This window comes from Collinsella sp. CLA-ER-H6 (genome assembly GCF_040092305.1).
GTDB lineage: Bacteria > Actinomycetota > Coriobacteriia > Coriobacteriales > Coriobacteriaceae > Collinsella.
On record NZ_JBBNLS010000004.1, the window covers coordinates 1 to 55,691 of the forward strand.

At 60.6% G+C, this 55,691-nt stretch carries 55 protein-coding genes and 1 tRNA gene; 43 read left to right on the plus strand and 13 right to left on the minus strand.

Features of this window, described 5'->3' with window-relative positions; genetic code table 11:
* The first annotated feature begins 11 nt into the window (after positions 1-11).
* From AAAX77_RS02280 to hisE, 17 genes are all read left to right on the plus strand, one after another.
* A complete protein-coding gene (locus AAAX77_RS02280) occupies positions 12-128 on the plus strand; it encodes a PTS system mannose/fructose/sorbose family transporter subunit IID (protein ID WP_349104723.1) in 117 nt (38 codons plus the stop codon).
* 91 nt (positions 129-219) lie between these two features.
* The gene (locus AAAX77_RS02285) at positions 220-1,434 is read left to right on the plus strand and encodes an MFS transporter (RefSeq protein WP_349104593.1); all 1,215 of its coding nucleotides are present in this window, start codon (positions 220-222) and stop codon (positions 1,432-1,434) included.
* Positions 1,435-1,604: 170 nt separating this feature from the next.
* On the plus strand, positions 1,605-2,666 hold the full coding sequence (locus AAAX77_RS02290) for an SIS domain-containing protein (RefSeq protein ID WP_349104595.1): 1,062 nt from the start codon (positions 1,605-1,607) through the stop codon (positions 2,664-2,666).
* Between the two features lie 94 nt (positions 2,667-2,760).
* Positions 2,761-3,177 carry a PTS fructose transporter subunit IIA gene (locus AAAX77_RS02295; RefSeq protein WP_349104596.1) on the plus strand — a complete coding sequence of 139 codons (417 nt, stop codon included), beginning with the start codon at positions 2,761-2,763 and terminating at the stop codon, positions 3,175-3,177.
* Positions 3,178-3,194: 17 nt separating this feature from the next.
* A complete protein-coding gene (locus AAAX77_RS02300) occupies positions 3,195-3,665 on the plus strand; it encodes a PTS sugar transporter subunit IIB (protein WP_117743677.1) in 471 nt (156 codons plus the stop codon).
* A gap of 8 nt (positions 3,666-3,673) precedes the next feature.
* The gene (locus AAAX77_RS02305) at positions 3,674-4,465 is read left to right on the plus strand and encodes a PTS sugar transporter subunit IIC (protein WP_117564886.1); all 792 of its coding nucleotides are present in this window, start codon (positions 3,674-3,676) and stop codon (positions 4,463-4,465) included.
* On the plus strand, positions 4,455-5,291 hold the full coding sequence (locus AAAX77_RS02310) for a PTS system mannose/fructose/sorbose family transporter subunit IID (protein ID WP_117564887.1): 837 nt from the start codon (positions 4,455-4,457) through the stop codon (positions 5,289-5,291). The genes AAAX77_RS02305 and AAAX77_RS02310 overlap by 11 nt, the downstream gene beginning before the upstream one ends.
* An 83-nt stretch (positions 5,292-5,374) precedes the next feature.
* Positions 5,375-6,211, plus strand: coding sequence for a sugar phosphate isomerase/epimerase (locus tag AAAX77_RS02315; RefSeq protein WP_349104599.1), 837 nt, complete (start codon positions 5,375-5,377; stop codon positions 6,209-6,211).
* Between the two features lie 169 nt (positions 6,212-6,380).
* Positions 6,381-8,096 carry an ATP phosphoribosyltransferase gene (gene hisG / locus AAAX77_RS02320; RefSeq protein ID WP_349104601.1) on the plus strand — a complete coding sequence of 572 codons (1,716 nt, stop codon included), beginning with the start codon at positions 6,381-6,383 and terminating at the stop codon, positions 8,094-8,096.
* A gap of 105 nt (positions 8,097-8,201) precedes the next feature.
* A complete protein-coding gene (gene hisD / locus AAAX77_RS02325; protein WP_349104603.1) occupies positions 8,202-9,638 on the plus strand; it encodes a histidinol dehydrogenase in 1,437 nt (478 codons plus the stop codon).
* A gap of 1 nt (position 9,639) precedes the next feature.
* Positions 9,640-10,755 (plus strand): histidinol-phosphate transaminase, encoded by a 1,116-nt coding sequence (gene hisC / locus AAAX77_RS02330; protein WP_349104604.1) that lies wholly within the window; start codon positions 9,640-9,642, stop codon positions 10,753-10,755.
* Complete coding sequence (gene hisB, locus AAAX77_RS02335) at positions 10,756-11,343, plus strand: imidazoleglycerol-phosphate dehydratase HisB (protein ID WP_349104606.1); 588 nt, start codon at positions 10,756-10,758, stop codon at positions 11,341-11,343. It abuts the gene before it with no gap.
* A gap of 45 nt (positions 11,344-11,388) precedes the next feature.
* Positions 11,389-12,090, plus strand: a complete 702-nt coding sequence (locus AAAX77_RS02340) for an imidazole glycerol phosphate synthase subunit HisH (protein WP_349104608.1) — start codon at positions 11,389-11,391, stop codon at positions 12,088-12,090.
* Positions 12,087-12,830: a HisA/HisF-related TIM barrel protein gene (locus AAAX77_RS02345; RefSeq protein WP_349104610.1), complete on the plus strand. Its 744-nt coding sequence runs from the start codon at positions 12,087-12,089 to the stop codon at positions 12,828-12,830. Before AAAX77_RS02340 ends, AAAX77_RS02345 begins: the two co-directional genes overlap by 4 nt.
* A 3-nt stretch (positions 12,831-12,833) precedes the next feature.
* A complete protein-coding gene (gene hisF, locus AAAX77_RS02350; protein WP_117654877.1) occupies positions 12,834-13,616 on the plus strand; it encodes an imidazole glycerol phosphate synthase subunit HisF in 783 nt (260 codons plus the stop codon).
* Positions 13,617-13,946, plus strand: coding sequence for a phosphoribosyl-AMP cyclohydrolase (hisI, locus tag AAAX77_RS02355; RefSeq protein WP_195240749.1), 330 nt, complete (start codon positions 13,617-13,619; stop codon positions 13,944-13,946). It begins immediately after the preceding gene.
* A 46-nt stretch (positions 13,947-13,992) separates the two neighbouring features.
* Positions 13,993-14,310, plus strand: a complete 318-nt coding sequence (hisE, locus tag AAAX77_RS02360) for a phosphoribosyl-ATP diphosphatase (protein WP_148332629.1) — start codon at positions 13,993-13,995, stop codon at positions 14,308-14,310.
* 120 nt (positions 14,311-14,430) lie between these two features.
* Here the strand turns inward: hisE and AAAX77_RS02365 are convergent, their stop codons facing one another.
* On the minus strand, positions 14,431-15,342 hold the full coding sequence (locus tag AAAX77_RS02365) for a PHP domain-containing protein (protein WP_349104612.1): 912 nt from the start codon (positions 15,340-15,342) through the stop codon (positions 14,431-14,433).
* 301 nt (positions 15,343-15,643) lie between these two features.
* Here AAAX77_RS02365 and larC point away from each other — a divergent pair, with 301 nt between their 5' ends.
* The 6 genes from larC to AAAX77_RS02395 all read left to right on the plus strand — a co-directional run bounded on the left by larC (position 15,644) and on the right by AAAX77_RS02395 (position 21,051).
* Complete coding sequence (gene larC / locus AAAX77_RS02370) at positions 15,644-16,129, plus strand: nickel insertion protein (protein ID WP_349104613.1); 486 nt, start codon at positions 15,644-15,646, stop codon at positions 16,127-16,129.
* Between the two features lie 60 nt (positions 16,130-16,189).
* Positions 16,190-16,738, plus strand: a complete 549-nt coding sequence (gene yfcE, locus AAAX77_RS02375) for a phosphodiesterase (protein ID WP_349104615.1) — start codon at positions 16,190-16,192, stop codon at positions 16,736-16,738.
* A 2-nt stretch (positions 16,739-16,740) separates the two neighbouring features.
* On the plus strand, positions 16,741-17,601 hold the full coding sequence (gene mazG / locus AAAX77_RS02380) for a nucleoside triphosphate pyrophosphohydrolase (protein WP_349104616.1): 861 nt from the start codon (positions 16,741-16,743) through the stop codon (positions 17,599-17,601).
* A gap of 189 nt (positions 17,602-17,790) precedes the next feature.
* Positions 17,791-19,080 (plus strand): phosphopyruvate hydratase, encoded by a 1,290-nt coding sequence (gene eno / locus AAAX77_RS02385; protein ID WP_349104618.1) that lies wholly within the window; start codon positions 17,791-17,793, stop codon positions 19,078-19,080.
* 187 nt (positions 19,081-19,267) lie between these two features.
* On the plus strand, positions 19,268-20,029 hold the full coding sequence (locus tag AAAX77_RS02390) for a hypothetical protein (RefSeq protein WP_349104619.1): 762 nt from the start codon (positions 19,268-19,270) through the stop codon (positions 20,027-20,029).
* A 20-nt stretch (positions 20,030-20,049) separates the two neighbouring features.
* Positions 20,050-21,051: a hypothetical protein gene (locus AAAX77_RS02395; RefSeq protein WP_349104621.1), complete on the plus strand. Its 1,002-nt coding sequence runs from the start codon at positions 20,050-20,052 to the stop codon at positions 21,049-21,051.
* 145 nt (positions 21,052-21,196) lie between these two features.
* Here the strand turns inward: AAAX77_RS02395 and AAAX77_RS02400 are convergent, their stop codons facing one another.
* From AAAX77_RS02400 to AAAX77_RS02410, 3 genes are all read right to left on the minus strand, one after another.
* On the minus strand, positions 21,197-22,498 hold the full coding sequence (locus tag AAAX77_RS02400; RefSeq protein WP_349104622.1) for an AAA family ATPase: 1,302 nt from the start codon (positions 22,496-22,498) through the stop codon (positions 21,197-21,199).
* A 473-nt stretch (positions 22,499-22,971) separates the two neighbouring features.
* Positions 22,972-23,056 (minus strand) — tRNA-Leu (locus AAAX77_RS02405).
* A 31-nt stretch (positions 23,057-23,087) separates the two neighbouring features.
* Positions 23,088-23,711, minus strand: a complete 624-nt coding sequence (locus tag AAAX77_RS02410; protein ID WP_161144566.1) for a hypothetical protein — start codon at positions 23,709-23,711, stop codon at positions 23,088-23,090.
* A gap of 163 nt (positions 23,712-23,874) precedes the next feature.
* Here AAAX77_RS02410 and AAAX77_RS02415 point away from each other — a divergent pair, with 163 nt between their 5' ends.
* Together AAAX77_RS02415 and AAAX77_RS02420 are read left to right on the plus strand one after the other, a co-directional pair.
* Positions 23,875-24,162 (plus strand): PTS sugar transporter subunit IIB, encoded by a 288-nt coding sequence (locus AAAX77_RS02415; RefSeq protein WP_006235903.1) that lies wholly within the window; start codon positions 23,875-23,877, stop codon positions 24,160-24,162.
* An 11-nt stretch (positions 24,163-24,173) separates the two neighbouring features.
* A complete protein-coding gene (locus tag AAAX77_RS02420; RefSeq protein WP_055310391.1) occupies positions 24,174-24,548 on the plus strand; it encodes a VOC family protein in 375 nt (124 codons plus the stop codon).
* A gap of 54 nt (positions 24,549-24,602) precedes the next feature.
* On the opposite strand, the gene AAAX77_RS02425 is transcribed toward AAAX77_RS02420, so the two are convergent.
* The 3 genes from AAAX77_RS02425 to AAAX77_RS02435 are packed head-to-tail and all read right to left on the minus strand — an operon-like array spanning position 24,603 to position 27,240.
* Positions 24,603-25,919: a HAMP domain-containing sensor histidine kinase gene (locus AAAX77_RS02425; protein ID WP_349104624.1), complete on the minus strand. Its 1,317-nt coding sequence runs from the start codon at positions 25,917-25,919 to the stop codon at positions 24,603-24,605.
* Positions 25,903-26,679 (minus strand): response regulator transcription factor, encoded by a 777-nt coding sequence (locus AAAX77_RS02430; protein ID WP_349104625.1) that lies wholly within the window; start codon positions 26,677-26,679, stop codon positions 25,903-25,905. Before AAAX77_RS02430 ends, AAAX77_RS02425 begins: the two co-directional genes overlap by 17 nt.
* Before the next feature lie 18 nt (positions 26,680-26,697).
* Complete coding sequence (locus tag AAAX77_RS02435) at positions 26,698-27,240, minus strand: DUF4342 domain-containing protein (RefSeq protein WP_349104627.1); 543 nt, start codon at positions 27,238-27,240, stop codon at positions 26,698-26,700.
* A 317-nt stretch (positions 27,241-27,557) separates the two neighbouring features.
* Here AAAX77_RS02435 and AAAX77_RS02440 point away from each other — a divergent pair, with 317 nt between their 5' ends.
* The 3 genes from AAAX77_RS02440 (at position 27,558) to AAAX77_RS02450 (ending at position 30,735) form a co-directional block, all read left to right on the plus strand.
* On the plus strand, positions 27,558-28,184 hold the full coding sequence (locus tag AAAX77_RS02440) for a type IV toxin-antitoxin system AbiEi family antitoxin domain-containing protein (protein ID WP_349104629.1): 627 nt from the start codon (positions 27,558-27,560) through the stop codon (positions 28,182-28,184).
* 186 nt (positions 28,185-28,370) lie between these two features.
* Complete coding sequence (gene dcm, locus AAAX77_RS02445) at positions 28,371-29,546, plus strand: DNA (cytosine-5-)-methyltransferase (protein ID WP_349104630.1); 1,176 nt, start codon at positions 28,371-28,373, stop codon at positions 29,544-29,546.
* Entirely contained in the window at positions 29,524-30,735 is a 1,212-nt protein-coding gene (locus tag AAAX77_RS02450; protein WP_349104632.1) for a type II restriction endonuclease, read from the plus strand. Before dcm ends, AAAX77_RS02450 begins: the two co-directional genes overlap by 23 nt.
* Before the next feature lie 1,043 nt (positions 30,736-31,778).
* Here AAAX77_RS02450 and AAAX77_RS02455 read toward each other — a convergent pair.
* Positions 31,779-32,090, minus strand: a complete 312-nt coding sequence (locus AAAX77_RS02455; RefSeq protein ID WP_349104633.1) for a hypothetical protein — start codon at positions 32,088-32,090, stop codon at positions 31,779-31,781.
* Positions 32,091-32,258: 168 nt separating this feature from the next.
* Here AAAX77_RS02455 and AAAX77_RS02460 point away from each other — a divergent pair, with 168 nt between their 5' ends.
* Positions 32,259-32,498: a hypothetical protein gene (locus tag AAAX77_RS02460; protein ID WP_349104634.1), complete on the plus strand. Its 240-nt coding sequence runs from the start codon at positions 32,259-32,261 to the stop codon at positions 32,496-32,498.
* 84 nt (positions 32,499-32,582) lie between these two features.
* Entirely contained in the window at positions 32,583-33,308 is a 726-nt protein-coding gene (locus AAAX77_RS02465; RefSeq protein ID WP_349104636.1) for a metallophosphoesterase, read from the plus strand.
* 15 nt (positions 33,309-33,323) lie between these two features.
* Here the strand turns inward: AAAX77_RS02465 and gluQRS are convergent, their stop codons facing one another.
* Positions 33,324-34,334 carry a tRNA glutamyl-Q(34) synthetase GluQRS gene (gluQRS, locus tag AAAX77_RS02470; RefSeq protein WP_349104638.1) on the minus strand — a complete coding sequence of 337 codons (1,011 nt, stop codon included), beginning with the start codon at positions 34,332-34,334 and terminating at the stop codon, positions 33,324-33,326.
* A gap of 515 nt (positions 34,335-34,849) precedes the next feature.
* Here gluQRS and AAAX77_RS02475 point away from each other — a divergent pair.
* On the plus strand, positions 34,850-36,793 hold the full coding sequence (locus AAAX77_RS02475; protein ID WP_349104639.1) for a DUF2207 domain-containing protein: 1,944 nt from the start codon (positions 34,850-34,852) through the stop codon (positions 36,791-36,793).
* 138 nt (positions 36,794-36,931) lie between these two features.
* Here the strand turns inward: AAAX77_RS02475 and AAAX77_RS02480 are convergent, their stop codons facing one another.
* Positions 36,932-37,573, minus strand: a complete 642-nt coding sequence (locus AAAX77_RS02480; protein WP_055310399.1) for a GNAT family N-acetyltransferase — start codon at positions 37,571-37,573, stop codon at positions 36,932-36,934.
* Positions 37,574-37,850: 277 nt separating this feature from the next.
* Between AAAX77_RS02480 and purH the strand changes: the two genes are divergently transcribed.
* From purH to AAAX77_RS02500, 4 genes are all read left to right on the plus strand, one after another.
* Positions 37,851-39,458, plus strand: a complete 1,608-nt coding sequence (gene purH, locus AAAX77_RS02485; protein ID WP_349104641.1) for a bifunctional phosphoribosylaminoimidazolecarboxamide formyltransferase/IMP cyclohydrolase — start codon at positions 37,851-37,853, stop codon at positions 39,456-39,458.
* 81 nt (positions 39,459-39,539) lie between these two features.
* Positions 39,540-40,271, plus strand: coding sequence for a hypothetical protein (locus tag AAAX77_RS02490; protein WP_349104643.1), 732 nt, complete (start codon positions 39,540-39,542; stop codon positions 40,269-40,271).
* Between the two features lie 173 nt (positions 40,272-40,444).
* Positions 40,445-41,116 carry a response regulator transcription factor gene (locus AAAX77_RS02495; protein WP_217750588.1) on the plus strand — a complete coding sequence of 224 codons (672 nt, stop codon included), beginning with the start codon at positions 40,445-40,447 and terminating at the stop codon, positions 41,114-41,116.
* A 9-nt stretch (positions 41,117-41,125) separates the two neighbouring features.
* On the plus strand, positions 41,126-42,169 hold the full coding sequence (locus AAAX77_RS02500) for a sensor histidine kinase (RefSeq protein WP_349104645.1): 1,044 nt from the start codon (positions 41,126-41,128) through the stop codon (positions 42,167-42,169).
* A gap of 293 nt (positions 42,170-42,462) precedes the next feature.
* On the opposite strand, the gene AAAX77_RS02505 is transcribed toward AAAX77_RS02500, so the two are convergent.
* The gene (locus AAAX77_RS02505; protein WP_006235921.1) at positions 42,463-42,900 is read right to left on the minus strand and encodes a universal stress protein; all 438 of its coding nucleotides are present in this window, start codon (positions 42,898-42,900) and stop codon (positions 42,463-42,465) included.
* Positions 42,901-43,146: 246 nt separating this feature from the next.
* Here AAAX77_RS02505 and AAAX77_RS02510 point away from each other — a divergent pair, with 246 nt between their 5' ends.
* Together AAAX77_RS02510 and AAAX77_RS02515 are read left to right on the plus strand one after the other, a co-directional pair.
* Positions 43,147-44,127 carry an undecaprenyl-diphosphate phosphatase gene (locus AAAX77_RS02510; protein WP_035137704.1) on the plus strand — a complete coding sequence of 327 codons (981 nt, stop codon included), beginning with the start codon at positions 43,147-43,149 and terminating at the stop codon, positions 44,125-44,127.
* A gap of 295 nt (positions 44,128-44,422) precedes the next feature.
* The gene (locus AAAX77_RS02515) at positions 44,423-47,269 is read left to right on the plus strand and encodes a UvrD-helicase domain-containing protein (protein ID WP_349104648.1); all 2,847 of its coding nucleotides are present in this window, start codon (positions 44,423-44,425) and stop codon (positions 47,267-47,269) included.
* A gap of 281 nt (positions 47,270-47,550) precedes the next feature.
* Here the strand turns inward: AAAX77_RS02515 and manA are convergent, their stop codons facing one another.
* The gene (gene manA, locus AAAX77_RS02520; RefSeq protein WP_349104649.1) at positions 47,551-48,489 is read right to left on the minus strand and encodes a mannose-6-phosphate isomerase, class I; all 939 of its coding nucleotides are present in this window, start codon (positions 48,487-48,489) and stop codon (positions 47,551-47,553) included.
* A gap of 68 nt (positions 48,490-48,557) precedes the next feature.
* A complete protein-coding gene (locus AAAX77_RS02525; RefSeq protein WP_156598143.1) occupies positions 48,558-49,277 on the minus strand; it encodes a GntR family transcriptional regulator in 720 nt (239 codons plus the stop codon).
* A 303-nt stretch (positions 49,278-49,580) separates the two neighbouring features.
* Between AAAX77_RS02525 and AAAX77_RS02530 the strand changes: the two genes are divergently transcribed.
* The 6 genes from AAAX77_RS02530 (at position 49,581) to AAAX77_RS02555 (ending at position 55,538) form a co-directional block, all read left to right on the plus strand.
* Positions 49,581-50,981, plus strand: a complete 1,401-nt coding sequence (locus AAAX77_RS02530; RefSeq protein WP_349104651.1) for a glycoside hydrolase family 1 protein — start codon at positions 49,581-49,583, stop codon at positions 50,979-50,981.
* A gap of 120 nt (positions 50,982-51,101) precedes the next feature.
* A complete protein-coding gene (locus AAAX77_RS02535) occupies positions 51,102-52,445 on the plus strand; it encodes a PTS transporter subunit EIIC (protein ID WP_118226878.1) in 1,344 nt (447 codons plus the stop codon).
* A gap of 161 nt (positions 52,446-52,606) precedes the next feature.
* A complete protein-coding gene (locus AAAX77_RS02540; RefSeq protein ID WP_035137700.1) occupies positions 52,607-52,909 on the plus strand; it encodes a PTS sugar transporter subunit IIB in 303 nt (100 codons plus the stop codon).
* Between the two features lie 9 nt (positions 52,910-52,918).
* Positions 52,919-53,251: a PTS lactose/cellobiose transporter subunit IIA gene (locus tag AAAX77_RS02545; RefSeq protein ID WP_199576444.1), complete on the plus strand. Its 333-nt coding sequence runs from the start codon at positions 52,919-52,921 to the stop codon at positions 53,249-53,251.
* A 241-nt stretch (positions 53,252-53,492) separates the two neighbouring features.
* Positions 53,493-54,446, plus strand: coding sequence for an ROK family protein (locus tag AAAX77_RS02550; protein ID WP_035137699.1), 954 nt, complete (start codon positions 53,493-53,495; stop codon positions 54,444-54,446).
* A gap of 168 nt (positions 54,447-54,614) precedes the next feature.
* Complete coding sequence (locus AAAX77_RS02555) at positions 54,615-55,538, plus strand: manganese-dependent inorganic pyrophosphatase (RefSeq protein WP_006235927.1); 924 nt, start codon at positions 54,615-54,617, stop codon at positions 55,536-55,538.
* The last annotated feature ends 153 nt before the right edge of the window (positions 55,539-55,691 follow it).

Below are 55,691 nucleotides of genomic sequence, written 5' to 3' on the forward strand. Positions count from 1 at the left end.
GCATGCTCGGCATGATCGCCTTCTGGCTGTACTACTGGCTGCTGTCCAAGAAGATCAACCCCATGGTGCTGATCGTGGCCACCATGGTCGTGGGCATCATCGGCGCGTTCTTCGGCGTGCTGGCGTAAGGGCCCGGCTGCATAGATTTTCGTTGCAACCTGGAAAGGGGATGGAGCAGGCCTATGCTCTCCATCCCCTTTTTGTATAGAAGGAGTTCGTATGTTCGCGAAGGGTCGCGAAGCAATGCGCCTGACGCCGGCAGAGGTCAGGCTGATTCTTATTGAGTCCCTGCAGTGGTGCGCCAACAACGCGGTCTACTTTTTGGGGCTTATCGGTGCGGCCACGTATGATCTGGCCGGCACGGCCTTTTTGGTTGCCGCCATTACGCTCGCGCGCAATCTTATGACGTCGGTGGGCAATATGGTGTCGGGCTCGGTCATCGATCGCTTTGGACCGCGCCGGACGTCGTTTGTGACGTGCGTGATTACGGCAGTGCTATCGCTTGGCGTGGGGTTAGCGCCGTTGTCTGTCCCCGGGCTTGTGTTTGCCGCGTGCGTCTTGGGACTTGCGGGCGGCTTTATCAACACCTGCACGCATGCGTTTCCGGGATACCTGGAGTCGACCACCGAGGGCCGTACCCGCGTGAACGGCCTCATGGTGTTCTACAGCAATATCGCTTATACCGCTGGCCCGCTGCTTGGTGGTGCCATCGTGAGCTGTTTTGCCACGCAATCGGTCTATCTGCTCATGGCGGGCATGATGGGTGTGGCGGCCGTGCTCTCCTTGGGCTGTCACGAGTGTGTTGCTCCCGCAAAAGGGGAGAAGCCGAAGGGCGGTATTCTGGGCGGTATGGCCGAGGGTGCGCGACTTACGTTTCGCGACCACGATCTGCGCCTCATTTTTATCTCGGGCTTTTTGGGTTTCTTTGCGTTTGGCGCGTTCGATTCGCTGGAGTCGTTGTTCTACCGCGATGTGCTCAACGTGGATATCGTCTGGCTGGGCTGGCTGTCCTCGGTCGTGGGCCTCACTTCCTCGGTGGGCGCGTTCATCCTGACCAAGCTTTCTGCTCGCAATGTCAACCTGCGATTGTTGCTCGGCGCGCTCATGGCCGTGGGCATTGGGTCCATGGTGTACGTGGGCACCGATATGCTGGGGGTCGCGATTATCGGTCAGGCGATTAACGGTCTGGCCTGGGGATTCCTGGAACCGCTGCAGATGATCTTGATTCAGGAGCGCGCCGACATCAAATACCTGGGGCGCATTACCGGCTTTGTGCGTTTTGGCCTGATGAGCGCCGGCGTGCTGCCGCTGCTGGCGGCTCCATTTTTGGCGGAGGTTTTGGGCGTCCAGGCGGTGCTGTTTGGGGCATCGACCATTATTGCGCTGGTAGGAACGCTGTTCTTTGTCACACAGGGGAGGCGCCAGAGGTGTTAGCTATACATTCAATTCTAATTTAATACCACTCACCAGAGAATTTCGACCGTTCACCGAGGATTGGAACAGATTGAAAAGTGGTATTAAAAACACGTTGGGTGTATGTCTATAATTGGTATCGAAAAGAAACGCGATGTATAGATTCGCGTGCAGGACAGAAAGGAAAAGCCATGAAGGAAACCGAGAAGATCGAGATCATGCACTTTAGCCAGGAGGGCTATCTCGAGGACGGTAAGGCGCTCTACGAGACCGGCAAGAAGATGACCGCGCTCGCCGACAAGGTCGCCGACGAGGGCTATGACGCCGTGTTCCTGATGGGCGTCGGCGGCACCTGGGACGAGCTCATGCAGCTCGAGTACCTCATGAACAAGTTCGGCGACCGCGACCTCGAGGTCTACCTGATCCACGCCGCCGAGTGGAACGCCATGGGCCACAAGCGCATGACCGAGAAGTCCGTCGTGATCACCGCCTCCGAGTCCGGCACCACCCCCGAGGTCCTCGAGGCCGTCAAGAAGATGAAGGAAAAGGGCATTCGCGTCTACGCCATGACCAAGCCCGAGGGCCCCATCGGCCAGGCTGTCGGCGCCGAGAACTGCGTCAAGATGGCTTCCGATCACGGTAACGGCGGCTGCGAGATGGGCTACTACCTCGCCGACTGCTTCGGCCTGCGCCTGCTCAACCGCCGCGGCTGCTTCCCCAAGTTCGACAAGTTTATTGAGCAGACCAAGGATGTTTGGACCCACCTGGTCGACATCCGCAAGAGCTTCGAGCCGCGCGCCGAGGAGCTCGCCAAGAAGTACGCCCTGGCCCCCTACACCATGTTCATCGGCTCCGGCGCCCTGTGGGGCGAGACGATCCTGTTCTCGATGTGCATCCTCGAGGAGATGCAGTGGAAGCGCACCCGCTACATCACCTCGGCCGACTTCTTCCACGGCACCCTCGAGCTCGTGGAGCCCGGCGTCCCGGTCTTCCTGTTCATGGGCGAGGACGAGAACCGCAAGCTCGACGAGCGCGTCCGCGCCTTCCTGACCCGCGGCGTGACCGGCGACACCGACATCAACATCATCGACACCGCCGAGTTCGCGATCCCCGGCCTTGACGACGAGTTCCGCGTCATCGTGTCTCCGTGGATCCTCTCCTCGCTGATCACCGATCGCCTTGCCGCTTACTACGAGACGGTCACCAAGCACAACCTCAACTACCGTCGTTACTATCACCAGTTCGACTACTAATCGGTGACAAATAAGCTACTGATCAAGAAGCACCCTGCCCGGGCGCATGCGTCCGGGCATTTTTATGCCGAAATTCGCAAGAAAGGGGAATCGAATGAGGCAATTTATCGTGGCGTCCCATGCTCATTTTGCGTCCGGAATCGTCGAGAGCATCGGCCTGCTTTCCGGCGAGCGCGAAAGCGTCCATGCGCTCTCTATGTATGTCGACGGAAACGAGGACCTGACCAAGGAGGCCGCAGCGATTCTCGATGGGTTTGCTGCGGACGACGAAGTTGTCGTGTGCACTGACCTGTTCGGCGGCAGCGTCAACAACGAGTTCACCAAGATCGTCCAGACGCGTCCCAACACGCACCTCGTGACCAATATGAACCTGCCGCTCCTTATTCAGCTGCTGTTCGTGCCCGAATCCACCCCGATCGATGAGGCCATCCGCCAGATCGTCGAGGCGGACGACACCAAGGTCAAGTACGTCAACGACCTGCTGGGGCAGGCCGAACTCGATGAGTTTTAACCACTAGGGAGCACATCATGATTCAGATGATTCGCGTGGACTATCGACTGCTGCACGGCCAGGTTGCCGTTAGCTGGACCTCGGCTCTGGGTGCCGACTGCATCCTGCTGGTGAGCGACACGGTCCTCAATGACAAGCTTCGTCTGCAGGCCCTGTCCCTTGCAAAGCCGGAGGGCTGCAAGGTCGTTGTCAAAAACACCGAGGACGCCGTCAAGGCGCTCCAGAGCGGTGTGACCGACAAGTACAAGCTCTTCGTGGTTTGCGAGACGATCCAGCAGGCCGGTGCCGTCGCCAAGGCGATGGGGGTCAAGAAGATCAACCTCGGCAACGTTGCCTTTAGCGAGGATGCCCGCCAGGTCTCGACGAGCGTGTTCCTTACGCCCGAAAACGAGGCATACGTCAAAGAGCTGCTCAGCGAAGGCTACGAGCTGTTCATTCAGATGATTCCGGCAGATGCGAAGACTGACGCCGCGAAGGTCATCGGTTAGGGGCTGTCATGGTTATCAAGACAATCCTGATTTTCCTGATCGCCCTTTTGGGCTATTCCGAGTGGCTGACGGGCACGAGCTACCTCCAGCGCCCGATTGTGCTCGGACCTCTGGTTGGCCTTGTCATGGGCGACATGGTGACCGGCACGATCATGGGCGCCACGATGGAGCTTGCCATGGTCGGCGCCATCTCGGTCGGTGCGTATAACCCGCCCGATACGATTTCCGGAACCATTCTGGGTGTGTCGCTTGCCATGCAGGCCGGCGCGGACGCTTCGGCGGCCCTGACCCTGGGCATTCCCATTGCAACGATCGTCCTGGCGCTCGATACCGCCCTGGGCCAGCCGGTGATGCTGCTGCTGGTGCACCGTATCGACAAGAACGTCGAGGACGGAGACACCAAGGCCATCACGCGCAACATGCTCATCGCCGGTTACGCGCAGAGCTGGTGCGGCCTGCTGATTATTCCCCTGGCATTCTTCTTTGGCGCCGATGCTGTTGCCAGCCTGCTCAACATCATCCCCGATTTCGTTCAGACCGGCATGGATGTCGCCGCCGCCTTCTTGCCCGCACTCGGCTTTGCGATGCTGGCTCAGATGATTATGAACAAGACTGTGGCGCCGTTCTTCTTCGCTGGCTTTTTCCTCGTCGCCTACTTTGGCATTAGCACGACGGGCGTGGCGATCTTTGCCGCGATCATCGTCGTCGCGATGACGGTTTTGGGTGACAAGAAAAAAGCGGAGCAGCCCGCAGCGGCAACCGAGGATCCTGCGATTGGGAGTGGGTTCGATGAGTTTTAAGTTTGAGTCTTCTTACGACGGGCTGATTTCCCGCGCAGATCTTAAGAAGCTGTTCTGGCGCTCGATTCCCTATGAGCATTCCTGGAACTACGAGCGTATGGGCCATATCGGTTTTATGTGGGCCCTTATGCCGATCCTTCGCAAGCTGTATCCGCAGGATGCGGACTTTAAGGCCGCCCTTAAGCGCCATATGGAGCTCTATAACGTCACGCCGTACATCTCGACGCTCCCCATGTCCATCGCCGCTGCAATGGAGGAGGTCAACGCTACTGACGATAGCTTTGACACGAGCGCGATCTCTAATGTCAAGCTTGCTTTGATGGGACCGCTGTCCGGCGTGGGCGATGCCTTCTACTGGGGCACGCTGCGAATTTTGGCAACGGGTGTCGGCACGTCGCTGGCGCTGCAGGGCTCTATTCTTGGCCCGATTTTGTTCCTGCTCGTGTTCAACGTCCCTCACTACATCATCCGTTACCTGCTGACGTTTGTGGGATATCGCTTTGGCTCGGACATGATCAGCAAGGTCCAGGAATCGGGCATTATGGACACGATCGTCAAGATGGCCTCCATCATGGGCGCCATGGTGATCGGTGCTATGACCATGGAGATGGTCACCGTGGACATTCCACTCATGGTCGGTGCGGGCGATGGTGCTCAGACGCTCGCCGAGCTGCTCAACGGAATCTTCCCGGGCTTTGTCACGATGGGGCTGTTTGGAATCGTCTATCTCATGCTCAAGAAGAAGATGAATCCGCTGCTTATCATGCTCGTGATCCTGCTCGTGAGTATCGCCGGCGCGTTCTTTGGAGTGCTTGGTGTCCAGTAGAGTATCCGTCATAATGAGAACAATGTAAGAGGGGGCGTCGCGCACACTGTGCTGCGGCGCCCTTTTGCCGAAAGGTGGACAAGATGGAGTATCCGCAGCTTGCCGTCATGAATATCAGCCATCGTTATTTTGACCTTGAGGAATTCTTTTCTTCGGCAGCGGCCTCGGGCTACACGTGTTGCGAGCTTTGGACCGGGGCGATGCATCTGTATGTCGATTGCCATGGATACGATTCGCTCGAGCAGGTGCGAAAGCTGTCGCAGCGGTATGGGGTTCGGATTGTGGGGCTTTGTCCCGAACAGAACAACCCCAAGCCGTGGAATATCGCGGCGCGCGGGAATGAGGCGCGTGCCCGCACGCTCGCGTACTTTAAGAACGTTGTGGATATCGCGGCGGAACTTGGAGCCGAGCAGGTCATGGTCTCGAGCGGCTGGGCATTTTTGAACGAGCCAATCGAGGACGCGTGGGGTCGCAGCGCCTCGATGCTGCGTGCGATTGCCGAGCATGCGGGAGAGCGCGGCGTGCGACTGGTACTCGAGGCCCTACAGCCGGTTGAGTCGATGATCGTGAACTCGGCGGCCGACACGAAGCGCATGATCGAGGCGGTTGATCATCCGGCACTTAAGGCGTGTCTGGATTTGGGCGCTATGGCGGTGGCGGGGGATACCATCGACGATTATTTCGATCTGCTTGGCGAAGATGTCGCCCACGTGCATTTTGTCGATGTTGCGGCAGACGGCACGACGCATCTTGCCTGGGGTGACGGCGACCGCGATATGCGCGCCGACCTGGATAGGCTGGTGGCACGCGGCTATCGCGGAGTTGTTTCGGCCGAGACGTATGACTGGCGCTATTTTGCCGACCCCGCAGCTGCCGATGCACAGGTAATGGCAGAGTATCGTCGTGCGATTGGCGCCTAGGTGGGGTTGGGTTGCGGCAACCTACCCTATGTTTCCAAATGAATACGGTGTGAGCGGCTGCGACGGATTTTCCCCGCAAGCACTCTAGTATGCTAAAGTACCCAGAAGACCGGCGGAGCTATGCCGGTCTTCTGTTCTATATGAAACGCAGCATGAGGAGGTTCACCAGATGACGGCCACACCGTGGGGATTCCGGGACATATTGCCCGAGGAGGCTCAGGCGCGCGAGGAGATTGCGCTGACGGTGAAGGGCTGCTTTAGGGAGCATCATTACCTTCCGGTCGAGACGCCGCTGCTCGAGGACAAGGGCTCGCTCGAGGAGGGCGGCCGCATTGCGGACACGCCGTTTAAGCTCTTTGATGACGACGGTCGCCTGCTGGTGGTCCGTCCCGACAACACACTGCCGATCGTTCGCCTGGTTTCGACTCGCATGCGCGCGGCCGATCTGCCGCTGCGCCTGCGCTACGAGGCGCCGGTGGTCCGCGAGTGTCAGCGCAATGCCGGCGGCTCGCGTCAGTTTACGCAACTGGGTTTTGAGCTCATCGGCGCGGGCGACACCGCGGGCGATGTCGAGATTGTCTCACTGGTGGCCGAGGCCGTGCGCAAGCTGGCACTTCCCGGTGCGCGCATTATCGCGGGCAGCGTGCGTCCGTTTAAGGAACTGCTCGCGGCGTGCGAGGATCGCGAGCTGGCCGCTGAGGCCCTGCGCTGCGTGCACGCCAACGACTTTGTGGGCCTCGATGCCCGCGTGGCGGCAAGTGCTGAGCCCGAGGCCGTTAAGGTCGCCATTAGCGAGCTGCCGCGCCTGCACGGTGGTGCCGAGGTGCTCGACCGCGTCGACGCGCTGCTGGCGGCGGCGGGCATTGTCGCGCCGCTCACGCGCGAGCTGCGTGCCCTGGTCGAGGGCCTGGCTCCCGAGGACTCCCAGGTACTGTCCTTCGACTTTTCCATCATGAACTCGTTTGATTACTACACGGGCCTGGTCTTTAAGGCCTATGCCGGTGGCCTGCCCGATCCGGTCGGTTCGGGCGGACGCTATGACTCCATCTTTACCGGCGCATTTGGCAACGGCATCGAGGTGCCGGCGGCGGGTTTCGCCTTTTCGCTCGAGCGTCTGGAGGCCGCGCGCACCTCGGCCGAGGATGCCGCTTCCGACGGCGATCACGCCGCGGGCCGTGGCGCCGAGGGCCCGCTGCGCATCGCTGTGCCCAAGGGCTCGCTTAAGGCCGACACGCTCGACGTGCTCGAGGCCGCGGGCCTGGACGTCTCCGAGCTGCGTGACCCCGGCCGTCACCTGATCGTGCGCGGCCGCGACACGCGTGCCGGTGAGGGTGCGGTCGGCGATATCGAATTTGTCATCGTGCGTCCCAGCGACGCGCCCGCTTTTGTGGGCTGTGGCGGTGCCGACTGCGGCGTCTGTGGTTGGGACTCGCTTATCGAAGCAGACCTCAACCTACTGCAGCTGGTCGATCTGGGCTACGGTCTGTGCACGTTTATCGAGGCGGAGCCCGCGTGGCGCGCCGGTCAGGCCGAGCGCAACTATGCCCGCCGTGGGTCGCTTCGCGTGGCAACCAAGTACCCGCGCATCGCGAGTGCCTGGTATGCCGAGCGCGGCGTGAACGCCGATATCGTTTCGCTTCACGGTAACATCGAGCTGGGTCCCATTGTCGGCATGACCGACCGCATCGTGGACATTACCGCCACGGGCGCCACGCTGCGCGACAACGACCTGGTCATCACCGGCCGCATCATGGACTGCACGGCCCGCTTCTTTGTCAATCCGGGTGCCGCGCGCCTGGATCCGCGTGTGCGCAACCTGGCCGATCGCCTGGCGGCTGCCGTGAAGGACAAGCATTTTGAGCCCGTTGCGGGCTCGGCACAATAGCGCGAGCACGCACGGGCGTCCCAACGTCTGGGCTGCGGGCCGATTGGCGCTGCCGCCCGGCCTCTCGTTTTTCGAACACAACCTCGACCGATAGGGGATACCGATATGAAGACCATCAAGCTTGCTCCCGGTGAGCGCCTCGTTACCAACCAGCTCAACCGTAAGGGCGTGCTGCCGCAAAACATCGTCGACGCCGCTCGCGATATCGTGGCCAACGTGCGTGCCAACGGCGATGCCGCGGTGCGCGATTACTGTCAGCGTTTTGACGGTGTCGAGCTGCAGAGCTTCCGTCTGCCGCAGGAGCAGATCGATGCCGCGCTCGAAGGCCTCGATCCCGCTTTTGTCGCGGCGCTCGAGAAGGCTGCACGCCAGATTCGTGAGTTCCACCAGCGCGAGGTCGAGCAGAGCTGGTTTACCACGCGTGCGGACGGCACGATGCTCGGCGTTAAGGTGACCCCGCTTGCGGCGGCCGGCATCTATGTGCCGGGCGGTCGCGCGCAGTATCCTTCCACGGTGCTCATGAATGCCATTCCCGCCAAGGTGGCCGGCGTCAAGCGCGTGGTCATGGTGACGCCGCCGCAAAAGGACGGCCTGATCAGCCCCTACACGCTCGCCGCGGCAAAGCTCGGCGGCGTGGATGAGATCTATATGGTGGGCGGCGCTCAGGCCGTGGCCGCGCTGGCGTACGGTACCGAGACCATTCCGCGCGTCGACAAAATCACCGGTCCGGGCAACGCTTTTGTTGCCGCTGCCAAGCAGATCGTCTCCGGCGACGTGGGCATCGACATGGTCGCCGGCCCGTCCGAGGTCTGCGTGCTGGCCGATGCTACGGCCAAGCCCATGGTGGTCGCGGCCGACCTGATGGCTCAGGCCGAGCACGATCCGCTGGCAGCCTGCTATCTGGTGACCTGCGACGAGCAGTTTGCGCGCGAGGTCGAGGCGGGTATCGACATCCTGGTGGCGCAGTCGCCGCGTGCCGAGATCACGCGTGCCTCGCTCGATAACGAGGGCACCATCGTAGTGGTCGCCGACATGGCTGCCGCTGTCGAGGCCGTGAACACCGTGGCGCCCGAGCACCTTGAGCTGCACTGCAAGGACGCGATGGGTCTGCTCGGCGGTATTCGCAACGCCGGCGCCATCTTTGTGGGCGCTTGGAGCTCCGAGCCGCTCGGCGATTACGTCGCCGGCCCCAACCACACGCTGCCGACCGGTGGCACGGCCATGTTCTCCAACCCGCTTTCGGTCGAAGAGTTCGTCAAGCGCTCGAGCGTTATCTGCTATACGCCCGAGGGCCTGCTCTCCGACGCTCCCGCTACGCAGCGCCTGGCCGAGGCCGAGGGCCTGTGGGCACACGCGCTTTCCGCCGCTCTGCGTCGCCGTGTGTTGGAGCAGGGCGAGGATGCCGTGAGCGCCGAGTTGCTCGCCGCGGCCGACCTGACCAAGGTTGCCTGGCCGGGCGACGCCGTGGCGACGGTTGCCGAGGGCGTTGACCTGGCGGCTGTGAGCGCGGATGGCGTTGGCCCGACCGGCAAGGAGGCCTAATATGGCCGAGCTGACGCCCCGTATGAAGGAGCTCGTCCAGCCCTACTTGGCCGGCATTGAGCCCTACGACCCCAATTTTACGCCCACGCGCATCAACCTTTCGGCCAACGAGAACACCTATCCCGTGCCGGCTGGCGTGCGCGAGGCGGTCGACGCCGCCCTGGCTGCTACACCGCTCAACCGCTATCCCGATCCCATGTCCAACGATCTGCGCGACGAGCTTGCCGCTTGGCATGGTGTGGCGCGCGAGAACATCTGCGTGGGCAACGGCGGCGACGAGCTGCTCTATAACTACCTGCTGGCGTTTGGCGGCGCGGGACGGACCCTGCTCAACTGCCCGCCGTGCTTTAGCGAGTACGCGTTCTTTGCGTCGCTCTGCCAGACCGAAGTGCGCGACGCGTGGCGCGACCCCGCGACCTTTGAGCTCGACCAGGCAGCCGTGCTTGCGGCGGCGCCCGAGTGCAACCTGGCAATCGTGACCTCGCCCAACAATCCCACGGGTGATGTGGCGCCGCTCGACTTTGTCGCGGACCTGTGCGATGCGTGCCCCGGCATGGTAATGGTCGACGAGGCCTACGTTGAGTTTGCCGACGATTCGTTTGGCGCGGCCACCACGGCGCAGGGACTTATCGCCGAGCATTCCAACCTGGTGATTCTGCACACGCTGTCCAAGGCGTTTGGCGCCGCCGGTACGCGTCTGGGTTACGTGATCGCGGCGCCCGAGGTTATCGAGGTGTTCGCGGCGATTCGCCAGATCTATTCGGTCAACGTGCTGAGTCAGGCGGCGGCGCTTGCCTGCGTGCGTGCCCGCGATGCGTACGCGCCCGTGGTGGCACAGGTCGCATCCGAGCGCGAGCGCGAGCTGTGCGCCCTGCGCGCAATGGTTGCCGAGGGCCTGCCTGTGGAGGCATGGCCGAGCGCGGCGAACTTTGTGCTCGTGCGCACGCCGCATGCCACGCGCGTGCGCGAGCGCCTGCGCGACGAGTATTCGATTTTGGTGCGCGACTTTAGCTACGCGCCGGGCCTTGCGGACTGCCTGCGCATTACCGTGGGCATGCCGCAGGAAAACGATGAGGTACTGGCTGCGTTTGCCGCGCTGGTGAAGGAGGAGATGTAGATGGGCCGTTATGCCGAGGTGACCCGCAAGACGGGTGAGACCGACATTGTCGTCAAGCTCGACCTGGACGGAAGCGGCGTGTGCGATATCTCGACGGGCGTGCCGTTTTTCGACCACATGCTCAACGCCTTTGGTCGCCATGGCCTGTTTGATTTGACGGTGCATGCGGTAGGTGACGTTGAGGTCGACGCGCACCATACCGTCGAGGACACGGGCATTGTGCTGGGCGAGGCATTTTGCAAGGCGCTGGGCGACAAGGCGGGCATTACACGCTTTGCCGATGCAGCGATCGCCATGGACGAGACACTCGTGATGGCTGCCGTGGACATTTCGGGTCGCGGCCAGGCCTACTGCGAGCTGCCCGTGCCGACCGAGCGCGTGGGCAGCTTCGATACCGAGCTGGCCGTTGAATTCTTCTATGCCTTCGCACGCGATGCCAAGCTCACGCTGCACGTGCGCGAACTGGCGGGTGACAACTCGCATCACATTATCGAGGCCGCCTTTAAGGCCGTGGGCCGCACGATGCGCCACGCCTGCGAGCTCGATCCCCGCGTGCAGGGCATCCCCAGCACCAAGGGCTCACTGTAACCTGCCCCTTTTTGGCAGGTTTTGAATGGGAAAAGGGAGGGTCGCGTGGGCGAACCGAAGATCGTGGTGGTCGACTATCACAAGGGCAACTTGTCGAGCGTCGTGCGCGGGCTTGCACGCGCCGGTGCCGCCGCCTGCACGTCGGACAATCCGGAGCAGATCCGCATCGCCGACGGCCTGGTCATTCCGGGCGTGGGCGCGTTCTATGACGCGATTGCCTTTATGCGCCAGAGCGGCGAGGAGACGGCCGTGCTCGATGCCGCCGCCGCTGGAACTCCGCTGCTCGGCATCTGCCTGGGCCTTCAGCTATTTTTTGAGCGCGGCAACGAGGGCGTGCCGGCGGACGAGGGCGCGGTTGCGGACGGAAACGCTCCCGAGCAGGCTGGCGGTCCCTGGGTCAATGGCCTGGGTATTATGCGCGGCTCGTGCACGCGCCTGGAGTCGAGCCGCCTGAAGGTGCCGCACGTGGGCTGGGATCAGGTGCACATGACGCCCACCGGTGCTGTCGACCCGCTGCTCGCCGGTTTTGCCGAGGGTGCCAACATGTACTTCACCCACAGCTACGCAGTGGCCGACGACGCCGATGCCGCCGATGTGCTGGCGCGCACGCACTATACGCGGAGCTTCCCGTGCATCGTGCGTCACGGCAACGTGTGGGGCTGCCAGTTCCATCCCGAGAAATCCTCCGCGCTGGGTCAGCGCATCCTTAAGAACTTCGTCAACATCGTCGAGGAGGCCGGCCGATGATCCTGTTTCCCGCAATCGATCTGATCGGCGGCAAGGTTGTACGCCTAGAGCGCGGCGACCGCAGCCGCTGCAAGGTATATTCCGACGACCCCGTGGCCGTTGCCCGCTCGTTTGCCGAGCAGGGCGCAAGCTGGGTGCATGTCGTCGACCTATCCGCTGCCTTTGGCGAGGACGAGGACACATGCGCTGCCAACTCGGCGGCGATTAAGGCCATCTGCGGCGTCGACGGTCTGTCCGTGGACGTGGGCGGCGGCGTTCGCTCGCTCGCACGCATCGACGAGCTGGCCGGCTATGGTGCTCGCCGCATTGCGCTGGGCACCGTGCTGGTGACCGAGCCAGGTTTTGCCGAGGTGGCAGCCCAAGGCTTTGGCGAGCTGCTGGTCGCCGACATTGCCGCGCGCGACGGCCAGGTTAAGGTGAACGGCTGGCGCGACGGCGCGGGCGTGGTGCTCGACGATGCCGTGGCGCAGCTTACCGAGCTGGGCTTTAAGCATCTGGTGTATACCGACATCGCGCGCGATGGCATGCAGACGGGCATCGATGTGGCGGCGTATCGCCATGTGGCCGAGGTCGCGGGCTTTCCCGTCGTGGCTTCGGGCGGCATCTCGACACTCGACGATATCCGCGCGCTTGCCGCGGTGGGTGAGGGCGCGATTGAAGGCGCCATTACCGGCCGCGCGCTCTATGAGGGCAACTTTACGCTGGCCCAGGCGCTGGCCGCCGTCCGAGGGGAGGAGTAGCCCATGCTTACCAAGCGCGTGATTCCCTGCCTGGACGTCAAGGACGGCCGTGTGGTCAAGGGCGTCAACTTTGTGAGCTTACGCGATGCGGGCGATCCGGTGGAGCTGGCGCGTGCCTACGACCGCGAGGGTGCGGACGAGGTCGTCTTCCTGGACATTACCGCCACGAGCGACAACCGTGCGACGACTATCGAGATGGCGGCGCATGCGGCCGAGGAGCTCGCTATTCCTTATACCGTGGGCGGCGGTTTTCGCGACTTGGCGGGCATGCGGACCATGGTTGCCGCCGGTGCCGACAAGGTGTCGCTCAACTCTGCCGCCGTGCGTGACCCGTCGCTGATCAGCCAGGCTGCCGCGGCGTTTGGTAGCCAGGCCGTGGTCGTGGCGATCGATGCCAAGCGCGTGGGGCTGCCTGGGGAGCCGGGTGCCGATAAGTGGGAGGTTTTTACGGCGGGCGGCCGCAACGCTACGGGTATCGATGCGGTGGCGTGGGCCGAGGAGGCGGCTCGTCGTGGCGCCGGCGAAATCCTACTGACCAGCATGGACCGCGACGGCACCAAGGCCGGCTTCGATTTGGCGCTCACCCGCGCCGTGGCGCGCGCGGTGCCAATCCCCGTCATCGCGAGCGGCGGCGTGGGTACGCTCGAGCATTTTGCCGAGGGTGTGATCGAGGGCGAGGCCGACGCCGTGCTGGCGGCGAGCGTCTTTCACTTTGGAACCTTCAGCATTCGCCAGGTGAAGGAGTATATGGCCAGTCAAGGCATCCCCGTGAGATTGGATTTTTAAATGGAGCAAGTGACAACTGCGTCCGAGCTCAAATACGACGCCAAGGGGCTGATTCCTTGTGTGGTTCAGCAGTATGACACCGGCGAGGTGCTTATGGTTGCCTGGATGAACGAGGAGTCGGTGGGGTTGACGCTCAAGACCGGCACCACGTGGTTTTGGAGCCGCAGTCGCCAGGAGCTCTGGAACAAGGGCGCGACGAGCGGCAATATGCAAGCGGTCAAGGAGCTCTGGGCCGACTGCGATAGCGATACGCTGCTGGTCAAGGTTGACTCGCCGGGTCCGGCCTGCCACACCGGCAACCGTACCTGCTTCTTTAAGAAACTCGCGTAGGACGGGCGCTCGACTAGGCGCTTGGCCAACCAGAAAGGATTGAACTATGGGTGTGCGCACCGCAAACGTTCAGGATGGAAATATCGGTGAGACGCTGACAGGTCTGGCCGAGGTGATTCACGGTCGTCGTGATGCATCGCCGCAGGAGAGCTACACCGCGCGTCTGCTGACCGACGTCGAGGATGAGCTGCTCAAGAAGCTTGCCGAGGAGTCGAGCGAGGTGATCATGGCCTGCAAGGATAACGATCACGATCACATCCGCTACGAGGCCGGCGACCTGGTCTACCACCTGCTCGTGACGCTCGAGCGCTACGGTATCACCCTCGACGAGCTTGCCGGCGAACTCAACGCCCGCCGCCACTAGTCGTTTGGGACAGTCTTTGTTGGTGTAACGGGGTCATGGAAGTTGCGGTGAAATAGGGACTGTTTAAGCGCTTCATCAGGCAAAACAATCCCTATTCCACCGCAACTTATGAAGGGATGGCTAGTCGAGGGGTGTGGATTCCCATTCGCCGGTGGGGTGGGGGATATCGTAGGTTCGGTAGCCGCAGTCGTAGGCGTGGGCTTGTGCCTCGCGGATATTCCAGCAGATGTCGCAGGCGCGGTGCGCGTCCGAGCCAAAGGTGATGGGTACCTCGGCGTGGGCGAAGCAACGCAACAACCCCTTCGAGGGGTAATAGTCGTCGAGGCCCCTGCGCGGTGCGGCGGTCGAGACCTCAATGCGGCGGCCCGTATCGTGGGCGCATTCGGCCATCTGCTCCCAGAACGGCGCGGGATCAAAATCGGGCGCAAAGCCTTCCTTCGAAAAGCGCATGATCAGGTCGGGATGAGCCATCACGTCAAAGTTGAGCGGGCTTTCGCAGGCGCGGCACCAGTCGTCGACGTAGCGCTCCCACACGCCGCGTACCCCCAGGTTTTCCCAAACGTGCAGGTTGGTGTCGTCGTCGATCCAACCGCAAAGGGAATCGGGTGTATCGGGACGAGCGACGTTTTCCGTTCCCGCCGTACCTGCGGCACCGGCCATGATATCGCCTGGGTTGCCAATCCAATGTACGCTGCCCAGGCGTATGACAGCGCCTTGGGACCAGCGCTCAACCAAAGGCTCGCAGCCCTCGTACCAATCGCATTCAAAACCGTAGATAAAGGTGAGCTCCGGCGCAATCTGCGCGGCGAGTTTGCGGGCGTCCTCAAAGGCCAGACGATGTGCCGGCAAGTCGCCCTCAGTAACCTGCACTTCGCAGTTGGCATCCATGCTGGCGGGCAGGGTGAGATGGTCGGTCGAGACCATGACGCGGCAGCCGGCCGCAGTAGCGGCGCGAACGTTGTCCTCAAACGAGGCATGTCCGTCCGAAAACGAGGTGTGGGTATGGCAATCGACCAGCGGGCAGACAGACATGGCAGCTCCTTTGTGTCAAGCGAATCCGCTCCATTGTAATGGCGCAGCTCTCAACACGCCGGACACGCCGGGGGTCGAAATCGATTGGAAAGGCTGCGCGACGCGCGGTGCGGCCTCGCTTGCGCTCTCAAAACATGTACATCAGCCTCCAAAAGCTGCAGAAAATGACATGTTTGGAGGCTGATGTACATGTTTGGATAGGAGCGAGGGCGGCGACGGACGAAAGTCACGCCTGTGCCACGTCCGATGTGCTAGCGTTTGAGTGAACAAAACGAGCCCGTGCGGAAAGGATCCGGACCGTATGCCATGCGATAGCAAATCCCCGCTGTCCCGCGAGACCGATGCGCCCGAGACTATCGTCAAGCTGGAATGCGACATCGACGACGCGTCGCCCGAGGTGCTCGCCTACGCTGCCGACCGCCTGCGCGAGGCGGGTGCGCGCGAGGTGCATTGGCTGCCCCTCTATTGCAAGAAAGGCCGTCCCAGTTGGCAGCTACAGGTAATCTGTGCTCACGAGGATATCGAGCGCCTGCAGACGATTATCTTTTTGGAAACCACGACCAACGGCATTCGTCGCCAGGTCATGGAGCGCGTTTGCCTGCCACGCCGCTTTGAGCGCGTAACGACGCTATGGGGCGAGGTGTCCGTCAAGGTGGCAACCCTGCCCGACGGCAGCGAGCGCGCAGCGCCCGAGTACGAGGACTGCGCCCGTCTCGCTCGCGAGCATAACGTGCCGCTCCAGCGCGTGATGCAGACGGCACAAGCCGCGGCACTGCGATTTGAATAACGCGGCTGGTGGCGACATCCTGCGCCCAGCCATATCAACCCCATTCGAAAGGATCTCCCCATGAAATACCTCATCGCTTCCGACATCCACGGCTCGGCATACTGGACCGAACGCCTTTGCGCCGCCATTGAGTCCGAGCAGCCCGACCGCATCGTCCTGCTGGGCGACCAGCTTTATCACGGTCCGCGCAACGACCTGCCGCGCGACTATGCTCCCAAGCGCGTGATTCCGCTGCTCAACGCCCTAGCCGACCGCATCATCGCGGTGCGCGGCAACTGCGACGCCGAGGTCGACCAGATGGTCCTCGACTTCCCCGTCATGGCCGACTACGCCACGCTGTTTGACGAGACCGGCCGCGAGCTGTTCCTGACGCACGGCCATGTCTTTGGCGCCGGCATGCACAACAGCGTCGACCACGCGCCCGCGCTGCCCGAGGGCTCCGCGCTCGTCTACGGTCACACGCACATCAAGGTCAACGAAGCGAGCGAGGAGCATCCTGGTCTGTGGCTCTTCAACCCCGGCAGCGTGAGCATCCCCAAGGACGGTACGCACAGCTACGGCATCTACGAGGGCGGCGCGTTCCGCCACGTGATCATGGAGGAGGACTAGCCATGGCCGAGCATATGGCTCAGCAAAATGCCGAGGGTTCGCGTGACCTGTCCACGCTGGTAGATGCATCGGCCGAGCTGCAGCATCTGGTGCAGACCATCTGGCGTCTGCGTCAGCCCGACGGCTGCCCGTGGGACCGCGAGCAGACGCACCGCAGCATTGGCAAGAACATGATCGAGGAGGCCTACGAGGCGCTCGACTGCATCGAGGCCGACGACGCGGCGCACCTGCGCGAGGAGCTGGGCGACGTGCTCATGCAGGTAGTGTTGCATGCGCAGATCGCGGCGGACGCCGGCGAGTTTACGCTGGCCGACGTGGCGCACGATATCGACGCCAAGCTCATTCGCCGTCATCCGCACGTGTTTGGCGATGCGGATGCCGACAGCTCTGACGAGGTGCTCAAGATTTGGGACGAGGTCAAGCTTGCCGAGAAGGCCGCCAAGGACAAGGCCGTGGCGGCAGGCGAGGCCGCGCCCGAGGGGCTGCTCGACGGCGTGCCCACGCACCTGCCGGCGCTGATGCAAGCGCAAAAGGTCTCGCGCAAGGCGGCGGCCGTGGGCTTTGAGTGGGAGACGGTCCAGGATGTGTGGGACGAGGTTGCCGAGGAGCGTGCCGAGTTTGAGGCCGAGGCTCCCGGAACGCCCGAGCGCGAGATGGAGTTTGGTGACCTACTCTTTGCCCTTGCCAACGTTGCGCGCAAAGAGGGGATTGACGCCGAGAGCGCCCTGCGTGCCAGCACGGCCAAGTTCCGTCGCCGTTGGGCTGCAATGGAGCAGATGGCGGCCGATGCCCATGTTGATCTTGCCGAGCTTTCGACCCATGGCCTCAACGACCTGTGGGACGCAGCAAAGGCAGGGGAGTAATACCGCGGGGGTGATGGGACGGACTTGTCCCATCGCCCCATTATTTTTTAAAAAAGATTGTATCCCTTGGCTAACTTAGGGCATAATGCAAAAAGTGCGACAAGGCTAACTTATGAACCTGCACGTCGCTGCAGCGTGTAAGCCGCGTTGCCAAGCATTCAACCCGTTTCCAAGTGAGAGGGAGACAACATGAGCGATATTTTGGATGTCTACGGTCGTGAGGTGCTCGACAGCCGCGGCAACCCCACCGTCGAGGTCGAGGTCGTGCTCGAGGACGGCAGCTTCGGCCGCGCGATGGTGCCTTCGGGCGCTTCGACCGGCGCCTTTGAGGCATGTGAGCTGCGCGACGGCGACAAGGACCGCTACCTGGGCAAGGGCGTTTCGCAGGCCGTCGAGCATGTCAACAACGAGTGCGCTAACGCCGTCGTGGGCCTCGATGCCTTCGACCAGCGCGCCGTCGATGCCTCGCTGATTGCCGCGGACGGTACCCCCAACAAGACCAAGCTCGGTGCCAACGCCATCCTGGGCGTGTCGCTGGCCGTTGCCCGCGCCGCTGCCGAGTCGTCGGGCCTGTCGCTGTACCAGTACCTGGGCGGCGTCAACGCTCATCTGCTGCCCACACCTATGATGAATATCCTCAACGGCGGCGTGCATGCCGACAACAACGTCGACTTCCAGGAGTTCATGATCATGCCGGTGGGCGCCCCGAGCTTTGCCGAGGGCCTGCGTTGGTGCGCCGAGGTCTACCACACCCTCAAGGGCGTGCTGCACGAGGCCGGCCTGGGCGGCGGCGTGGGCGACGAGGGCGGCTTTGCCCCCAACCTTAAGACCAATGCCGAGCCGTTCGAGTACATTACCAAGGCCGTCGAGAAGGCTGGCTTTAAGCCCGGCGTCGACTTCATGTACGCCATGGACCCGGCCTCGACCGAGTTCTACAACGTCGAGACCGGCATGTACGAGCTCAAGGGCGAGGGTGTGGAGTACACGAGCGCCCAGATGGTCGATTACTGGGAGAAGCTCGTCGACGCCTATCCCATCATCTCCATCGAGGACGGTATGGCCGAGGAGGACTGGGACGGCTGGGTCGAGCTTACCCGCCGCATTGGCAACAAGGTGCAGCTGGTGGGCGACGACCTGTTCGTCACCAACACCGAGCGCCTCAAGAAGGGCATCGAGCTGGGTGCCGCCAACGCGATCCTGGTCAAGGTCAACCAGATCGGCACGCTCGCCGAGTCGCTCGAGGCCATCGAGACCGCCAAGGAGGCCGGTTACGCTTGCATCGTGAGCCACCGCTCCGGCGAGACCGAGGACTCCACGATCGCCGACCTGGTCGTGGGCGTCAACGCCGGCCAGATCAAGTCGGGCGCCCCGTGCCGCAGCGACCGTATCGCCAAGTACAACCAGCTCATCCGCATCGAGGACGAGCTCGAGGGCAGCGCGCGCTACGCCGGCAAGGCCGCGTTCTACAACATTCGCTAAACAAGTGGTGCGCGCGGGGAGCGGGGTTGACTCGGCTCCGTTCCACTTCTGATGGCCGCCATTGGGCGCTGGGCCATATGGCTCAGCGCCTTTTTTATGTCGAGCAAAGGCTGTCGAAGGTGGTGCGCGCGCTCGTGCTATAACTAAAATACTTAGCGCAAACAAACCTCAACCGCACAAGGCGCACATGGATCAGATTTACGACAACAGGTACTATTCCGCCGGTTCGCGTGAGCCGTCGCCTAGCCGTGCGCGCACGGTGCGGCTCGGTGGGTCCGCCTACGCCGGTGCCGACCGCTCCACGCAGCGCCTGACAAGTACCTCGCGCCCCAATGCTCAATCGAATACTTCGGCAGATGGATCGGTGCGCCCGGCACGTTCGTCGCACGCATCGCGTCCCTCGACTCAGGCACACGACAAATCGAGCAGGCCCTCGAACCGTTTTTCGGGCTCGGACTTTATGCACTACGCCAACGACAACGCGGTGGTCAAGGCGATCTACGACTTTACCCACGGTCCTCAGCGAGGGCTATTCATCGGCATCGTCGTTGCCCTGGTGCTCGTGAGCCTGTATTTCCCCGTGCGCGATCTGTACGTGGCAAAGCGTTCGAGCGATATCTTGGCCAAGCAGGTCGAGATTCGCCAGCAATACAATGATGGGCTGCAAAAAAGCGTCGACAAGCTGCTCTCGGAGGAGGGTATCAAGGATGCGGCATCCGAGGACCTGGGCTTGGTGATGCCCGGCGAGAAGAGGATTGAAGTGCAGGGCCTGGACGGCGATTCGAATGCCTCGTCGAGCCAGAAGTCGTCGAACGCCAAGAAGGCCAGCGAAGTTGCCAAGGAAATCGAAGAAGTCGGTAAGGACGCGCCGTGGTACATCCAAGCGCTCGACATGCTGTTTGGTTTTAGCGGCGTCGAAGGCCAGACGGTCGCGTCCAGCGGCGAGTAGCGCCCAGAGGGGAGCCCGCAATGACAAATTGCAAACGCTATAAGGTGGCCGCGATTGACCTGGGAACGGTGTCGTCGCGACTGGTGTTGGCGCAGGTCGAGGCCGGGGCGATCGTGGAATCGTCCAAGCATACCGAGATCACCGACTTGGGCGAGGGCGTGGACGCGACGGGGCGCTTTTGCGAGGCGGCGGTCGAGCGCGTGCTCGCTGCATGCCGCATGTTTGTGGACGAGGCGCGTGCCTTTGGGGCCGCGTGCATTTGCACCACATGCACGAGCGCCGCGCGCGATGCATCCAATGCCGCACTGCTGCTGGACGGTCTGCGTGAGCTGGGGCTCGAACCGCAGGTGATTCCAGGAGAGGTCGAGGCGCGCCTGACGTTTTTTGGCGTGGCGCACGACTTTGCCGGCGAGCGCATCATTGTTGCCGATTCGGGCGGCGGCTCCACGGAGCTCGCGACGGGCGTATACGCGCCGGAGCGCGGGGTCTTCGCGCTGGAGGGAACGCGTTCGCTGGACATTGGTTGCCGTCGTGTGACGGAGCGTTTCTTCTCGGCGTTGCCGCCTTCGGACGGCGAGCTTGCTGCCGCTGCCGACTGGGCGGGCGAGCAGTTCGGGGCTTACTTTGAGGGCCTGCCTGTCGACTTTGAGCGCGCCGAGCGCCTCGTCGCGGTGGGCGGTACCGTTACCACGCTCGTGGCGCTGGTCCACGAACTGGAGCCGTACGACTCGAACTTTGTGCACCTGCGCGAGCTTTCGATGGAGCAGATTTCGGCCGCTATCGAGCGCATGTCTGCGTTGGATGTTGCAGGCATTGCCGCGTTGCCGGGCGTGCAGCCCAAGCGCGCGGGCGTGATTCTGGCCGGCGCCGTGGTGATTCGCGAGCTCATGCGAGCCGGCGGTTACAAGACGCTCACCGTAAGCGAGAACAGCCTACTCGCTGGCATGGCCGCCACCATCAACGAGACTCTCGACGGCACAACCCCCACCATCGGCTGGACTCCCAGCCTCAGCGCCCTCTAAATAAGTTGCGGTGAAATACGGACTAAAATCGCCCTTTCGGGCACCAAACAGTCCCTATTCCACCGCAACTCAACAGCCGGCACCTGGGGACGTTCCTTTTCTGCCGGCACCTGGGGACAGTCCTTGCGGGGCGTCCCCACAGCGCCTATGCCAGTTTGTCGATTTGTGCAATCTCCCAAAGCGGAATATTGACGAGCATGCCCTCGTCTCTATATGCCGCTAGGGAGGTCCTCACGCAACGCTCGAGTTTGAATTTTTCGCAGGCTATTTTCAGACTCTTCGCTTTAAGGTTCTCTGCCGCCTTGACCTCAAGCGGAAGCACGGTTCCCGCATGGTCGATGGCAAAGTCGGTTTCGGCATTGCCAGAGGTAGAGGACCAATACGCGGGACTCTTGCCTTGCAGCAAGAGTTCCTGCGCGACGTATTGCTCGGTGAGCGAGCCCTTAAATTCAGTGAAAACAGCGGGCCCGTTAAGGACGATGGCCGGTGGGAGGTTGGAGAGCGCTCCGAGGATACCGGTGTCAATGCAAAACAGCTTGAAGCCCGAGAGGTCCTCGTAGCTCGAGAGCGGTGCCCTGAGGGCGGAAACGCGCGGCACCTTATGAATGATTCCGTAATCCATGAGCCACTGGAGACTCTCTTCGAAATCGCGTGCGCGCGCCCCGGGGCGAAGGGCTCCGTAGACGAACTTTTTGTTTTCCTTTGCAAGCTGGCCGGGCAGGGATTTCCAAACCAACCTCATGCGCTCGACAATGCGGGCGGGTGCATGTTTGCCAAAATCGGATTCGTAAGCCTCGATGATCTGCTGCTGAAGCCTACGGGCTTCGATGAAGTCGCGTGTCTCGGTGAAAGCGGAGACAACTTCGGGCATGCCACCGACAACAAAGTATTCCTTGAGCAAGTGCTCGAGCTTTTCGGTAACGTTTGCCAGAAGGTTCATGTCTGCGGCAAGGATAGCGTCGGCGAGCGGGTTGCCGTCGACGGCACGAACGAACTCGGCAAACCCCATGGGACGCATGGTGAGCTGGTCGATTTTACCGACGGGAAATGACTCGTTTTCGCGTCGGAGCGCGAGGCCCATATAGGAACCGGCAGCCACGATGTGGTATTCGGGTGCAAGCTCGTTGAAGTACTTGAGCGAGGTGATGCCGCGTGGCGCCTCCTGGATCTCGTCGAAAACGATGAGCGTGTCCGCCGGCGTTACGGTTTGGCCGCGCAAGAGTTCTATCTGAGAGATGATACGCTTGGGGTCGAGGTCCCCATCGAACAGCGAGCGTGCGCTCGGCTCGAGCATAAAGTCAAAACGAATGACGTTTTGGTATTGCTGGCTTGCGAATTCGTTAAGAAGCCAAGTCTTACCTGTCTGGCGGGCCCCCTTAAGCAAGAGAGGTTTGCGATTCGCCCTTGATTTCCAAGCGATAAGTTCACTCATAAGCTGTCGCTGCATATTGCCTCCCAACCCTTTCGGATAGTATAAGGCCATTTGGGAGTTTCCATCGGAAAATGTGGGAGACAACCACGTTTTTCCATCGGAAAATGTGGGAGACAACCACGTTTTTCCATCAGAAAATGTGGGAACACCAACCTAAGTTGCGGTGGAATAGTTCCTAAATGGGCTGGTAAACTACCAAAACAGGAACTATTCCACCGCAACTTAGAGACCCGCCGGCGTGTAAAAGAAACGAGCCCGCATCCCTGGGGGACGCGGGCTCGTAAAAACCAAATGGTAGGGGCGGTGGGACGTCTGCGTATTTGCTGCGCAAATACGCACCGGCTTCGGCCGCCTGTCGGCGCCCTCGCCGGCTCGCTGCGGACGCTGCGCGTCCGCTTGACGCTCGCCCCCTCGCGGGTTCGAGTCCCACCGGCATCTAAAAGAAGCGAGCCCGCATCCCTGAGGAACACGGGCTCGAAAGCTCCATATGGTAGGGGCGGTGGGACTCGAACCCACAATCCTTGCGGCGAGAGATTTTAAGTCTCCTGCGTATGCCAATTCCGCCACGCCCCCGTGAGACTAGAAGTCTAGCACAAGCCGTCCGTTACGCGTTGACGGCCATCGAGTGTTGGCCCGACTTCTCCAGGAACTCTTGGAACTTTGCCTCGTCGCCCTTGTTTTGATACTGCAGGGCCAGCAGGTACTCCAGTCGGCAGCGCTTGACCGGGTCGTCGCCGACATCCTCGAGCATGCGCTCCAGCTCGGGAATGTCGTTGTGGCGCTTGAGGATCATCGTGTCGTACATCAGCTGGCATTCGTGTGCGACTGCCTCGGCCTGACCGCCCTCAAAGCCCTTGATCTCGTGCAGCAACTCCTTGGCCTTTTTGCGGTCCTCCTGGCCAACGTAGTAGTTAAAAGCTTTGATTACCAGGTCGACGCGCTGCATCTTGGGCAGGTTGAGTCCCAGTAGCAGGTCGAACATCTCGTCGGCGCGCTTATGGTCCTCGCGCAGCAGATAGGAGTTCAGGCGCAGGTAGTCGCGGTTGTAGCGCGGGTACAGCATGCTGGTGAGTTTGCCGTCGAGCAAACGATCGAACTCGTCCCACTGCTTGGCGGCCATCAATTGCTGCAGGCGTTTAAACGTGGTGCGTTTTTTGACGCTAAAGAACACCGACACGGCGATGCAGATGATAACGACGGCGGTCCAGAGTGTGCGGGAATCGGGCATATTAGGGTCCTTAGTCGCTCATAAAGCGAGCGGTATGACAACACGTACTAGATGTATTATACGCAGCGCGCAAGCAAACTGGCATAAAAGCTCATCGAGGCCGAGTGCCATCGCTCGCTGCGGTACACTTACCTAAAGTAAACCATGAAGGGAGACATTACCTATGAAGAAGATCGTTTTGGCTTGCGGTGCTGGCGCTGCTACTTCCACGCTCGTTGCCCAGAAGGTCGCTACTCTGCTCGACGCCAACGGTTATGCCGACAAGTACGAGATCGTGCAGTGCGCCATCTCCGAGGCCAAGGATTACTGCGACGAGGGCGCTGACCTGCTGATCGCCACCACCGTTGCCCCCGAGGGCCTCACCTGCCCGTACGTGAGTGGCGTGCCCTTCATGACCGGCATGAACCGCGTTGCCGCCGAGAAGGCCGTTCTCGACGTCATGGCTCAGTAGGCGCTGACTGCATGAGTGAGCAGAACGCCAACCCGGTAGAGCTCTTTGGTATGCGCGTTGCCCATGTGGGCATTAACGCCACCGACCCGGCAGACGCCCTGGAGATCGCGGAGCTGTTCTCGACGATGATGGGCCTGCCCGTCATCGAGACCCCGGTTTCGTACTTCAACGATTCGCTGGTCGAGATCATGAAGCAGAACGGTCGTGGCACCAAGGGCCACATCGGCTTTGCCGTTAACGACATCGATGCAGCTGAGAAGTGGTTTGCCGAGCGCGGGCTCGAGGTCAACGAAGAGTCGCGCGCGCTGCTGCCCGACGGTGGTACCAAGCTCGTGTACTTTAAGCGCGAGTTCGCCGGTTTCGCCGTGCACCTGTGCCGCGAGTAGCGCACAAGCTGCCATAGCTGGCAAAAAGGGATAGGGCCGCGTGGCCCTATCCCTTTATTTATGCCGAGGGGCTTCCTGCCGCGGCAGGCGAATCGTAAAGCGGCTGCCGACCCCTTCGACCGAGGTCACACCGATGACGCCGCCGTGGCTGTCGACGATCCACTTGGCGATCGCAAGCCCCAGACCCGAACCCTGTGCGCCGGCATCGCGCGCGTTGTCGGCACGGTAGAACCGCTCGAACGCGTGAGCTGCGGATTCCTGGTTCATGCCGATGCCCTCGTCCTCAACACTTATGTCGATCGTGCCCGCGCCCGCATCCGGCGTTATGCCAAATGTGACGGTCGTTCCCGCATCCGAGTACTTGGCGGCGTTTTGCACGATCACGCGCAGAGCCTGCTTCACGAGCGCCACGTCGACGGGCGCGTCGCAGCGCGGGTCGCTGGCAAGCGCAGCGTCAGAAGCCAGCCGATACGTGTGTTCGGTATCGATCATCTGCGATTCTTCGCATACCTCGCTGACCAGTGCAGCCAAGTTGGTATGCGCGCGCCGCAGGACCGTGCGCCCGGCATCGCCGCGCGCCAAAAACAGCAGCTGCTCCACGAGCTCCTGCATGTGCTCGCTTTCGGCCTTGAGGGATGCGATGGATTCCGCCAGCACGGCCGGGTCGTCTTTGCCCCAACGATCGAGCATGTTTACGTAGCCCTGAATCACCGCGATGGGCGTGCGCAGCTCGTGACTTGCATCATTGACAAAGCGCATCTGCTGCAGCTTGGCCTCTTGCATCTGGCGCAGTAGGCGGTTGAGTGCGACCTCGATGCTCGCCAGGTCGGCGTCGCCGGTGGTGACGCTCGGCGAGTCGACACTTGCGCGTTCGATGGCCTGCTCCAGCGTTTCCATCTTGCCGCCAGCGAGCTGCATGCGGCCGAGCTCGTCCACGCGCAAGGCCAGATCGTTGAGCGGCGCCATGGTACGGCGCACGCGGCGGGCGCCTCCGAGCATGTTGAGCACGCTGATGACCTGCCAACCCACAACGACAAGGTAGAGAGGCCATAGCTTGATGAGGTCCTGTGCGAGGGGAAAAGTCTTGGTGGTACGCGCAAGCTCGACGGTATAGGTGAGCGTTGCCAGGTCCCAGCCGCGCGCGGGCGTCAGCGACATGCCTTGAACGGCGGCGCCGGGGATCCATTCTGCGGTAAAAGCGCCGTCGGGCAGCGTCTGGTTGTATCCATAGACGAGGATCGCCGCCGCAATCACCATCAGCAACAGATCGAGCCAGACGTAGCTTATCAGGCGTCGCCACATATAGCTCCAGTTGATGGCGCGGGCGATGGAGGTGACGCGCTTGGCCTCGGCGTTACGCACGGCAGACATAGCCCACCCCGCGCACGGTCTGGATGATGCGGGCACCGCCGGCATCTTCGATCTTGGCGCGCAGATGCGCGATGTGCACATCGACGTTGTTGGTATCGCCCACGTAGTCGTAGCCCAGCGCCTCGTGCGCGATGCGCTCGCGCGTGAGCACGGTGCCGGCATGCGTCATAAGCAGGGCGAGAACGTCGAACTCGCGGGCCGTGAGCGCGATGGGCGAGCCGCCGACTGTGACCTCGCGGCGGTCGGGGTCGAGCGCAACCGAGCCCACGGCGAGCGCGGCGGGGGAGGGCGCGACGGAAGCCTGGGTCGAGTCGCTGACCGGGGGCATCGCGACGGCGCCGGCACCCGTAGCGCCCTCCCCGGCCCCAACGCCGCCAACGCCCGAAGCCGCCCGCACGGCCTCCGAGCGCTTCAGCGCAACGCGGATCCGTGCGAACAACTCCTCAATCGCAAACGGCTTGGTCAGGTAATCGTCGGCGCCGGCATCGAGCCCGGCCACCTTGTCCATCACGGCATCTCGCGCGGTGACCATAATCACCGGCACATCCTTGTGCTTGCGGACACGCCGCAGGACCTCCATGCCGTTGAGCTGTGGCAACAGCACATCGAGCAGAATCAGATCGTAGTCGCGCTCCAGCGCCAGGTCCGCGGCGGTGCGGCCGTCAGCGGCGTGCTCCACCTGGTAGCCCTCGTGCTCCAGCTCGAGCGTCACAAAGCGGGCGATTTTCTCCTCGTCCTCTACGATCAGGATCCGTGCCATGCGTGCCCCCGTCTGCGATTACTTGTCGTCGTTCAGATTTTGCTTGATGTCGTCCGCGGCGTCGGCGGCGTGATTCATCAGGTTGTTGATGCTGCCGGGCACGTCGCCGTCGCTATCGATGCGGTACCGCATGCCAAAGAACAGGCCAAGCAGCATCAGCCATATCGTGGCGCCCCAGGCAAACAGCGCGACGATGGGAATCAGGATGGGGATGTTGAGGATGATCGCGTCGCGGCGTGTGGCGATAAACTTGGTGTCCAGGCTCAGGCGGAAGAGCTTTTTGAGGTACTCCCACACGCTGTCCATCTTCTTGGAGAAATCGGTCTTTTCGCTCGACTTCTCGTAGGCGGCCTGTGCGGCGACCATCTCGGCCGAGGGCTCGTCGACCGGCTCGGACTCGGTGGCGGCGTGCGCCGACGTGGTCTGGGTCTTGCCCTGCGACTCGAGCCAAATGATGGCATCAAGGACGTTGCCGTCGGCGGCGTCGAGCGCTGCCTTGGCATCGGTGTAGCTCACGTTGCACTTGGTGCGGATGGTTTCAACTTTTTCGAGGTCGTCCATGACCCGTCCTTTCGTTCGATGGGCGCGACGCCAGGCGATCTGCCCGGGCGCGAGCGTTGCGTTCGGCGGCCTGCGTTGCGCGGCGCCGCCCCGCCCTTGGTCGAACTCTATAGTGCAGGTTATAGATTAAGCGATTCTTGAGCCAAGATTAATGTTGGATGAGTTTTTGGGTGGCGGTGGGAAAAAGTATTAGACCTCGATGGCGGGAGATGGTGGGCCGGTATCAAGCTGGCGTCAGAAATGAGATAAGCAAGGTGTATGGATCGCACGGATCAAAATTACGTTGCAAAAGTATGAAAACATCCTACAATTGCAACATGAAGTACTTTAGCAACATAGCGGCGATAAGCGAGCTTTCCGAGAGCGAGGGCGTGTTCACCACAGCTCAGGCGGCTCGCATGGACATCTCTCGAGATGCGCTGGCACACTCATGCCGTGCGGGTCGTCTTGAGCGGATATGCCACGGCGCCTACCGGATGGCTGGAACACAGCGCCGAGACACCGACGAGCTCAACGCTTTTTGGAAGCTCACCAATCCTTCCCTTTGCGCGTGGGAGAGAAAGCGCCAGTGGGATGGCATTGCCGTGAGCGGTACGACTGCGGCGAACCTACAGCAAATGGGCGATTTCTATCTGTCCCCCTACAGAATGACCGCATCCATGCGCATCAATACAAGAAACGAATCCCTTTCTTTTGCAAAGCGCGAGATTGCTGAGCAGGATATCGTTTGGCTCGACGGCCTGCCGGTAACCAAACCCGAGCGCACGCTTGTCGATCTTTGTCTCGATTGCGAGGATCCTTCATTAATCATCGATGCCTATCACGACGCGCTTGGGCGTGGGCTCGATACACAGCGGCTGAAGGATCTTGTAGAAGAGAACTCTAAAACCGCCAAACGACGCGAGTTAATGGCGCCTTTGCTGATAGCTCTAGGTTGTGACTGAATACGCAGGCCTGATGTTGGCTAGTTGCAAGTTGGGGCAATTGTTTGTCCGTGCGACACGTTAATCTAAGTTACCGTTGAAAGGCGTTGCAACAAAGTGTTGCAACTGCCATGAATCGCGTTTAATCTTGATAACGCTGTGTCAATTAGCGGACAGTTCGTCCGTAGTTTGTTCCGATTGGATAGCATGAAAGACGCTAGGGAAGAGATAACTGCCAAACGCAAGGAGCTCGCGCTGACTCAGAAGGAGTTCGCCGCCGCTCTTGGCATGGGACCTAATGGTGATAGAACCGTCCGGCGTTGGGAGACTGGCGAGACCAGTCCATCTGCTACGGAGCTCACGTTTATACGCTCCCTAGGTTATCAGGCGCCCTTTGCGCAGGGTGATCGGGAGGACGCTCCTTTCACTTACATTGACCTATTTGCTGGTATCGGTGGTATTCGCTTGCCGTTCCAAGAACTTGGTGGCAAGTGCGTTTTTTCTTGTGAGTGGGATAAATATGCACAGAAGACGTACCGCATGAATTACGGTGATCAGCCAGCTGGGGACATTCATGACGTTCGTTCGGACGACATTCCAAAATTTAACGTTTTATTGGCGGGATTTCCGTGCCAGCCATTCTCGCTCGCGGGCGTTTCAAAGAAAAAATCGATGGGACGTGCTACTGGCTTTGAAGACAAGACGCAGGGGACATTATTTTTCGAAGTAGCTCGTATTATTCGCGACAAAAAACCTGATGCTTTCCTGCTGGAAAACGTTAAAAACCTAACGAGTCACGATCGCGGCAAGACCTTCAGGATTATTATGCAGACCCTTAAGGACGAGCTTGGTTACGATGTGCACTACAAGGTTCTTGATAGCAAGAATTGGACTTGCCAGCATCGTGAGCGCATTTACATTGTTGGCTTTAAGAAAAAAACTAATTTTGATTGGGACCAACTAGAGCTTGGGGGCGGTGGACACACCGTCGGGGAGATTCTTGAAGATGCTCCTGATGATCGATACGTTCTTTCCGACAAACTGTGGGCTTATTTGCGTGCATATAAGGAAAAGCATCAGGCGGCAGGCAATGGCTTTGGCTATAGCACGGTTGGCCCCAATGACACGACAAGGACGCTTTCAGCACGCTATCACAAGGACGGAAGTGAGATTCTTGTTTCACGCGGCGAGGGGAAGAACCCTCGCAAGCTGACTCCGCGTGAATGTGCCCGACTTCAAGGGTTCCCCGATCAATTCATTATTCCGGTTTCGGATACGCAGGCATATCATCAATTTGGTAATTCTGTCACCGTACCGGCTGTGCGAGCAGTGGCCAAGCTGATGATGGGAGCGTATTTCGATGGACTACGGAGTTCTGAGTAGCTATTTTGACGGCGCGGTTGCGAAGAAACTCGTTGCTGTTGATATTGATAGAAAACGCAGCAACCAGCATGAATTCAACGGAACTGCGGAGCTCCGTTCCCTGTTTGGCGACGATGATATAAGAAATATACCGACGACCTTCGTATTTCTTTGCGACGATGCAGACCCTTTGTTTGATCACGGGTTTACGACTTGGTACGACGCGCGCAGGAAGCATCCGACTAGGACAGAATACAGGCTTTATTACAACGATAGCGAAGCGATACGAGCCTCGAGAATCGGTGACCTGATGGTCATTGCACCTTCAGACGAGCATGGTCTTCTGATTGTATTTGCTAGACAAGGATCAAATGCCGAGTGCCAATTAAGATGGCTTTTCGGCTTGAACGATGTTGAAGATAGCGGCTTTTCGCGATCAACTGCGGATGATAGGCGCATAGATGCAATCGCCGCGTCTATTCTTGAAGCGATCGGCATCGAGGTTTCGCTTCCCACATCGGCTGTTGCGTATTTGGACGAAATGGTCGATAAGTTCGGAGACTCTTTCCCCAAAGGGATTGAATTTACGAGGTATTCAATTTCGACTTTGGGTGAGCTTGATTGGATAAACGAACCCGATAAGTGCCTTCTTGATTGTTATGAGCGAGAAGAAGTTCTTTTTAAGGTCTTCGAGAGGCATCTCCTTGAGCGTGATTTGGCTCCCTATTTAGGGAACGACCTAGATGTTGATGGCGTGTTGCGGACTACGATGTCGGCTTTCCAGCGAAGGAAATCGCGTGCGGGGACTGCGTTCGAGCATCAGCTTGAGTACTTGTTTAAGGGATGGGGCATAAGCTATTCTGCTCAGCCGTATACTGAGGGCAAATCAAGGCCGGATTTCATTATGCCGTCGATTGATGCCTATAAAAATCCGCTATATCCTGTCGAAAAACTGACTATGCTTGGTGCAAAGACGACTGTAAAAGAACGCTGGCGTCAAGTATTGGAAGAGGCGAATAGAATTGAGAATAAGCATTTAATCACGCTCGATGTGGCGGTGAGCACCGAATATACAGACTCGATGCGTGAACATAATCTTCAACTGGTTGTGCCTCGTCCTGTATTTGGCTCATATACCACTGAACAGCAAAACTGGCTGATGGATGTCGGCGAGTTTTGTCAACTGTTGGTCGAGAAAGAACGTCGGTAGGCAATTCTATACTGAGGTTCTACTTCTTTTGGGCATTGATTATTTGATCGAGTTGCATTAATAAAATAGGTCACCTTGCCGTCGCTCTGCTGAAGTGAGTGAGCTCGAACTTGGTTTTGTTCTATGTTGGCGAGGTGCTGGAGTGCGCGCCGGCGTTGGCCTTCATCGTCGATATCTATTCCGCCGCGAGCGTGTTAGTGCGCCCGCATTCGCAGTTGCGACATTTGAGTCGTGCCTTGTCGCGCCTCCCTTTAGGATTCCCACTTCGCCATACGGCTGCCATGTTTTATGAAATAACTCACCCTACATTTTCCGATGCTTAAGCAGTCTCTTATTCGCCCGCTTACCAACATCCCCATCTTTACCAAAGAGACTAGCCTTGCGTTCTTGAACTCTCCGACTCTCCTTTTGTAAACGAGATGCTTCACGACAGTTCGTCTAGCGCCTCTGGAGGGGTGACTACGAAGAGCCGGTCTGTGCCGTCAATTACGTTGCCTGCTGCTGGCTGCTGCCTCATTAGAATCCGGCTGCAAATGGACCGCGGTGAGCATGCAAGATCGTGCCATAACGTGAGAAAAACTTGCAAGAATCGCAAGTTCTTATCATCCCATGAGAAAAACTTGCAAATTGGGGCGAGTGATGAACGGCTGTACGGTTCTTGAAAATCGAGATATCTCGAGAAGCTGATTGCCTTTCGTGACATCCAAGTTACAGAGTCGACTGACGAGGAGGCGACGCGCAAGCGCGAGCTGCGTCCATTTGAGCTCAGGTCGCTCGAGAAGATCACCGGTGGTTATGAGAAGATCATTATCGTTCGCCGGGGGAGCCATCCGACCGACATCGACGGCATCAAAATCGTCTCTGCAGTCGACTTCTTGATGGGTAGGCTTTGAGCTTAGGGTGTTCTGTGGGTTTATGGACACTTTGGCAGCGAGATTGCCTGCCTGTAGGCAAATTCCGCCCAGGACCCGATGAGGATAACGTGATCGATGCACCCTGCTTCCTCGACTAGGTCGAGTACTTTTAAGAAGGCTCGTTGCTGCTCAGTCAACATTCGGCACCCTCCCCAACGCACGTATGATTTGCTTTTGAGATTGCTTCTGTTCTCTGATGGCGGCCGCAAGAGCCCTTCGTCGTTCGATTTTGGCTCGCAGCACATCAACCTCTTTAGCAGGGACATAGTCACTTTTGACCTTGTCGCCAACTCGATAGTTGAGATAACAGTATTCGTGGCCCTTTATGTTTCGCATGCGGATGCTGCCCTTTGGAAGGAGGCAAATCTCCTGCTCCATGAGGTTGAGGAGGCGCCTCGAACGTGCGTATTCCTCTTTCAGGACATCTTCTAAGACGGACACGATGTCTCCCTTCTGAGTAGTTACCCAACAACATATCAAAATCTTAAAAATGTAGGGTAACTCGGCGGTGTCCGCACGTGTCCGCACGACATGTGACACTTAACCTGCCGCTCACCCTGTCGCGGCGGCAAGAGTCTGAACAACAATCCTCTAAGGAGTTCGATACCAATGAGCGATAACACCAAGCATCTCGCAAAGAAATGCGTCAAGGACGCGGGGCCGTGCCTCGTGCTGTGCCTTGCCGGCGCAACGGTCGCCCTGCTGGCTGTTCTGGGGCCGTTCGACATGCTTCGAAGCGCCAGCTCTCTGCGCGTTTGCATGGCCCTTGCCGGCGCCATGATGACCGGTGGCGTGCTCGATCTGGTTTTTTGGGTACTCGACCCGTTTGGATGGAAGAACGAGGGGTAAGCCCTAAGGGATGGAAGGGCTGGAACGGTTGGCTTAGTGATCGTGCAGAATGTGGCTAGCGACTTACAGGGAAGTGGTGATCCGATGACGGTTTATGTGACGGGCGATATTCACGGCGGCGTCGACATGCAAAAGCTGCGCGACTGGGAGCTTGGGGATAGTCTGACGAGTGACGACTATCTGATTGTCGCGGGCGACTTTGGCTTTCCATGGGATTTCTCTGCCGAGGAATGCGGCGATATCGCCTGGCTGGAGTCGCGTCCCTATACCGTGCTGTTTGTCGACGGCAACCACGAGCGTTTCGATCACTGGGCGGAGCGTCCCATGGAGCTGTGGCACGGCGGGCTGACGCAGCGCCTGTCGGATACCTCTCCCATACGGCGCCTGACGCGCGGCGAGGTTTTTGAGCTCGATGGCTCAACGATCTTTATCATGGGCGGCGCCACGAGCGTGGATAAGGAATACCGCATTCCCTATTCCAGCTGGTGGCCACAGGAGCTGCCGGATGAGCGCAACTTTGAGGAGGCGCGGGCAAAGCTCGACAGCGTGGGCTGGAAGGTCGACTACGTGATCACCCACACCTGCTCTACGCGCATGCTTTCGCCCACGCTTTATCCGGCACCCGGCTGGAATTATCCCGCCGTTGATCGGCTTACGGCATTTTTCGATGAGCTGGAAGACCGCTTGGATTACAAGCGCTGGTACTACGGGCATTTTCATCGGGATGCCAATCCGGCCGAGCGCCACACCGTGCTCTACGACTGCATCGTTCGCCTAGGCGACGAACTCCAGCCCTGGGATGTTGCGTAGAGGCGCGGTGGCTGGCTACTCGACCGTTACAGTGATGTTTTCCCGATGTGCGCGGATGACATCCCAGCTAAAGTGCTCGACCAGCTGCTCGGCAGAGCGCGGTGTGGTGTCCGGCGCGATGCCCGTTTGCCCGGCGAGCCAGCCCAGCAGTGCCTCGGGTGTGCCAAAGCGGGTGCGGAGCTCGCCCAGGTCCAGATCGCGGTCGCGCTTGGAAAGGCGGCGGCCGTCCGGCGACATGAGCAGCGGAATGTGCGCGTAGTGCGGTGTAGGCAGTCCCAGCAAATGCTGCAGATAGATTTGGCGTGGCGTGGAGCCAAGCAGGTCACATCCGCGTACGATCTCGGTAATACCCATGTCGGCGTCATCAACCACCACGGCCAGCTGATAGGCAAACACGCCGTCGCTGCGGCGCACTAAAAAGTCGCCGCATTCGGTGGCGAGCGCCTCGCATTGGGCACCATACGTGCGGTCCACAAATTCGACCACATCGTCTGCGAGGTCGTCGACGGTGGGCACGCGAAGGCGTGTGGCCGGGGCGCGCAGGGCACTGCGGCGGGCGACATCTTCGGCCGAAAGCCCTCGGCAGGCGCCACGGTAGATGGGCGTGCCGTCGCTGGCGTGCGGCGCGCTTGCGGCGTGGAGTTCGGCGCGCGTGCAAAAACAGGGGTAGGTGAGGCCGGCACCCTGCAGCTGGTGCAGGGCGTTCTCGTACAGATCAAGGCGATCGTGCTGGTAGTAGGGGCCTTCGTCCCACTCAAGCCCTAGCCAGGCTAGGTCGTCGATGAGCTGGGCGGCAAGTTCCGGGCGCTTACAGCGATCGTCCAGGTCCTCGATGCGCAACACGATGCTGCCGCCCTGGCTGCGGGCCGAAAGCCACGCGCACAGGCAACTGAACACGTTGCCCAGGTGCATACGGCCCGAGGGCGACGGGGCAAAGCGGCCCACAACAGGCGCAGGAGCGGAGGCGGGCAGCGTCGTTGGCGCGTCCGCGGCGGGCGTTGCTATGTTGCGTGCTTTGATATCCATGTGGACGAGTATAGCGCGGGGCGCGATGGGGAGGCGTCACTGTGGTCCGCAAGTTGTCGAGGCCGCGTGTTGTGCGCGGCGGGCACCGGCTCAACATCTCGATTACCGCTCGCAAGCTAGCCCCTTCAACCCCTCAAACGACAGAAACCCCGGCAGCTCTTCGCAACTGCCGGGGTTTCCGCGGAAAAGGGGGACATGATCCTCGAGCGAACGGCAAAGGGGCAAACCGTTTTCGCTCAACTGCTTTATGCCCCTTGCTCGCGGACTCAATCAGTGCGCGCCGCAGCAACACAAAGCCGCTACACCTGTGTCGGAGCTGTGAAGTGGTATCTATTGTTGGTGCGGGCCATGCCAAGGAGTGTCCCAGACTGCCGGCAGATAAGGAACGTCCCCAGGTGCCGGCCGTGGGCGTGACTTTCATCCCGTTTGATGCTCCGCTGGCCTAGATGCTCGTCATGTGCGCCCATAAACGTGGGACAATGACGCTGTTGGTATCAAAGACAAAGGATGTGCCTATGAACGCCCCCGTTGCCAAGACCTGTCGGCAGCGTCGCCTGTTCGCGCGATTCGCTTCCGTCTGCGCGCTCGTCGCGCTTGCGTTGTTGCTGCTGCCCGCCGCCGCGCACGCCGACGGCTACTCCATGAGCCAAACCTACATCGGCGCCACGGTCGAGGCCGATGGCTCGCTGACCGTTGTCGAGGGGCGTCAGTTCGATTTCGACGACGACATCAACGGCGTGTTCTGGGACATCAATACGGGTTCCAACCAGCAAGGCGGTTCGGTGGGGGTCGATGTGCTGAGCGTCGAGGAAGATGACACCGCGTTTAACAAGGTCGACAGCGCAAACAAGGGCGACGACGGCGTCTACACCGTGGAACAGTCCGACGGCAGCGTAAGGATCAAGGTGTTCAGCCCCCATGAGAGCGGCGACAGTGCGATCTTTTACGTGAGCTACACCATGACCGGTGCGGTCATGAACTGGTCCGATACCGCCGAGCTCTACTGGAAGTTTGTGGGCGACGGCTGGTCGGCGGATTCCGATGACGTCGAGATGGAGGTCTACTTCGCAAACGCCGCCGCGGGGACCCCGGCGACCAAGGGCGATAACTTCCGCGCATGGGGTCACGGCCCGCTGACCGGCGACGTGTCGCTCGACGCGGACGAGCCGATGGTCACCTATACCATTCCGTGCGTGCATCAGGGCGAGTTCGCCGAGGCGCGCATCGCCTTCCCCAGCGACTGGGTGCCATGGCTTTCCGCTTCAAGTGAGGAGCGCATGTCAACGATCCTGAGCGAAGAGAAGGAATGGGCCGACGAAGCTAACGCCCGCCGCGCTCACGCTCGCATGATTGCCAATGCACTTGCCGTGCTAAGTGTTGTTGCGGCGGTGGCCTTTACCGGTACAATCGTTATGCTCAAGCTGCGCAAGCGCAAGCCCAAGCCGCTTTTCCAGGACGAATATTTCCGCGATGTGCCTTCGGCCGACCACCCCGCCGTGCTTTCGGCCCTCATGAGCTGGAACGAGGTGCCCGATCAGGCATATATCGCCACGCTCATGAAGCTCACTGACGACCGTGTGATCAAGCTGGAGCAGGCGACCGTGACCAAGGCCAAGAAGGGTCTGTTGGGGCGTGAAAAAGAAGAGCAGACGTATCGCGTGACGGTGAGTGATGCGGGCTGGAAGTCGGCCAAGGGCATTGACCACATGGTGCTCAAGGTCTTCTTTGCCGGTGCTAAGCCTGACGAGAACGGTGACCGTTCGCGCACGTTCGACGAGCTGCAGCACTACGTCAAGCAGCACGCTACACCCGTGGGTGATAAGCTCGAGGACTATCAGAACACCGTTAAGGGCAAGCTGGCCGATAGCGAGTACGTTGCCTCGGACGGCATTGTTGCAATGGTGTTTTGCCTGGTTCTTGGTATCCTGATTGCCTTTGTTCCCGTGGGATCCATTTTCTTTACCGATGGCGCACAGGCGAACATTACCGCCGCGGTTATCTCGGTGCCGATTGTGCTGGTGGGTATCGGCGTGGGCCTTACGTTCCGCCGCTTTACGCCGGAGGGCGCCGAGGTGGCGGCTCGCTGCAAGGCACTTAAGCATTGGCTCGAGGACTTCACTCGTCTAAAGGAAGCCGTCCCGGGCGATCTGGTGCTGTGGAACAAGCTGCTGGTGATGGGCGTTGCCCTGGGCGTTTCGAAAGAAGTGCTGCGACAGCTGGCCGAGGCCGTGCCTGCGGACCTGCGCAACAGCGACGATTTCTACGACAACTACCCCTGCTACTGGTGGTACTACCATCATTACGGTACCGAGTCCCCGCTCGATTCATTCGATGACGTGTATCACGAGACCATCCGTGAGCTGGCGTCGAGTTCCGATAGCTCGAGCGGCGGCGGAGGCGGTGGCTTCTCGGGCGGCGGAGGCGGCGGCGTCGGCGGAGGCGGCGGCGGAACGTTCTAGCGAGTTCTGATTTTTGGGATGGATCTTCTCCGGCGACTGCCGACGGATCCATTCCATTTTTATGCGCTACCTACGAAGACTGTCCCCAACGACTAATCACTGGGAACATCCCTAAATGACTAGGTATGGCTGCTGGGTTTAGGCTGTTAGATCGAGTTCGTAGAGGAAGCTTTCGCGCGGCATGTCGTGACGGCGCTCTTCGCGGTTGGCGCGGTGCGTGGCCGTGCGCTTAAAGCCGTGCAGCTCGTAGAACTTCCACGAGCAGTTGGAGTCGGTGTACAGGTGCGCCCTCGTCGCTCCAAGCGAGGACAGGTGCGAGACCGCGGCATCGAGCAGAACCGTGCCAACGCCCAGGCCATGGACATCGCGATCCACGGCAAGCAGCGTGACCTCGTTGTCGTGCGGCAACGGGCTGCTCTCGAGCAGGCGGTTGTTGGTTCGGATGGTTGCGCGCACAAACGAGAGATACTCGGCGCACGCATCGGGCTCTAGCTCACGCATCTGCGATAGCAGCGCGCGTTCGGTATCCATCCAATGCTCGTTGATAGTGGCGCCGGAGCTCTGTCCCGCACGCGCGAGCGAAATGCCACGCGCCTGACCGTCGATTACGGCAACCTGCGAAAACGTCGATGATGAAAGGCAATAGGCGAGGTCGCACGCGGCCTCAAGGCGGTTGTACTCATCGTTATCCGAATTGTTATGCCAAAGCTGCTGCAGAATCAGCGCGATGGCGTCGAAGTCTTCGGTATCAAACGGTCGGTAGAGAACCCGCGAGACCATGGTGCCTCTTTCTTTTGCGGATGCATATCGAGCACAGTTCTACCACGCCATTGGCATCTAATTATGGTGCCCCTGTGTTCCATGAACTCACCGTGCCCGGTGCCGGGCCCATCCCCTCTGCTCGCAAACTTTTTCTGCACATGCGCCCGTTGCGGGGTGCATCGATGCGCTCGATGCGCTACATTAAATCAGTATTTTCAATGCCGCTGCGCGAGCGCTGCAGATCGACGTATCACCGACTCACAGAGCACGGCGGCGTACCAGACAGGAGGACTGCATGGGATCTGATGTGAAGATCGCACGCGCGTTGATCTCGGTTACCGATAAGACGGGCGTCGTCGATTTCGCACGGACGCTGGTCGATGACTTTGGCGTCGAGATCATCTCTACGGGCGGCACGGCTCGTGCCATCGAGGACGCGGGCGTTCCCGTAACCCCCATCGAGGAGTTCACGGGCTATCCCGAGATGATGGACGGCCGCGTTAAGACCCTGCACCCCAAGGTTCATGGCGCGCTGCTGGCCCGCCGCGATTCCGAGCAACACATGCAGGAGGCGGCTCAGCACGGCATTAAGCTGATCGATTTGGTCGTCGTCAACCTGTACGAGTTCGAGAAGACCGTCGCCAACCCCGAGGTCACCTTCGCGGACGCCATCGAGCACATCGACATCGGTGGCCCCTCCATGCTGCGCTCTGCCGCCAAGAACGCCACGAGCGTTACCGTCATTTCCGACCCGGCCGACTATGATGCCGTCCTGGCCGAGATGCACGAGACCGGTGGCTGCACCACGCTTTCCACCCGTCGTCGCCTGCAGGTGAAGGTCTACCAGACCACCGCCGCCTACGACACGGCCATCTCCCGCTGGCTCGCCGCCCAGGCAAGCGACGTGGCGGACACCTCTGCCAAGCTCGAGATTTCGCTGGAGAAGGTCGACGACCTGCGCTATGGCGAGAACCCGCAGCAGAAAGCCACAGTCTATCGCTTTGCCGAGGGCTGCGAGAACACCGCGAGCTCGCAGTTCCCGCTCGTGGGCTCCAAGCAGATCCAGGGCAAGCCGCTCAGCTACAACAACTATTTGGATGCCGACGCCGCTTGGAACCTGGTCCGCGAGTTCGACGAGCCGGCCTGCGTAATCCTCAAGCACCAGAACCCCTGCGGTTCCGCCGTTGCCGAGGACATCACGGCTGCCTACGACCGCGCTTTTGTCTGCGATCCCAAGAGTGCCTTTGGCGGCATCATCGCCTGCAACCGCGAGGTTCCCTTTGATCTGGTTGAGCACTTTGCCGATCAGAACAAGCAGTTCGTCGAGGTCATCATCGCCCCGAGCTACACCGCCGAGGCGCTCGAGCGCATGGCCAAGCGCCCCAACCTGCGCGTGTTGGCGACCGGCGGCGTGGACCACGGCGCTCAGGTGGAGCTGCGCTCCGTCGACGGCGGCATGCTGGTGCAGGAGGTCGACCACGTGACCGAGGATCCCGCGACCTTTACGTTCCCCACCGACCGCAAGCCCACCGACGCCGAGATGGCCGAGCTCGAGTTTGCCTGGAAGGTCTGCAAGGGCGTTAAGTCCAACGCCATCCTGGTCTCCAAGGGTAAGGCCGGCATTGGCATGGGCCCCGGTCAGCCCAACCGCGTTGACTCTGCGCTGCTTGCCTGCGAGCGCGCCGAGGACTTCTGCGAGCGCGAGGGCGTGGAGAAGGGCGGCTTTGCCTGTGCAAGCGACGCGTTCTTCCCGTTCCGCGACAACGTCGACGTGCTTGCTGCACACGGCGTGACCTGCATCATCCAGCCCGGCGGCTCCAAGCGCGACGACGAAAGCATCCAGGCCTGCAATGAGCACAATATTGCTATGGTGTTTACGGGCGCTCGCCACTTCCGCCACTAAGTTCTGCCTTGGGACAAAATAATCTCCGCAAAAGACGGCTGCTCCGTTTGGAGGGCCGTCTTTTTGGTATAAGAGGACGGAATGACTAACACGAAAGGTATGACCATGCCCCAGATTGATGATGCCGAGCTGTTTGGCAATGCCGAGGATCAGCGTGCGTACGAGGAATTTTGCGCCAATCAGGAGGCGGTCGAGAAGTTTACGCTCGACAAGCCCGCGCTTGTCTGTCGTTGGCGCATGTCCAACAAAAAGGTGCCCATGCTCAACCGCCACATTCGTGCGCTGTCCGAGCGCCTGGTGCAGGGCGAGCCGCTTACCCATAACATGCTCAGCTGGGCCAAGCAGCACGTTGAGTGGTCGCTTGCCGAGGGCGATTACACGGCACGCGACGGCGTGCTCATGCTGGTGATCGACGTCAACGGCAACGCCGCCATGACGGTGGGGGAGTACGAGCCGCTCGCCGATACGTCGGCCAAGGCGCTGCGTGCCCGTTCCGCCGAGGCCCGCGCCGAGGCCGACGAGACCGGCGTGGCGCCCGAGTTGTTCGCCGCCGTCAACAACGGCGAGCTTGCCTTTGTGGCGCCGGCGGACGAGTGCCTGTGCGGCACGGCGACGCTCATCGAGCAGCTGGCCCAGACCAAGGGCATCCCGGTCACGCGCGTAGACATTCCCGCGCAGCTCAAGGGTGCGCTGTTTCTGGTGAGTGACGAGCACGGTGTGGTTGCCGCCGCCGACTCCGACGCCGCCGACTCCGACGCCGCCACGGTCGCCTTCTTCGCCGAAGGCTACGAAAAGCTCCGTGCCCGCCGCTAAATGATGTTTCTGGGACGGGGATTAAAAACTCATTTAATTCCCGTGCTCGTCGCGAGCGAGAGGCAAGCCTCTGCCACTCGCGAACAGTTCTGTCACTTTGGTGCCGCGTGAGGCGCGTATCTGCGGATCCGCGGTCATAATGGGGCAAGACAACCAAGAGGGGGGCGGAATCCATGGCGCTAATCTATATCGTTGAGGATGACGAGCCCATTCGTCGCGAGCTTGCCGACATCCTTGCCCGTGCCGGTTTTGAGGTCGAGGCCTGCGAATCGTTCGAGCATGTTTCGCGCGATATTCTCGCCGCCGCGCCCGACCTGGTGCTGCTCGACCTGACGCTTCCCGTCAAGGACGGCCAGCATATCTGCCATGAGGTTCGCCGCGAATCCGAGGTTCCCATCATCGTCCTCACGTCGCGCGCGACCGAGATTGACGAGGTCATGGCCATGACGCTCGGCGCGGACGACTTTGTTCCCAAGCCCTATAGCGCCCGTGTGCTCGTGGCGCGCATCAATGCCTTGCTGCGTCGCACCGCGGCGGCGGGCGAGCGCAGCACGCTCGTCCACAAAGGACTGGAGCTTGACCTCGCACGCTCCATGGTCACCAACACGCAAACGGGCACCAGCACCGAGCTCACCAAAAACGAGCTGCGTATCCTCTCGCTGCTTCTGAGCCGCGCGGGCAAGATCGTCTCGCGCTCGGCCATCATGCAGGACCTGTGGGACTCCGACGCCTTCGTGGACGACAATACACTGACCGTCAACATCAACCGCCTGCGCACCACGCTCGAAAAAATCGGCATCAAGGGGTATTTGACGACGCACCGCGGCCAAGGCTATTCGGTCTAGGGGCCGGCTATGTCGTTCGCCAAATTCTTCAAAGATGCGCTGCTTCCCGTCGCCGTGTGGACGTGCGGCGTGCTGCTGAGCTGCTTTGTGCTGACGGTCGCCGGCGCACCCGTCTCTATCGTGGTCGTGGCGGTCGGCGTGTCCTTTATCTTCGGTATGCTGGGCATCGTGATCGAGTACGCGCGCCGTCGTCGTTTTCTGCGCCAGCTGGAGCGCGCGGCAGAGGAGCTCGAGAGTCCCGCATGGGTGCAGGAGATGGTGCAATGCCCGACCTATGCCGAGGGCGAGCTCGAGTACGAGGTCTTGCGCCGGGTGGGCAAAGCCGCTTGCGATGAAGTGGCGGAAGGCCGGCGTCAGACCGATGACTATCGGGACTATATCGAGAGCTGGGTCCACGAGGCCAAGCTGCCCCTGGCGGCGGCTCACCTGATTTTGGAAAACCTAGACAGCGGCGAAGACGACCTGTCGCGCGTGGACGACCTGGCACGCGAACTTGCCCGCGTGGAGCGCTATATCGACCAGGCGCTCTACTATGCGCGCTCGGAGGTTGTGGAGCGCGATTACCTGATTCGACGTTGGAACCTCAAGGCTCTGGTGACGGGCGCAATCAAGGCCAATGCGCGTGAGCTCATCGCGGCACGCGTGGCGCCGGTGTGCGAGAACCTCGACTTTGAGGTCTTTACCGACGAGAAATGGCTCGAGTTTATTCTGGGCCAGCTCATTCAGAACAGCATTAAATATGCGCGTGAGGACGGCGCAAAGATTGTGTTTTCGGGTGCTTTGCTGGACGAGGGCCTGGCGAGCGAGCGCATCGAGCTTACCGTCGCGGACAACGGCTGCGGCGTGAGCGCGGCCGACCTGCCGCGTGTGTTCGAGAAGGGTTTTACCGGCGACAACGGCCGCACCACCAAGCGCGCAACGGGCATCGGTCTCTATCTGGTGGCGCGCCTGTGCTCCAAGATGGGCATCGACGTCACCGCAGCATCCGACTCCGGCAAAGGCTTTGTCGTCACGTTTGCCTTCTCAACCAACAAGTTCCAATACTTTGAGTAGGCGGGCCGTCTTGCGGCACGGACGGCTATGTTCCCGAACGTGAACATAGCTAAGGCAATTGGCGCTATGTTCCCGAACGCGAACACAACTATGGGGCTCAAATGAATCCCCCATAAAAAACGTGCCGCCCCAAACGGGGCGGCACGCCATTTTTCCATTAGACAACTCGTTGAAGTAAGACTGCGAAGGCCGCGGGGCCGGGAGGGGTTTCCTAAGGGCACATCCCGCAGCCGCAACGCGGCGAGGACGTGCCCGTGGAAACCCCGCAGGCCCCGCGGCCGGCGGGAGCAACGCTACTTCACGACCAAGATGTCGCAGTCCGTATTGCGCAGCAGGAACGTCGAAATCGAACCCAGCAGCGCATACTTGATCGAGGACAGGCCGCGTGCGCCGCAGAGCACCAAGTCGGGCTTGACTACGTCGAGCATCTCGTCCTTGAGCGTCTCGCGAATACGGCCGGCGCGAATCATGACCTCGACCTCGGGGATGTCGGGATTGGCCTTAGCCTCTTCGAGCTGCTTGGCGATGGAGTTCTTAAATGCCTCCTCTAGGCCGTTGACCAGATCGACCGGATAGGAACCGGCGCTCTCGAGCGCCGTGGAATCGATAACGTGGCCGATTATCAGCTTGGCGCCGTTGTTCGCGGCGACCTTGATGGCGCGTGCGAGCACAAAATCCTGCTGCTCAGTACCGTCGAGTGAAACAAATACCTTGGTGTAGCCCTCGTTCATGGTTTCCTCCTTGGTCTATCGCACGGGCGTGGGGCTCGTGCATCGGGCGGGCGCGGATGCGTGGCCGCCGGACACTTTATCTTGTTGCAGTTATACCCAAGGATTTGGGTTTGACCGCTCGCAATTCTGTGAACGGACGAGTTTTTTGGTAAGGGTAGGCGCAGACGCGCCCGAACGGTTGATAATGGGACATCGCCCGCACCGTCCGCAGAACAATATCGGCGGGTGTCTAACGAGGGGGTCCCTTTGGATATCATCGAGCTTCTAAAATCTGCTTTCATGGGCCTGGTCGAGGGCATCACCGAATGGCTGCCTGTTTCGTCGACCGGTCACATGATCTTGGTGGACGAGTTCGTCAAGATGAACGTGAGCGAGACGTTCTGGAATATGTTCCTGGTCGTGATTCAGCTCGGCGCCATTCTGGCCGTCTGTGTGCTGTTCTTCCATGAGCTCAATCCGTTCTCGCCCAGCAAGGGCAAGGAGGGCCGTCGCGACACCTGGGTGCTGTGGGGCAAGATTGTGCTCGGCTGCATTCCCGCCGCGGCGATCGGCCTGCCGCTCAACGACTGGATGGAGGAGCATTTCTACAATGCTCCCGTCGTGGCGCTGGCGCTCATTGTGTACGGCGTGCTGTTTATCGTGATCGAGAACTGGCGCGCGAACAAGCGCGAGGAAATGGCCGTTGCCGGTTCGTTTGGTTCGCGTGCTGTGGTGTCGGGTGGACGTCCCGCCGGTGCACACTTTGCGGCGCCCGCCGCGGCTACCGCTGAGGATGAGGACGATGACGAGAATCTGGACTTTGGCTCCATCGCCACGCTCGAGGACCTGAGCTGGAAGACTGCGCTGGGTATCGGCTGCTTCCAGGTGCTTTCGCTGGTGCCTGGTACGTCTCGCTCCGGTTCTACCATCATCGGCGGCCTGCTTTTGGGCTGTACGCGTTCGGTGGCGTCCAAGTTTACGTTCTTCCTGGCCATCCCTGTCATGTTTGGCGCGAGTGCACTCAAGCTGGTCAAATACTTCATCAAGGGCGGCACGTTCGGCGCCAACGAGGTCGCTATCTTGGGCGTGGGCTGCGTTGTGGCCTTTGTGGTTTCGCTCATCGCCATCAAGTGGCTCATGGGCTTCGTCCGCCGTCACGACTTCAAGTGCTTCGGTGTTTACCGCATCATCCTGGGCATCGTAGTGCTCGCATACTTCTTCGTTCTGGAGCCGATGCTCGGCCTCTAACTTAGTCGACGCTGCGCGGCGGCCGGGGCGACAACTTGTCATTCAAAGGGGGTGGCATGACCAAAAGGTCTATGCCGCCCCCTTTTTCATGCCAATTTGTTCGCCCCGGCCGCCGCTCGCTACCGTTGCCATGACATCGGTGGCTCCATTGCACCAAATCCGCTGGGCGGGCCTGACGGTGACGCACGGAGTCGTGGTGTGATTTGCGTCGGTGTCCGCGCGGCTCGGTATACTGGTACGGCTCAAACTATGGCGCTGCCCGCAGGCGCGCCGTCCGTCAGATGAGGAGTCGCCCATGACCCAGCCCTTGCCCTGGGAAAAGAACGCCGCGGTACCCGTGCCGCCCACGCCGGAATCCGTGCCGCTCGACATTTACGACGCTCCCGCGCCGGCACCCAAACCCGCCAAGCCGCTCGTCGACATCGACAGCCTTAATCCCGCCCAGCGCGAGGCGGTCCTGACCACCGAGGGTCCGTTGCTGGTCCTTGCCGGCGCCGGCTCGGGTAAGACCCGCGTCTTGACCTTCCGCATCGCACATATGCTCGGCGACCTGGGCGTTAAGCCCTGGCAGATCCTTGCCATCACGTTTACCAACAAGGCCGCGGCCGAGATGCGCGAGCGTCTGGCGGCACTCATCCCCAGCGGTACCCGCGGCATGTGGGTGTGCACCTTCCATGCTATGTGCGTGCGCATGCTGCGCGAGGACGCTGACCTGCTGGGCTACACCGGTCAGTTCACCATCTACGATGACGACGATTCCAAGCGCATGGTGCGCGATATTATGCAGGCGCTCGGTATCGAGCAAAAGCAATTCCCCATCAATATGATCCGCAGCAAGATCAGTTCGGCCAAAAACGCCATGATCGGCCCCGAGGACATGCTCAAATCCGCCGACAGCCCCAACGACAAAAAGGCCGCGCAGGTCTACCTGGAGCTGGAACGCCGCCTGCGTGCCGCCAACGCGATGGACTTCGACGACCTGCTCGTGCGCACGCTCGAGCTGCTGCGCACCCGCCCCGAGGTGCTCGACAAGTACCAGGAGCGCTTCCGCTACATTAGCGTCGACGAGTATCAGGACACCAACCACGTCCAGTATGAGATTGCCAACCTGCTTGCCGCCAAGTACCAAAACCTCATGGTCGTGGGCGACGATGACCAGTCCATTTACAGCTGGCGTGGCGCCGACATCACCAATATCCTGGACTTTGAGAAGGATTTTAAAAACTGCAAGACCGTCAAGCTGGAGCAGAACTATCGTTCCACGGGTCATATCCTGAACGCCGCCAACGCCGTGGTACGCCACAACTCGCAGCGCAAGGACAAGCGCCTGTTTACGGCCGAGGGCGATGGCGAGAAGATCCAGGCCTTCCAGGCGAGCGACGAGCGCGACGAGGGCCGCTGGATTGCCGGCGAGATCGAGAAGCTGCATGCCAAAGGCACGAGCTACGACGACATTGCCGTGTTCTATCGCACCAACGCCCAGTCGCGTATCCTCGAAGATATGTTCCTGCGCGCGGGCGTGCCCTACAAGATCGTGGGCGGCACGCGATTCTTCGACCGTGCCGAGATCCGTGATGTCATGGCCTACCTTAAGATGATCGTGAACCCGGCCGACGAGATGAGCGTCAAGCGCGTCATCAACACACCGCGCCGTGGCATCGGCTCCACCTCGATCCAAAAAATCGAGCAGCTGGCGCGCGACAACCGTTGCTCGTTCTTCCAGGCTTGCGAGATTGCGTGTGCCGAAACCGGCATGTTTAGCGCCAAGGTCCGCAATGGCCTGTCAAGCTTTGTGTCGCTGGTGCGCGAGGGCCGCCGCATGGACGGCGAGCTCAAGGACGTCGTCGAGATGATTGTCGATAAGACGGGTCTGCTGCAGGCGTTTCGCGCCGAGGGCACCATGGAGTCTGAGAGCCGTGCCGAGAACATCCAGGAATTCCTGGGCGTCGCTGCCGAATTTGAGGAGACGCACGAGGACATCGAGGGTACGCTCGAGAGCTTGGAAGAGCTGCGCGCAGCTGGTGTTGCCGACGTGCCTGCCGGCGCCGAGCCCGTCGTGGTGAGCGCGCCCGCGCCCGAACCGGGGCCATTTGCCCCGGCATCCTCGTTTGAGGCACTCGTCGGCGCGCGCGATGCCGCAGGTTCCAATCCGCTCGATAGCCTAGCCGCCCCGGCGCTCTCGCCGCAGGATGCCCTGGCCGCCGCCATCGCGGGCAACGCGTATGCCGCGCCGACGGGGATGCCGGCGGGTGCCGTGCATGCCGACGAGATTGAGCGCACCTATGGTCCGCTCACCTGTAAGGCGCTACCGGCACTCATGGAGTGGCTGGCCCTGCGCTCCGACTTGGATTCCCTGGCCGGCGAGACGCATGCCATTACCATGATGACCATCCACTCCGCCAAGGGCCTGGAGTTCCCGGCGGTGTTCGTGGCCGGCATGGAGGAGGGCATCTTCCCGCACGTGCACGACTTTGGCGGCAGCGATGACCCGGGTAAGCTCGAGGAGGAGCGTCGCCTGGCCTACGTCGCCATCACGCGTGCCCGTAAGCGCCTGTTCCTGACCTATGCGGCCACGCGTCGCACCTACGGCTCGACCTCTGCCAACCCGCGCTCGCGCTTCCTCAACGAGATTCCGTTTGAGGATATCGAGTTTAGCGGTATCGGTTCTGCCGGTTTTGAAGGCACGGGTTGGGAGAAGCGCGGCGACCGTCACGGCACCTTTGGCTCGGGCATGGGTTCGGATATGTACGGCGGCAAGGTATTTGGTTCGCATACGCGCTCGACTGGCGGTTCCGGTTCGCGCGGCGGATCGAGCTTTGACGATTTCTTTGGTGGCAGCAGCTACGGGACCGAGCGCCATCGTGGGGTCTCGCCCGACGCTGGCCGTGTTGCCTCGACCTTTGGCTCGGGCGCACCGCGAGCCAAAAAGCCCTCGTCCAAGGTGTCCCCGACGGTGGAGCGCAAGGTTGATCGCGCCAGCGCATCGCAGGACTTTGCCGCAGGCGATACCGTGAGCCACAAGACCTTTGGCACGGGTACCGTGATCTCGGTCGCCGGAGACATGATCGAGGTTCAATTCGAAAAGACCGGTCAGACCAAAAAGCTGATGAAGGGCTTCGCGCCGATCGTCAAGCTGTCGTGATCCTGGCGGACCTGGGCGGGCGTATAGGGCAACATCGCCTGCTCGGGCAGTCCTGCGCAAGACGGAGAGCACATTAAGTGCTCTCCTTTGCGTGCGGAACTCGCGATCGATGTTGCCCTATACGCCCGCCCAGGTCCTTGGGTAACGGTGCTTGCGAACGTCGCTCTGCTCGTTCGCTTTTTGATCTGGAGAGCCGGGTGGGCTGATAAATAGATATGGCAAGGGGCTCTCCCGCACATGGACGGGAGAGCCCCTTGTTGCGTTTGGGTTGTTGGTGCGACCTACAGGTGGCTGATGATCAGTCCCATCTTGCCTTCGAGGTCGATGGAGCTGACGGTGCTCGGGGCCAGCAGGTGGCTTCCCTTGTGGACGGGGTCGCCGCAGACGGTGCCTTCGCCGTCGATGACCGACAGGCACATGAAGGGCCAGCGCTGGTCGAGGGTCTTGCTGCCGTTGACGCGCACGCGATCGACGGTGTAGCAGGGGTTGGACTCGAGCTCGGTCACGCCGTCCACCTCGGGCGCGGTCACCGTGCCGTCGGTCGGAGCCTGAGCATCAAAGTCGATGCAGTCGAGGCTCTGCTCAATGTGCAGCGGGCGCAGGTTGCCGTCAGTGCCGGGACGGTCGTAGTCGTACAGACGATACGTCACGTCGCTCGACTGCTGCGTCTCCAAAATGAGCGTGCCGGTCTTGATGGCGTGCACGGTACCGGAATCAATCTGGAAAAAGTCGCCCTTGTGAATCGGCAACACGTTGAGCATGTCGTCCCAACGTCCTTCCTCGATCATTTGTGCGGCCTCGGCGCGGTCCTTGGCACGCTGGCCGACGATGATCGTGGCGTCGGGCTCGCAGTCCAGCACATACCAACACTCGGTTTTGCCCAGGCTACCGTTCTCGTGCTCGGCAGCGTACTCGTCGTTGGGATGAATCTGGATCGAAAGGTCGTCCTTGGCGTCCAGAATCTTAATGAGCAGCGGGAACTCCTTGCCCTCGCAGTTGCCAAAGAGCTCGCGATGCTCGGCCCACAGCCACGACAGCGTGTGGCCGGCATACGGGCCCTCCGCAATCTGGCAGTCGCCGTTGGGGTGGGCCGAGATGGCCCAGCACTCACCGATGGGGCCATCGGGAATGTCGTAGCCAAATACGGTTTCGAGCTGGCGACCGCCCCAGATCTTCTCGTGGAAGATCGGCGTCAGCTTAATCAAATCGGACATGTTCATACCCCCATTGTGTTGCGCGGGCGCTGCACAAAACAGCTCAAAGCGAGCGCCCGGATGACTACAAAAACCTATGCCAACGTTACGTTGTGCAACTCAAAGCGGTCGCCAACGTTGCGCGAGACCGAATACTCAAAGGCGGCGCCGCTGTCCAAAAAGCCAATCTGGGTGAGCTCGAGCAGGGGAGAGCCAGGCTTGGTGTCCAAGCGCTCGGCTTCTTCCTCGGTTGCTGCCACGGCGCGAATGGTACGGTGGAAGCTCGAAATCTTCAGCCCACATTGCTCGCGGATGAAGTGGTAGACCGATCCGTACAGGTCCTTCTTTTTAAGGCCTGGAATCAGCTCGAGGGGCATGTAGGTGTACTCGATAACGATGGGCTTCTCATCGGCCTGACGCACGCGCACGATGTGATAGGCAAAGTCATCCTCGGCAATTCCCAGCTGGGCTGCGATGTCCGCTGGTGGATTAACAATCGAGAAATCGTAGACCACCGAGGTCACCTTCTCCCCGCGGTGCTCATACGAAAAGCCCTGGGCACGGTCGTTTTTGCCCTGGAAAAACGCCTGACCGGGAAGTCCCGCCGTGTCCTTAACGTAGGTACCCGATCCGCGTCGGCTGGTAATAAGACCTTCCTCGGTGATTTGCTCGATAGCTCGTTTGACGGTGATTTTGGAAACGCTATAGAGCTCGCAGAACTCAACGACGGTGGGAAGCTTGTCGCCCGGTTTAAGAGTGCCATCCTCGATGCTTCGACGAATATCTGCAGCTATCGCCTCGTATTTGGGAATCATTGAACCTCCTTTCCGACATATATCAATACGCAAGTAAGTATAACCCTTAACAAGGCACCCATATAACCTTTATCTAAGAAGCTCGAGAAAGAAAAAAGAAAAAGACGCTTTACTTTTAGAATTAGAGCGCTATAGTTTAAGCAACGAACGGAATCTTTCCGCAGAACAGGATCGACCGTTTGGGGACGGTTTTGTTTTGGCGGGTTGGATATCGGTATGACCGGTGCGCGCCCGCGCCGGATAACCTGCCAAAGCAAACCCGTCTCCAACCGGAAGCTCTAGAACACGAAAGCGAGGACTTTGATGGCACAGTATCAGCTGCCCAACGACTTCTTCTTTGGCGCTGCTATGTCCGGCCCGCAGACTGAGGGTCAGTGGAACCAGGGCGGCAAGCTCGAGAACCTGTGGGACACCTGGTCCATCCAGGATCTGGGCTCGTTCTACAACTGCGTTGGCTCTTACGCCGGCAATGACTTTATGGCCAAGTACCAGGAAGACCTTCGCATTTTGAAGGACTTGGGCCTGGATACCTATCGCACTTCCATCCAGTGGAGCCGTCTGCTCGATGCCGACGGCAACCTCAACGAGGAAGGCGCCGCGTGGTATCACGAGTTGTTCCGCGCCTCTCGCGAAGCCGGCCTGGAGCCGTTTGTCAACTTGTACCACTTTGACATGCCCACCTACCTTTTTAACCGTGGCGGCTGGGAGAGCCGTGAGGTTGTCGAGGCTTACGCACATTACGCCGACGTCGCCTTCCACGAGTTTGGCCAGGAGATCAAGTACTGGTTCACCTTTAACGAGCCCATCGTCGAGCCCGAGCAGCGCTATCAGGAGGGCGTGTGGTTCCCGCAGCTCCACGACTTTAGCCGCGCTCGCACCGTGCAGTATCACATCTCGCTGGCACATGCGCTGGCCGTGGCCAACTACCGTCGCGCCTATGACGAGCGCGCCGTTCGCAGCGATGCCAAGATCGGCATGATCAACTGCTTTACCCCGGTCTACACCAAGGAGAACCCCAGCGAGGCGGACCTCGAGGCCGTGCGTATGACCAGCGGCATCAACAACCGCTGGTGGCTCGACCTCATTACCAAGGGCGAGCTTCCCGCCGACGTGCTCGACAGCCTGGCCGAGGGCGGCGTTAAGCTTCCGTTCCGTGCCGGCGACCAAGAGATTCTTAAGCAGGGTGTTGTCGACTGGCTCGGTTGCAACTACTACCACCCCACGCGCGTTCAGGCGCCGGCGAGCAAGATCGACCAGTACGGTCTGCCGCACTTTGCCGACGAGTACGTGTGGCCCGACGCCGTTATGAACGAGAGCCGCGGCTGGGAGATCTACCCGCAGGGCCTCTACGACTTTGGCATGGACTGCGCTAAGAACTACCCCGATCTTGAGTGGTTCGTTTCCGAGAACGGCATCGGCATCATGGACGAATACAAGAACCGAGACGCCGAAGGAACCATCCAGGATGACTACCGCGTCGACTTTGTACGCCAGCACCTGGAGTGGGTTGCCAAGGCAATTGCCGAGGGCGCCAAGTGCCGTGGATACCATTATTGGGCCGTCATCGATAACTGGTCTTGGGCGAATGCCTTTAAGAACCGTTACGGTTTTGTCGAGGTCGACCTTATGGACGGCTACAAGCGCCGCCTTAAGAAGTCGGCAGCTTGGCTCAAGCAGGTCGCCACGACTCACGTGGTTGATTAGCGAACGGGCGAACGCCCAGACCGCGCGCCGCTGCGCGCAACACATGGCACATCTGGTGGCAGAGGGCGACAGACCACCGTGCGCATAGGAAAAGGCCGGATTTGAAAGTTAGGAGCAATCATGGCCAGTGACAACGGAAAGAGCTTCCTCGACAAGTTTGCCGAGGTCTCTGCGAAGGTGGGAAACCAGGTTCACCTGCGTTCCCTGCGTGACGCCTTCGCGACCATCACGCCGCTCTATATCCTTGCGGGTATCGCGGTTCTTATTAACAACGTCGTGTTCCCTCTGTTCCCGCTCGATGCGGCGGGCCTTGCCAACCTTCAGACGTGGGGTTCGGCAATTACGCTGGGCACCCTCAACGTCTCTGCCATTATCTTGGCCGGATTGATTGGCTACAGCCTCGCTAAGAACAAGCGTTTCGATAACCCGCTCGCTTGCGTGGTCGTCGCTATCTCTGCTTTCGTCATCATGATGCCGCAGCAGATCACCGCCTCGCTTGCCGCCACGAGCCCGCTGCTCACCGACAAGATCACCTCCGCCGAGGTCACGGGCGCCCTTTCGACTGCCAACACCGGCACCAACGGTCTGTTCTCGGCTATTATCATCGCCCTGCTTTCCGTCTCGCTCTTCATCAAGATTTCTGGCGTCGAGAAGCTCAAGGTTAAGCTGGGCGAGGGCGTGCCTCCCGCGGTCTCCAACTCCTTCAACGTCATGATCCCGATGCTGCTCAACCTCGCGATCTTCGCTCTTGCCGCAGCCCTGCTCGCCGTGTGCGCCGGCACCGATCTGTGCACCATCATCTCCACGTGCATCTCCAACCCGCTCAAGAGCATCATGAACGCCGGTCCGTGGGCTGTTATCCTCATCTACACCCTTGCTAACCTGCTGTTCTGCGTCGGTATTCACCAGTCCACCATCTCTGGCGCTACCGTCGAGCCGATCCTGACCATGCTCATCGTCGACAACATGGCTACCTTTGCCGCCGGTGGCACCATCCAGCCCGATCACTACATGAACATGCAGATCGTTAACAGCTTCGCCCTCATCGGCGGCTCGGGCTGCACCCTCATGCTTCTGCTCGACACGCTCCTGTTCTCCAAGAACAAGGCTTCCGAGACCGTTTCCAAGATGGCTATCCTGCCTGGTCTGTTCAACATCAACGAGCCGGTTATCTACGGTTACCCCATCGTGTACAACCTGCCGCTCATGATCCCGTTCGTCCTTCTTCCCGATCTGTTCATCGGCATCACCTATGGCCTTACCTGCGCAGGCATCATCAGCCCCTGCATCGCCCAGGTGCCCTGGACCATGCCTCCCGTCATCAATGCCCTGCTCGCTACGGGCTTTGACTGGCGCGCCGGCGTGTGGCAGGCTCTCGAGATTGTCATTGGCATGGCCGTCTACCTGCCCTTTATGAAGATTTCCGAGAAGGCAATCGCCAAGCAGGAGGCTCTCGCCGAGTAGAACGCCTAACGTTCGTCCCTTTCACCTTTGCGGGCGCCGGTACGCGGTGCCGGTGCCCGCGGCTCTCTCCCTTGCGTAAAGATACAGGGGAGCGGGCACAATAGCCGCAAGGAATACAACCAGTTGTCGTCTGCGCGCCGCGCAGTTATAAGGAGGAAACCATGAAGAAGATCATGCTCTGCTGCAATGCCGGCATGTCCACGAGCCTGCTGGTCCAGAAGATGCAGGCCGAGGTTGCAAACCGTGGTCTGGATATTGAGGTCGAGGCTCGTCCCATGAACGAGGCCCACGATCACCTGGACGAGTGCGACATGTTGCTGCTTGGTCCGCAGATCGGCTACACCAAGGGCGATTTTGAGAAGGAGGCCGCCGGTCGTTTTCCGGTCGAGGTCATCAACATGGTCGACTACGGCCGCATGAACGCTGCCGGCATCATCGACCACTGCGTCAGCGTGATGGGCTAGGTGCTCCGCATGGAGGATATGAACGAACTGCAGATGACCTGCTTCGAGATCATCAGCTACGTCGGTACCGCCAAGAGCATGTACATCAATGCCGTGCAAAAGGCCAAGGAGGGCGATTTTGACGCCGCCGAGGAGCTTATCAAGCAGGGCGACGAGGCCTATAACGGTGGCCACGATGTTCACATGGGGCTTCTGAAGAAGGAGGCCAACGGCGAGCGTAACGGCGAGGCCCCGTTGATTCTGCTGCATGCCGAGGACCAGATGGCCGGTACCGAGACCATGCGCGTCATGGCGACGGAGCTCATCGAGATTCACAAGCAGCTGCAGGTACTTCAGGCCTAGTCGGCGTTATCGCCGCGATGGGCCGTGCGGTCCAACAGACAACACAGTCCCTTTGACGGGCGCCGGGAGTCTCCGCCTCCCGGCGCCTTTATATTTGGGGAAGGTCTTGCGCGACCTATTAAGCGACCATTCGCGTTTTCCCAGATAAAACCTGCCAAAACAAACCTGTCCCTTTTTGGTAGGTTTTTGCCTTGGGAGCGGTACCATACAGGCAATGTTTAAACGAGAAAGGCGGGCTCCCATGGAACCTAAGCAGTATTACATCGGCATCGACGTCGGCGGCACCTCGGTCAAGGAGGGCCTGTTCGACGAGGACGGCAACCTGCTTGCCAAGGCCAGCGTGCCCACGCCTCCCATCGTTGACGCTGCGGGCTTTGCCGCGGTGACCGAGGCTATCGACCAGGTGGTCGCCAAGGCCCAGATTCCGCGTGCCTTTGTGTCGGGCATTGGCCTGGCCGTTCCGTGCCCCATTCCGGCATCGGGCGATGCCAAGGTCAAGGCGAACATCGCCATCAACCTGCCCGAGCTCAAGATCGCCATCCAGGAGCACTGCCCCGACGCGGTCGTTAAGTACGAGAACGACGCCAACGCTGCTGCTATGGGCGAGGCCTGGCTCGGCTCTGCCAAGGGCGTACAGAACGTGGTGATGGTCACCATTGGTACCGGCGTGGGCGGCGGCGTTATCGTTAACGGCGACGTGGTATCGGGCGTTGTGGGCGCCGGCGGCGAGATTGGCCACATGTGCCTGAACCCGGCCGAGGAGCGCACCTGCGGCTGCGGCGGCCATGGCCACCTGGAGCAGTATTCCAGCGCCACCGGCGTGGTGAGCAACTACCTTGCCGAGTGCAAGAAGGCGGGCGTCGAGCCCATCGAGCTGACCGGCCCCTCCGATTCCAAGGACGTGTTCCAGGCTTGTCGCGAGGGCGACAAGCTCGCGCTGGCCGCGGCCGATACCATGGCCGACTATCTCGGCCGCGCATTGGCGCTTATTGCCAACGTGGTTGATCCCGAGATGTTCCTCATCGGCGGCGGCGCCTCCGCCTCGGCCGATGTCTACCTCGACAAGGTTCGCGAGCACTTTAAGCAGTACGCGCTTTCCGCCTCGCGCGAGACGCCCATTAAGGTCGCTTCGCTCGGAAACGACGCCGGCATCATCGGTGCCGCCTACGTAGCCCTGCGCGCTGCCGGTAAATAGCTGGTGCAAGGGGGACAGGTTACATTGCACCAACATGGTGTAAAAGGGACAGCCTTGGCCCCCGTGCCTGCGCCCCAAAATATGCCGTGGCCCTTCCGTCTGCGAAGGCTCGGCATCGGCGTGCTACCATAGCTACGTCCAAGTACACATATCAAGTGGAGGATATCCATGGCAAACGTTCTTGTCTTTGGTCACCAGAACCCCGATAACGACGCCATCATGAGCGCCGTCGTCCTGTCCCAGCTGCTCAACCAGGTTGAGTATGCCGGCAACACCTACGAGGCCTGCGCCCTTGGTCAGCTTCCGGCCGAGTCTGCCAAGCTGCTCGCCGACGCCGGCATCGCCGAGCCCCGCGTGATCGAGTCCGTCGAGGCCGGTCAGCTCGTCGTCCTCACCGACCACAACGAGTCTGCCCAGTCCGTCGCCGGCCTTAAGGACGCCACGGTCTTTGGCGTCGTCGACCATCACCGCATCGGCGACTTCGAGACCGCCGGCCCGCTGCACTACATCTGCCTGCCCTGGGGCTCCAGCTGCACCATCGTCACCAAGCTCGCCGGCGTGCTCGGCGTTGAGCTTTCCGACGTCCAGGCCAAGCTGCTGCTCTCGGCCATGATGACCGATACGCTCATGCTCAAGAGCCCCACCACCACCGATGTCGATCGCGCCGTCGCCGCCAAGCTCGGCGAGCAGGTGGGCGTCGATCCGGTCAAGTTTGGCATGGAGGTCTTCCTCACCCGTCCGTCCGGCTCCTTCACTGCAGCCGAGATGGTCGGCAACGACATCAAGATGTTCGAGCCCGCCGGCAAGAAGCTGCTCATCGGCCAGTACGAGACCGTCGACAAGAGCCGTGCGCTCGGTATGATCGACGAGATCCGCGAGGCCATGCGCGCCTACGCCGCCGAGAAGGGTGCCGACGGCATTGTCCTGTGCATTACCGACATCATGGAGGAGGGCTCGCAGGTCCTGCTCGAGGGCGAGACCGAGGCTGCTCAGAAGGGCCTGGGCATTGCCGACGAGCACGACGGCGTCTGGATGCCGGGCGTCCTCTCCCGTAAGAAGCAGGTCGCTGCCCCCATCATGGCCGCCTGCTAGGTTTAGTTGACCAAACGCCACGACCGGATCGCGGACGCCCCGCGCTCCGGTCGTTTTTTGTGCGCGGCGCCGCGTCGTCTCTTGGACAGGCGTGCCCGTGCCGTTGAGCAAATAATGTTCAACCTGTGGTTCCGCTTTTCGGTCACGCCTGCG

Excerpts from the sequence above, each read along its gene's own strand:
- AAAX77_RS02280 (WP_349104723.1), top strand. The coding sequence starts at position 12 with ATGATCGCCTTCTGGCTGTACTACTGGCTGCTGTCCAAGAAGATCAAC.
- AAAX77_RS02285 (WP_349104593.1), top strand. The coding sequence starts at position 220 with ATGTTCGCGAAGGGTCGCGAAGCAATGCGCCTGACGCCGGCAGAGGTC.
- AAAX77_RS02290 (WP_349104595.1), top strand. The coding sequence starts at position 1,605 with ATGAAGGAAACCGAGAAGATCGAGATCATGCACTTTAGCCAGGAGGGC.
- AAAX77_RS02295 (WP_349104596.1), top strand. The coding sequence starts at position 2,761 with ATGAGGCAATTTATCGTGGCGTCCCATGCTCATTTTGCGTCCGGAATC.
- AAAX77_RS02300 (WP_117743677.1), top strand. The coding sequence starts at position 3,195 with ATGATTCAGATGATTCGCGTGGACTATCGACTGCTGCACGGCCAGGTT.
- AAAX77_RS02305 (WP_117564886.1), top strand. The coding sequence starts at position 3,674 with ATGGTTATCAAGACAATCCTGATTTTCCTGATCGCCCTTTTGGGCTAT.
- AAAX77_RS02310 (WP_117564887.1), top strand. The coding sequence starts at position 4,455 with ATGAGTTTTAAGTTTGAGTCTTCTTACGACGGGCTGATTTCCCGCGCA.
- AAAX77_RS02315 (WP_349104599.1), top strand. The coding sequence starts at position 5,375 with ATGGAGTATCCGCAGCTTGCCGTCATGAATATCAGCCATCGTTATTTT.
- hisG (WP_349104601.1), top strand. The coding sequence starts at position 6,381 with ATGACGGCCACACCGTGGGGATTCCGGGACATATTGCCCGAGGAGGCT.
- hisD (WP_349104603.1), top strand. The coding sequence starts at position 8,202 with ATGAAGACCATCAAGCTTGCTCCCGGTGAGCGCCTCGTTACCAACCAG.
- hisC (WP_349104604.1), top strand. The coding sequence starts at position 9,640 with ATGGCCGAGCTGACGCCCCGTATGAAGGAGCTCGTCCAGCCCTACTTG.
- hisB (WP_349104606.1), top strand. The coding sequence starts at position 10,756 with ATGGGCCGTTATGCCGAGGTGACCCGCAAGACGGGTGAGACCGACATT.
- AAAX77_RS02345 (WP_349104610.1), top strand. The coding sequence starts at position 12,087 with ATGATCCTGTTTCCCGCAATCGATCTGATCGGCGGCAAGGTTGTACGC.
- hisF (WP_117654877.1), top strand. The coding sequence starts at position 12,834 with ATGCTTACCAAGCGCGTGATTCCCTGCCTGGACGTCAAGGACGGCCGT.
- hisI (WP_195240749.1), top strand. The coding sequence starts at position 13,617 with ATGGAGCAAGTGACAACTGCGTCCGAGCTCAAATACGACGCCAAGGGG.
- hisE (WP_148332629.1), top strand. The coding sequence starts at position 13,993 with ATGGGTGTGCGCACCGCAAACGTTCAGGATGGAAATATCGGTGAGACG.
- AAAX77_RS02365 (WP_349104612.1), bottom strand. The coding sequence starts at position 15,342 with ATGTCTGTCTGCCCGCTGGTCGATTGCCATACCCACACCTCGTTTTCG.
- larC (WP_349104613.1), top strand. The coding sequence starts at position 15,644 with ATGCCATGCGATAGCAAATCCCCGCTGTCCCGCGAGACCGATGCGCCC.
- yfcE (WP_349104615.1), top strand. The coding sequence starts at position 16,190 with ATGAAATACCTCATCGCTTCCGACATCCACGGCTCGGCATACTGGACC.
- mazG (WP_349104616.1), top strand. The coding sequence starts at position 16,741 with ATGGCCGAGCATATGGCTCAGCAAAATGCCGAGGGTTCGCGTGACCTG.
- eno (WP_349104618.1), top strand. The coding sequence starts at position 17,791 with ATGAGCGATATTTTGGATGTCTACGGTCGTGAGGTGCTCGACAGCCGC.
- AAAX77_RS02390 (WP_349104619.1), top strand. The coding sequence starts at position 19,268 with ATGGATCAGATTTACGACAACAGGTACTATTCCGCCGGTTCGCGTGAG.
- AAAX77_RS02395 (WP_349104621.1), top strand. The coding sequence starts at position 20,050 with ATGACAAATTGCAAACGCTATAAGGTGGCCGCGATTGACCTGGGAACG.
- AAAX77_RS02400 (WP_349104622.1), bottom strand. The coding sequence starts at position 22,498 with ATGCAGCGACAGCTTATGAGTGAACTTATCGCTTGGAAATCAAGGGCG.
- AAAX77_RS02410 (WP_161144566.1), bottom strand. The coding sequence starts at position 23,711 with ATGCCCGATTCCCGCACACTCTGGACCGCCGTCGTTATCATCTGCATC.
- AAAX77_RS02415 (WP_006235903.1), top strand. The coding sequence starts at position 23,875 with ATGAAGAAGATCGTTTTGGCTTGCGGTGCTGGCGCTGCTACTTCCACG.
- AAAX77_RS02420 (WP_055310391.1), top strand. The coding sequence starts at position 24,174 with ATGAGTGAGCAGAACGCCAACCCGGTAGAGCTCTTTGGTATGCGCGTT.
- AAAX77_RS02425 (WP_349104624.1), bottom strand. The coding sequence starts at position 25,919 with ATGTCTGCCGTGCGTAACGCCGAGGCCAAGCGCGTCACCTCCATCGCC.
- AAAX77_RS02430 (WP_349104625.1), bottom strand. The coding sequence starts at position 26,679 with ATGGCACGGATCCTGATCGTAGAGGACGAGGAGAAAATCGCCCGCTTT.
- AAAX77_RS02435 (WP_349104627.1), bottom strand. The coding sequence starts at position 27,240 with ATGGACGACCTCGAAAAAGTTGAAACCATCCGCACCAAGTGCAACGTG.
- AAAX77_RS02440 (WP_349104629.1), top strand. The coding sequence starts at position 27,558 with ATGAAGTACTTTAGCAACATAGCGGCGATAAGCGAGCTTTCCGAGAGC.
- dcm (WP_349104630.1), top strand. The coding sequence starts at position 28,371 with ATGAAAGACGCTAGGGAAGAGATAACTGCCAAACGCAAGGAGCTCGCG.
- AAAX77_RS02450 (WP_349104632.1), top strand. The coding sequence starts at position 29,524 with ATGGACTACGGAGTTCTGAGTAGCTATTTTGACGGCGCGGTTGCGAAG.
- AAAX77_RS02460 (WP_349104634.1), top strand. The coding sequence starts at position 32,259 with ATGAGCGATAACACCAAGCATCTCGCAAAGAAATGCGTCAAGGACGCG.
- AAAX77_RS02465 (WP_349104636.1), top strand. The coding sequence starts at position 32,583 with ATGACGGTTTATGTGACGGGCGATATTCACGGCGGCGTCGACATGCAA.
- gluQRS (WP_349104638.1), bottom strand. The coding sequence starts at position 34,334 with ATGGATATCAAAGCACGCAACATAGCAACGCCCGCCGCGGACGCGCCA.
- AAAX77_RS02475 (WP_349104639.1), top strand. The coding sequence starts at position 34,850 with ATGAACGCCCCCGTTGCCAAGACCTGTCGGCAGCGTCGCCTGTTCGCG.
- AAAX77_RS02480 (WP_055310399.1), bottom strand. The coding sequence starts at position 37,573 with ATGGTCTCGCGGGTTCTCTACCGACCGTTTGATACCGAAGACTTCGAC.
- purH (WP_349104641.1), top strand. The coding sequence starts at position 37,851 with ATGGGATCTGATGTGAAGATCGCACGCGCGTTGATCTCGGTTACCGAT.
- AAAX77_RS02490 (WP_349104643.1), top strand. The coding sequence starts at position 39,540 with ATGACTAACACGAAAGGTATGACCATGCCCCAGATTGATGATGCCGAG.
- AAAX77_RS02495 (WP_217750588.1), top strand. The coding sequence starts at position 40,445 with ATGGCGCTAATCTATATCGTTGAGGATGACGAGCCCATTCGTCGCGAG.
- AAAX77_RS02500 (WP_349104645.1), top strand. The coding sequence starts at position 41,126 with ATGTCGTTCGCCAAATTCTTCAAAGATGCGCTGCTTCCCGTCGCCGTG.
- AAAX77_RS02505 (WP_006235921.1), bottom strand. The coding sequence starts at position 42,900 with ATGAACGAGGGCTACACCAAGGTATTTGTTTCACTCGACGGTACTGAG.
- AAAX77_RS02515 (WP_349104648.1), top strand. The coding sequence starts at position 44,423 with ATGACCCAGCCCTTGCCCTGGGAAAAGAACGCCGCGGTACCCGTGCCG.
- manA (WP_349104649.1), bottom strand. The coding sequence starts at position 48,489 with ATGAACATGTCCGATTTGATTAAGCTGACGCCGATCTTCCACGAGAAG.
- AAAX77_RS02525 (WP_156598143.1), bottom strand. The coding sequence starts at position 49,277 with ATGATTCCCAAATACGAGGCGATAGCTGCAGATATTCGTCGAAGCATC.
- AAAX77_RS02530 (WP_349104651.1), top strand. The coding sequence starts at position 49,581 with ATGGCACAGTATCAGCTGCCCAACGACTTCTTCTTTGGCGCTGCTATG.
- AAAX77_RS02535 (WP_118226878.1), top strand. The coding sequence starts at position 51,102 with ATGGCCAGTGACAACGGAAAGAGCTTCCTCGACAAGTTTGCCGAGGTC.
- AAAX77_RS02540 (WP_035137700.1), top strand. The coding sequence starts at position 52,607 with ATGAAGAAGATCATGCTCTGCTGCAATGCCGGCATGTCCACGAGCCTG.
- AAAX77_RS02545 (WP_199576444.1), top strand. The coding sequence starts at position 52,919 with ATGGAGGATATGAACGAACTGCAGATGACCTGCTTCGAGATCATCAGC.
- AAAX77_RS02550 (WP_035137699.1), top strand. The coding sequence starts at position 53,493 with ATGGAACCTAAGCAGTATTACATCGGCATCGACGTCGGCGGCACCTCG.
- AAAX77_RS02555 (WP_006235927.1), top strand. The coding sequence starts at position 54,615 with ATGGCAAACGTTCTTGTCTTTGGTCACCAGAACCCCGATAACGACGCC.